General features: G+C 72.0%; 52 protein-coding genes (2 of these 52 cut by a window edge). 17 read left to right on the top strand and 35 right to left on the bottom strand.

What is annotated here, in order from left to right; genetic code table 11:
- On the bottom strand, positions 1 to 607 hold the 5' portion of the coding sequence (locus ABZ857_RS31665; protein ID WP_357050185.1) for a LacI family DNA-binding transcriptional regulator. 491 nt of this gene lie to the left of the window's left edge; only the first 607 of its 1,098 coding nucleotides appear in the window; it begins with the start codon at positions 605 to 607; the stop codon falls past the left edge of the window.
- Between the two features lie 343 nt (positions 608 to 950).
- Between ABZ857_RS31665 and ABZ857_RS31660 the strand changes: the two genes are divergently transcribed.
- The 8 genes from ABZ857_RS31660 (at position 951) to ABZ857_RS31625 (ending at position 11,841) form a co-directional block, all read left to right on the top strand.
- On the top strand, positions 951 to 1,772 hold the full coding sequence (locus ABZ857_RS31660) for a sugar ABC transporter permease (RefSeq protein ID WP_357050182.1): 822 nt from the start codon (positions 951 to 953) through the stop codon (positions 1,770 to 1,772).
- A 3-nt stretch (positions 1,773 to 1,775) separates the two neighbouring features.
- Positions 1,776 to 2,708, top strand: a complete 933-nt coding sequence (locus ABZ857_RS31655; RefSeq protein ID WP_357050180.1) for a carbohydrate ABC transporter permease — start codon at positions 1,776 to 1,778, stop codon at positions 2,706 to 2,708.
- A gap of 63 nt (positions 2,709 to 2,771) precedes the next feature.
- Positions 2,772 to 4,130, top strand: a complete 1,359-nt coding sequence (locus tag ABZ857_RS31650; RefSeq protein ID WP_357050177.1) for a sugar ABC transporter substrate-binding protein — start codon at positions 2,772 to 2,774, stop codon at positions 4,128 to 4,130.
- Positions 4,131 to 4,210: 80 nt separating this feature from the next.
- Entirely contained in the window at positions 4,211 to 6,253 is a 2,043-nt protein-coding gene (locus ABZ857_RS31645; protein ID WP_357050174.1) for a beta-galactosidase, read from the top strand.
- Between the two features lie 33 nt (positions 6,254 to 6,286).
- A complete protein-coding gene (locus ABZ857_RS31640; protein WP_357050171.1) occupies positions 6,287 to 6,463 on the top strand; it encodes a hypothetical protein in 177 nt (58 codons plus the stop codon).
- Positions 6,464 to 6,667: 204 nt separating this feature from the next.
- Complete coding sequence (locus ABZ857_RS31635) at positions 6,668 to 7,738, top strand: ABC transporter ATP-binding protein (protein ID WP_357050168.1); 1,071 nt, start codon at positions 6,668 to 6,670, stop codon at positions 7,736 to 7,738.
- Positions 7,735 to 9,090: an ABC transporter permease gene (locus tag ABZ857_RS31630; protein ID WP_357050165.1), complete on the top strand. Its 1,356-nt coding sequence runs from the start codon at positions 7,735 to 7,737 to the stop codon at positions 9,088 to 9,090. The genes ABZ857_RS31635 and ABZ857_RS31630 overlap by 4 nt, the downstream gene beginning before the upstream one ends.
- A gap of 3 nt (positions 9,091 to 9,093) precedes the next feature.
- Positions 9,094 to 11,841, top strand: a complete 2,748-nt coding sequence (locus ABZ857_RS31625) for an alkaline phosphatase family protein (protein WP_357050162.1) — start codon at positions 9,094 to 9,096, stop codon at positions 11,839 to 11,841.
- A gap of 162 nt (positions 11,842 to 12,003) precedes the next feature.
- Here ABZ857_RS31625 and ABZ857_RS31620 read toward each other — a convergent pair whose 3' ends face one another.
- Both ABZ857_RS31620 and ABZ857_RS31615 read right to left on the bottom strand, forming a co-directional pair.
- Positions 12,004 to 12,726, bottom strand: coding sequence for a 1,4-alpha-glucan branching protein (locus ABZ857_RS31620; protein WP_357050159.1), 723 nt, complete (start codon positions 12,724 to 12,726; stop codon positions 12,004 to 12,006).
- A gap of 60 nt (positions 12,727 to 12,786) precedes the next feature.
- A complete protein-coding gene (locus tag ABZ857_RS31615; RefSeq protein ID WP_357050156.1) occupies positions 12,787 to 13,074 on the bottom strand; it encodes a helix-turn-helix transcriptional regulator in 288 nt (95 codons plus the stop codon).
- Between the two features lie 136 nt (positions 13,075 to 13,210).
- Between ABZ857_RS31615 and ABZ857_RS31610 the strand changes: the two genes are divergently transcribed.
- Complete coding sequence (locus tag ABZ857_RS31610) at positions 13,211 to 13,480, top strand: Atu4866 domain-containing protein (RefSeq protein WP_357050154.1); 270 nt, start codon at positions 13,211 to 13,213, stop codon at positions 13,478 to 13,480.
- 37 nt (positions 13,481 to 13,517) lie between these two features.
- Positions 13,518 to 14,132 (top strand): helix-turn-helix transcriptional regulator, encoded by a 615-nt coding sequence (locus tag ABZ857_RS31605; RefSeq protein ID WP_357050151.1) that lies wholly within the window; start codon positions 13,518 to 13,520, stop codon positions 14,130 to 14,132.
- Between the two features lie 115 nt (positions 14,133 to 14,247).
- Here ABZ857_RS31605 and ABZ857_RS31600 read toward each other — a convergent pair whose 3' ends face one another.
- Positions 14,248 to 15,690, bottom strand: coding sequence for a hypothetical protein (locus ABZ857_RS31600; protein WP_357050148.1), 1,443 nt, complete (start codon positions 15,688 to 15,690; stop codon positions 14,248 to 14,250).
- Positions 15,691 to 15,996: 306 nt separating this feature from the next.
- Between ABZ857_RS31600 and ABZ857_RS31595 the strand changes: the two genes are divergently transcribed.
- A complete protein-coding gene (locus tag ABZ857_RS31595) occupies positions 15,997 to 16,128 on the top strand; it encodes a hypothetical protein (RefSeq protein ID WP_357050145.1) in 132 nt (43 codons plus the stop codon).
- 48 nt (positions 16,129 to 16,176) lie between these two features.
- Here ABZ857_RS31595 and ABZ857_RS31590 read toward each other — a convergent pair whose 3' ends face one another.
- From ABZ857_RS31590 to ABZ857_RS31555, 8 genes are all read right to left on the bottom strand, one after another.
- Positions 16,177 to 17,994 (bottom strand): hypothetical protein, encoded by a 1,818-nt coding sequence (locus ABZ857_RS31590; protein ID WP_357050143.1) that lies wholly within the window; start codon positions 17,992 to 17,994, stop codon positions 16,177 to 16,179.
- 17 nt (positions 17,995 to 18,011) lie between these two features.
- Complete coding sequence (locus ABZ857_RS31585) at positions 18,012 to 19,073, bottom strand: MoxR family ATPase (protein ID WP_357050140.1); 1,062 nt, start codon at positions 19,071 to 19,073, stop codon at positions 18,012 to 18,014.
- Positions 19,074 to 19,149: 76 nt separating this feature from the next.
- Positions 19,150 to 20,133 carry a glutathione S-transferase C-terminal domain-containing protein gene (locus ABZ857_RS31580; RefSeq protein ID WP_357050137.1) on the bottom strand — a complete coding sequence of 328 codons (984 nt, stop codon included), beginning with the start codon at positions 20,131 to 20,133 and terminating at the stop codon, positions 19,150 to 19,152.
- Positions 20,130 to 20,654, bottom strand: coding sequence for an NAD(P)H-dependent oxidoreductase (locus tag ABZ857_RS31575; RefSeq protein ID WP_357050135.1), 525 nt, complete (start codon positions 20,652 to 20,654; stop codon positions 20,130 to 20,132). The genes ABZ857_RS31580 and ABZ857_RS31575 overlap by 4 nt, the downstream gene beginning before the upstream one ends.
- Before the next feature lie 115 nt (positions 20,655 to 20,769).
- Entirely contained in the window at positions 20,770 to 21,303 is a 534-nt protein-coding gene (locus ABZ857_RS31570; RefSeq protein WP_357050132.1) for a flavin reductase family protein, read from the bottom strand.
- 431 nt (positions 21,304 to 21,734) lie between these two features.
- On the bottom strand, positions 21,735 to 22,883 hold the full coding sequence (locus ABZ857_RS31565) for a sulfite oxidase (protein WP_357050129.1): 1,149 nt from the start codon (positions 22,881 to 22,883) through the stop codon (positions 21,735 to 21,737).
- 21 nt (positions 22,884 to 22,904) lie between these two features.
- A complete protein-coding gene (locus tag ABZ857_RS31560) occupies positions 22,905 to 24,221 on the bottom strand; it encodes a lanthionine synthetase LanC family protein (RefSeq protein ID WP_357050126.1) in 1,317 nt (438 codons plus the stop codon).
- A 143-nt stretch (positions 24,222 to 24,364) separates the two neighbouring features.
- Positions 24,365 to 24,952 carry a TetR family transcriptional regulator gene (locus ABZ857_RS31555; RefSeq protein ID WP_357050123.1) on the bottom strand — a complete coding sequence of 196 codons (588 nt, stop codon included), beginning with the start codon at positions 24,950 to 24,952 and terminating at the stop codon, positions 24,365 to 24,367.
- Between the two features lie 113 nt (positions 24,953 to 25,065).
- Between ABZ857_RS31555 and ureA the strand changes: the two genes are divergently transcribed.
- The 3 genes from ureA to ABZ857_RS31540 are packed head-to-tail and all read left to right on the top strand — an operon-like array spanning position 25,066 to position 28,385.
- Positions 25,066 to 25,743 carry an urease subunit gamma gene (gene ureA / locus ABZ857_RS31550; RefSeq protein WP_357050120.1) on the top strand — a complete coding sequence of 226 codons (678 nt, stop codon included), beginning with the start codon at positions 25,066 to 25,068 and terminating at the stop codon, positions 25,741 to 25,743.
- Positions 25,743 to 27,386 carry an urease subunit alpha gene (locus tag ABZ857_RS31545; RefSeq protein WP_357050116.1) on the top strand — a complete coding sequence of 548 codons (1,644 nt, stop codon included), beginning with the start codon at positions 25,743 to 25,745 and terminating at the stop codon, positions 27,384 to 27,386. The genes ureA and ABZ857_RS31545 overlap by 1 nt, the downstream gene beginning before the upstream one ends.
- 18 nt (positions 27,387 to 27,404) lie before the next feature.
- Positions 27,405 to 28,385 carry an agmatine deiminase family protein gene (locus tag ABZ857_RS31540; protein ID WP_357050258.1) on the top strand — a complete coding sequence of 327 codons (981 nt, stop codon included), beginning with the start codon at positions 27,405 to 27,407 and terminating at the stop codon, positions 28,383 to 28,385.
- 142 nt (positions 28,386 to 28,527) lie between these two features.
- Here the strand turns inward: ABZ857_RS31540 and ABZ857_RS31535 are convergent, their stop codons facing one another.
- From ABZ857_RS31535 to ABZ857_RS31500, 8 genes are all read right to left on the bottom strand, one after another.
- A complete protein-coding gene (locus tag ABZ857_RS31535; protein WP_357050113.1) occupies positions 28,528 to 28,695 on the bottom strand; it encodes a hypothetical protein in 168 nt (55 codons plus the stop codon).
- 110 nt (positions 28,696 to 28,805) lie between these two features.
- Entirely contained in the window at positions 28,806 to 31,643 is a 2,838-nt protein-coding gene (locus ABZ857_RS31530; RefSeq protein WP_357050110.1) for a fumarate reductase/succinate dehydrogenase flavoprotein subunit, read from the bottom strand.
- Entirely contained in the window at positions 31,643 to 32,386 is a 744-nt protein-coding gene (locus ABZ857_RS31525) for an ABC transporter ATP-binding protein (RefSeq protein WP_357050107.1), read from the bottom strand. The genes ABZ857_RS31530 and ABZ857_RS31525 overlap by 1 nt, the downstream gene beginning before the upstream one ends.
- Entirely contained in the window at positions 32,383 to 33,270 is an 888-nt protein-coding gene (locus ABZ857_RS31520; RefSeq protein ID WP_357050104.1) for an ABC transporter permease, read from the bottom strand. The genes ABZ857_RS31525 and ABZ857_RS31520 overlap by 4 nt, the downstream gene beginning before the upstream one ends.
- The gene (locus ABZ857_RS31515; protein WP_357050101.1) at positions 33,267 to 34,742 is read right to left on the bottom strand and encodes an ABC transporter substrate-binding protein; all 1,476 of its coding nucleotides are present in this window, start codon (positions 34,740 to 34,742) and stop codon (positions 33,267 to 33,269) included. Before ABZ857_RS31515 ends, ABZ857_RS31520 begins: the two co-directional genes overlap by 4 nt.
- Positions 34,743 to 34,754: 12 nt before the next feature.
- On the bottom strand, positions 34,755 to 34,982 hold the full coding sequence (locus ABZ857_RS31510) for a ferredoxin family protein (RefSeq protein ID WP_030510254.1): 228 nt from the start codon (positions 34,980 to 34,982) through the stop codon (positions 34,755 to 34,757).
- Positions 34,966 to 35,715 carry a GntR family transcriptional regulator gene (locus ABZ857_RS31505; protein WP_357050096.1) on the bottom strand — a complete coding sequence of 250 codons (750 nt, stop codon included), beginning with the start codon at positions 35,713 to 35,715 and terminating at the stop codon, positions 34,966 to 34,968. The genes ABZ857_RS31510 and ABZ857_RS31505 overlap by 17 nt, the downstream gene beginning before the upstream one ends.
- A 205-nt stretch (positions 35,716 to 35,920) precedes the next feature.
- Positions 35,921 to 37,615 carry a phosphodiester glycosidase family protein gene (locus ABZ857_RS31500; protein ID WP_357050094.1) on the bottom strand — a complete coding sequence of 565 codons (1,695 nt, stop codon included), beginning with the start codon at positions 37,613 to 37,615 and terminating at the stop codon, positions 35,921 to 35,923.
- 660 nt (positions 37,616 to 38,275) lie between these two features.
- On the opposite strand from ABZ857_RS31500, the gene ABZ857_RS31495 reads away from it, so the two are divergent.
- The gene (locus tag ABZ857_RS31495) at positions 38,276 to 39,112 is read left to right on the top strand and encodes an NAD(P)H-binding protein (RefSeq protein ID WP_357050091.1); all 837 of its coding nucleotides are present in this window, start codon (positions 38,276 to 38,278) and stop codon (positions 39,110 to 39,112) included.
- Positions 39,113 to 39,221: 109 nt separating this feature from the next.
- Here ABZ857_RS31495 and ABZ857_RS31490 read toward each other — a convergent pair whose 3' ends face one another.
- The 12 genes from ABZ857_RS31490 to ABZ857_RS31435 form a co-directional block, all read right to left on the bottom strand.
- Positions 39,222 to 40,070 carry a hypothetical protein gene (locus ABZ857_RS31490; RefSeq protein ID WP_357050088.1) on the bottom strand — a complete coding sequence of 283 codons (849 nt, stop codon included), beginning with the start codon at positions 40,068 to 40,070 and terminating at the stop codon, positions 39,222 to 39,224.
- A gap of 221 nt (positions 40,071 to 40,291) precedes the next feature.
- Complete coding sequence (locus ABZ857_RS31485; protein WP_357050085.1) at positions 40,292 to 41,644, bottom strand: family 43 glycosylhydrolase; 1,353 nt, start codon at positions 41,642 to 41,644, stop codon at positions 40,292 to 40,294.
- A gap of 396 nt (positions 41,645 to 42,040) precedes the next feature.
- Positions 42,041 to 43,474, bottom strand: coding sequence for a gamma-aminobutyraldehyde dehydrogenase (locus ABZ857_RS31480; protein ID WP_357050082.1), 1,434 nt, complete (start codon positions 43,472 to 43,474; stop codon positions 42,041 to 42,043).
- Positions 43,475 to 43,550: 76 nt separating this feature from the next.
- The gene (locus tag ABZ857_RS31475) at positions 43,551 to 43,901 is read right to left on the bottom strand and encodes a cupin domain-containing protein (protein WP_204049398.1); all 351 of its coding nucleotides are present in this window, start codon (positions 43,899 to 43,901) and stop codon (positions 43,551 to 43,553) included.
- A 101-nt stretch (positions 43,902 to 44,002) separates the two neighbouring features.
- Entirely contained in the window at positions 44,003 to 45,379 is a 1,377-nt protein-coding gene (locus ABZ857_RS31470; RefSeq protein ID WP_357050079.1) for an FAD-binding oxidoreductase, read from the bottom strand.
- Positions 45,376 to 46,515: an ABC transporter ATP-binding protein gene (locus ABZ857_RS31465; RefSeq protein ID WP_357050075.1), complete on the bottom strand. Its 1,140-nt coding sequence runs from the start codon at positions 46,513 to 46,515 to the stop codon at positions 45,376 to 45,378. Before ABZ857_RS31465 ends, ABZ857_RS31470 begins: the two co-directional genes overlap by 4 nt.
- Positions 46,505 to 47,299, bottom strand: coding sequence for an ABC transporter permease (locus ABZ857_RS31460; RefSeq protein WP_357050072.1), 795 nt, complete (start codon positions 47,297 to 47,299; stop codon positions 46,505 to 46,507). The genes ABZ857_RS31465 and ABZ857_RS31460 overlap by 11 nt, the downstream gene beginning before the upstream one ends.
- Positions 47,296 to 48,207, bottom strand: a complete 912-nt coding sequence (locus ABZ857_RS31455) for an ABC transporter permease (protein WP_357050069.1) — start codon at positions 48,205 to 48,207, stop codon at positions 47,296 to 47,298. The genes ABZ857_RS31460 and ABZ857_RS31455 overlap by 4 nt, the downstream gene beginning before the upstream one ends.
- Entirely contained in the window at positions 48,192 to 49,283 is a 1,092-nt protein-coding gene (locus tag ABZ857_RS31450) for an ABC transporter substrate-binding protein (RefSeq protein WP_357050066.1), read from the bottom strand. Before ABZ857_RS31450 ends, ABZ857_RS31455 begins: the two co-directional genes overlap by 16 nt.
- Positions 49,276 to 50,781 carry an FAD-dependent oxidoreductase gene (locus ABZ857_RS31445; RefSeq protein WP_357050063.1) on the bottom strand — a complete coding sequence of 502 codons (1,506 nt, stop codon included), beginning with the start codon at positions 50,779 to 50,781 and terminating at the stop codon, positions 49,276 to 49,278. Before ABZ857_RS31445 ends, ABZ857_RS31450 begins: the two co-directional genes overlap by 8 nt.
- A complete protein-coding gene (locus ABZ857_RS31440; RefSeq protein ID WP_357050060.1) occupies positions 50,778 to 51,974 on the bottom strand; it encodes an FAD-dependent oxidoreductase in 1,197 nt (398 codons plus the stop codon). Before ABZ857_RS31440 ends, ABZ857_RS31445 begins: the two co-directional genes overlap by 4 nt.
- Before the next feature lie 2 nt (positions 51,975 to 51,976).
- On the bottom strand, positions 51,977 to 52,327 hold the full coding sequence (locus ABZ857_RS31435) for a (2Fe-2S)-binding protein (protein WP_357050057.1): 351 nt from the start codon (positions 52,325 to 52,327) through the stop codon (positions 51,977 to 51,979).
- Positions 52,328 to 52,522: 195 nt separating this feature from the next.
- Between ABZ857_RS31435 and ABZ857_RS31430 the strand changes: the two genes are divergently transcribed.
- Positions 52,523 to 53,158 carry a TetR/AcrR family transcriptional regulator gene (locus tag ABZ857_RS31430; protein ID WP_357050054.1) on the top strand — a complete coding sequence of 212 codons (636 nt, stop codon included), beginning with the start codon at positions 52,523 to 52,525 and terminating at the stop codon, positions 53,156 to 53,158.
- 26 nt (positions 53,159 to 53,184) lie between these two features.
- Complete coding sequence (locus ABZ857_RS31425; RefSeq protein ID WP_357050051.1) at positions 53,185 to 54,126, top strand: aminoglycoside phosphotransferase family protein; 942 nt, start codon at positions 53,185 to 53,187, stop codon at positions 54,124 to 54,126.
- Between the two features lie 43 nt (positions 54,127 to 54,169).
- Here ABZ857_RS31425 and ABZ857_RS31420 read toward each other — a convergent pair whose 3' ends face one another.
- The 3 genes from ABZ857_RS31420 to ABZ857_RS31410 all read right to left on the bottom strand — a co-directional run.
- The gene (locus tag ABZ857_RS31420; protein WP_357050048.1) at positions 54,170 to 54,520 is read right to left on the bottom strand and encodes a hypothetical protein; all 351 of its coding nucleotides are present in this window, start codon (positions 54,518 to 54,520) and stop codon (positions 54,170 to 54,172) included.
- A gap of 90 nt (positions 54,521 to 54,610) precedes the next feature.
- Positions 54,611 to 55,864 carry a GNAT family N-acetyltransferase gene (locus ABZ857_RS31415; protein WP_357050044.1) on the bottom strand — a complete coding sequence of 418 codons (1,254 nt, stop codon included), beginning with the start codon at positions 55,862 to 55,864 and terminating at the stop codon, positions 54,611 to 54,613.
- A 17-nt stretch (positions 55,865 to 55,881) separates the two neighbouring features.
- On the bottom strand, positions 55,882 to 56,586 hold the 3' portion of the coding sequence (locus ABZ857_RS31410; protein ID WP_357050041.1) for an ABC transporter permease. Its footprint extends 285 nt past the window's final position; the window shows 705 of its 990 coding nt (coding positions 286-990); its start codon lies beyond the right edge, outside the window; the stop codon is at positions 55,882 to 55,884.

Here is a 56,586-nt window from a genome sequence, read left to right as displayed (position 1 = left end):
GGAGGTGGCGGACGGCGAGCCGGGCGCCTTCGGCCTGGTCGGTGTCGACGACGCTGTAGCGGTCTCCGGCGTCGGAGTCCACGACGACGACGTGGACTCCGGGAGGAAGCGTCACCGTGCCGGCGTCGAGGAGGTGGATCTCGATGATGACGATGACGGCGTCCACGGCCAGCTCGCCCATCCGGGTGAAGGCGCCCAGCACGTTGTCCTGCGTGGGGATGCCGATGGGGATCAGGGTGATCGCGTAGCCCTCGGCCGCGGCGTGGGTGGCGATGGCCTCCACCGTGCGGCTGTTGCCGGTCGACGCCAGCCCGAAGAGGATCACGCCGATCGTGTTGAACTGCCCGTACCGCAGCGCCCTGGCGGCGCTGTTGGGCCGGTAGCCCAGCTCCCGCATCGCCGCGAGCACCTGCTCGCGGGTCGCGCCGACGACGCCGGGGTGGCCGTTGGAGACCCTGGAGACCGTCTGTGACGAGACGCCCGCGAGCCTGGCCACGTCGGCCATGGAGACCCGCTGCTTGCGGCGCCCGCCCGGGATGCCCGAGCCGCCCCGCTGCGCGCCGCCGATCGGTCCCGGGACCTGCCGGGCCGGGCCGTCCGGTTCCATTCCTGTGTCGCTCCCGCCTGCTCGCCCCCGTCGCCGGAGATCGTACGCCGTGATCCGACCGGGTGTGACGGGGGGAGCCCTTGACCTCTCGTATGGCGGGTGCCACCATACCGCAGCAGAAGTTTACGTAAACATAACCTCGGCGACTCGAGAGATCACCCTCCGCGACGACTGAGCCGTGCTCGTTCGCTCGTGATGTTCACGTAAACAAGAGAGAGTCACGGCCGGTGGACACGCCGCGGAGAGGAGCGAGCCGGTGGTCTCGGAAGGGTATTCGAACGTTCGGGGTGTCTGGGCCTCCAGACGCCGGTCATGGATAGGCTGGCAGTTCGTCGGGCCGTTCATGGCGGTGTTCGCGCTGGTCTTCCTGGCCCCGATCGCGTACTCGGTCTACCTGAGCCTGTTCCGCACCCGGCTGATCGGCGGGACGGCCTTCGTCGGCGCGGACAACTACCTGAAGGTCCTCCAGGACCCGCAGTTCTGGTCGGCGTTCGGGCGCGTCGCGCTCTTCCTGGTCGTCCAGGTGCCGATCATGTTGTTCCTCGCGCTGCTGGTCGCGCTCGCGATCGACAGCGGCAGGCTGTACGGCACGGCGTTCTTCCGGATCTCGGTGTTCCTGCCGTACGCGGTGCCCGCGGTCGTCGCCACGCTGATGTGGGGCTTCATGTACGGGACCAGGTTCGGCCTGATCGGCAACATCAACGAGGCGCTCGGGATCTCGCTGCCCGACCCGCTGTCACCCGACCTGGTCCTCGCGTCCATCGGCAACATCGTGACCTGGGAGTTCGTGGGCTACAACATGCTGATCCTCTACTCGGCGCTGAAAGTGGTGAGCCCCTCGCTGTACGAGGCCGCCGCGCTCGACGGCGCCGGCCAGCTCCGGATCATCTGGGCGATCAAACTGCCCGCTCTGCGCGGCGCGCTGCTGATCGCCACGATCTTCTCGATCATCGGCAGCTTCCAGCTGTTCAACGAGCCGAGCATCCTCAAGACGATCGCGCCGAACTCGGTCACCACCTACTTCACGCCGAACTACTACGCCTACTCGCTGTCGTTCGCGGGCCAGCAGTTCAACTACTCGGCGACGGTCGCCATCGTCATGGGGATCATCACGATGATCGTCGCCTACCTCGTCCAGCTGCGCGGCATGCGGAAGGCGGTCTGAGCCATGGCGACCACCGCTCCCGCCACCGGCCGGAAGGCCACCCCGGCCCGCGGCCCTCTGGTGATCAGGAACGCGATCCGGCGGCGGTCCCCGCAGGACCGCCGCAGCGCCACGCTGACCGTGCTGACCGCGCTCATGCTCGTCTACACGCTGCTCCCCCTGGTGTGGCTCGCGATCAACGCCACCAAGACCCAGGAGGGGCTGCTGGGCTCCTTCGGCCTGTGGTTCGACGGCGACTTCGCCCTGTTCGACAACATCGGCACGACCTTCACGTACAACGACGGGATCTTCGTCCGCTGGCTGCTCAACACCCTGCTGTACGTGGTCGTCGGGGCGGGCGGCGCGACCCTGCTGGCGACGCTGGCGGGCTATGGGCTGGCGAAGTTCGACTTCCCCGGCAAGAAGGCGGTGTTCGCCGTCGTCATCGGGGCGGTGGCGGTGCCCGGCACCGCGCTTGCCGTTCCCACGTTCCTGATGTTCGCCAAGATGGGCCTGACCGACACCCCGTGGGCGATCATCATCCCGTCGCTGGTCTCGCCGTTCGGCCTCTACCTGATGTGGACCTTCGCCACCGACGCCGTGCCGAAGGAGATCCTCGAGTCGGCGCGGGTGGACGGCTCGGGCGAGTTCCGCACCTTCTTCCGCATCAGCCTGCCGCTGCTGGCACCCGGCCTGGTCACGGTGCTGCTGTTCAACGTGGTCGCGACCTGGAACAACTACTTCCTGCCGCTGATCATGCTGAAGGACCCCGCCTGGTATCCGCTCACCGTCGGCCTCAAGGAGTGGAACCAGCAGGCCCTCACGGCGGGCGGCGAGGCGGTCTTCAACCTCGTGATCACCGGATCGCTGCTCACCATCGTCCCGCTGATCGCGGCGTTCCTGCTGCTCCAGCGCTACTGGCAGTCGGGGCTGGCCGCCGGAAGCGTCAAGGAATGACCGGGAAGGAATGACCGCCCCCACCGACGTCTGTCTCCCCGGATAACTCAGAAAGGCACATCCATGGCGATAATCCGTCGTCACGCCCTCCTGCTGGGCGCGACCCTGACCGTGTCGCTCCTCGCCACCGCGTGCGGCTCCTCCGGCGACGAGGGCTCCTCGGGCACCGCCGCCGCCCCCGCGGCGTCGGCGGGCGTCTCCGACGCCGACATCCAGAAGGCGCTCGACACCGGCGGCTCCATCACCGTCTGGGCGTGGGAGCCGACGCTCAAGCAGGTCGTCGCGGACTTCCAGGCCAAGTATCCGAAGGTCAAGGTCAACCTCGTCAACGCCGGCACCGGCAACGACCAGTACACCGCCCTGCAGAACGCGATCAAGGCCGGGTCCGGGGTGCCCGACGTCGCCCAGGTCGAGTACTACGCCCTGCCGCAGTTCGCCCTCGCCAAGTCCGTCGCCGACCTCAACGCCTTCGGCGCGGGCAAGCTGGACGGCACGTTCACCCCCGGCCCGTGGAACTCCGTCCACGTCGGCGACGGCGTCTACGGCCTGCCCATGGACTCCGGCCCGATGGCGCTGTTCTACAACAAGGAGGTCTTCGACAAGTACGACCTCAAGGTCCCGGCCACCTGGGACGAGTTCGTGGCCGACGCCGAGAAGCTGCACAAGGCGAACCCGAAGGCGTACATCGCCAACGACACCGGCGACGCGGGCTTCACCACCAGCATGATCTGGCAGGCGGGCGGCAAGCCGTACACCGTCGACGGCACCACGGTCGGGATCGACTTCGCCGAGCCGGGCACCCAGAAGTTCACCGCCACCTGGCAGAAGCTGATCGACGGCAAGCTGCTCGCGCCGGCCACCAGCTGGAGCGACGCCTGGTACAAGGGCCTGGGCGACGGCACCATCGCCACCCTGGTCATCGGCGCCTGGATGCCCGCCAACCTCGAGTCCGGGGTCAAGGCCGGAGAGGGCAAGTGGCGGGTCGCGCCCATGCCGCAGTGGGAGGCCGGCGGCAGGTCCACCGCCGAGAACGGCGGCAGCTCGCTCGCGATCCCCGAGGCCGGCGCCAACAAGAACCTCGCCTACGCCTTCCTGAAGTACGCGAACGTCGACGAAGGGGTGCAGACCCGGATCGACGGCGGCGCCTTCCCCGCCACCACCGCCCAGCTGCAGGACCCGAAGTTCCAGGACAAGGAGTTCCCCTACTTCGGCGGCCAGAAGGTCAACCAGGTGCTCGCCGAGTCCGCCTCGCAGGTCGTCAGCGGCTGGTCCTACCTGCCCTTCCAGGTCTACGCCAACAGCATCTTCAACGACACGGTCGGCAAGGCGTACACCTCCTCCACCACGCTGCAGGACGGGCTGAAGGCCTGGCAGGACGCCTCCCTGAAGTACGGCGAGGAGCAGGGCTTCACCGTCAAGTAGCCCGGATCACGTTCGTCCCCGGGTGTCCGCCCGTCGCCATGTTCACGTAACCATGTCTGAAGTCGAGAGCAGGAGTCGTTGTGCAATCTGACCACGGCCACCGGTGGCTGCGCTGGCCGTCCGAGCCCGGGCGGGCCCGGATGGCGTACGGCGCCGACTACAACCCGGAGCAGTGGCCTCGTGAGATCTGGGACGAGGACATGCGCGCGATGCGGGCGGCCGGGGTGAACATCGTCTCCTTGGCGATCTTCTCGTGGGCGCGGATCCAGCCGAGCGAGGACGTCTGGGACTTCGACTGGCTCGACGAGGCGATGGACCTGCTGCACGCCAACGGCATCGCGGTCGATCTGGCCACGGCGACGGCCTCGCCGCCGCCGTGGCTGACCGCCAAGCACCCGGAGATCCTCCCGGTGGACCAGCACGGCCACACGGTGTGGCCGGGAGCGCGGCAGCACTGGCGGCCGAGCTCGCCCGTCTTCCGCGAGCACGCGCTGCGGCTGACCCGGGCCCTCGCGGAGCGGTACGGCGGCCACCCCGCCCTGGCCGCCTGGCACGTCTCCAACGAACTCGGCTGCCACAACGTCTACGACTTCTCCGACGACGCCGCGGCCGCCTTCCGGGAGTGGCTGCGGGCCAGGTACGGGACCCTGGACGAGCTGAACCGCGCCTGGGCGACCTCGTTCTGGTCCCAGCGCTACAGCGACTGGGCGCAGATCCTGCCGCCGCGCCTGGCGGCCTCCTACCCCAACCCCACCCAGCAACTGGACTTCAAGCGGTTCTCCTCCGACGCGCTGAAGGACTACCTGCGCGCGGAACGGGACGTCCTGCGCGAGCTGACCCCCGGCATCCCCGTGACCACGAACTTCATGGTCATGGGCGAGACCAAGGGCATGAACTACGCCGACTGGGCCGCCGAGGTCGACTTCGTCTCCAACGACCACTATCTGCTGACCGGTCCCCAGGCCCAGGACGAGCTGTCCTTCTCGGCGAACCTCACCGGCTCGCTCGCCGGCGGCCGGCCGTGGTATCTGATGGAGCACTCCACCAGCGCGGTCAACTGGCAGCCGGTCAACCTGGCGAAGAAGCCCGGCGGCCTGGCCCGCGACTCGCTCACCCACGTCGCGTACGGCGCCGACGCGGTCTGCTTCTTCCAGTGGCGGCAGTCGGCGGGCGGAGCCGAGAAGTACCACTCGGCGATGGTCCCCCACGCGGGCACCGACAGCGACGTGTTCCGGTCGGTCGCCGACCTGGGCGCCACGCTGGCCGCCCTCGCGCCGGTCGCGGGCACCCGGCGGCGGCAGGCCCCCGTGGCGATCGTGTTCGACTGGGAGTCCTGGTGGGCCGGCGAGCTCGACTCCCACCCCACCTCGCTGCTGCGCTACCGCCAGGAGGCCCTCGACTGGTATTCGGCCCTCCTCGACGCGGGCGTCCGCGCCGACGTCATCGGCCGGGACGCCGACTTCACCGGCTACCGGCTGCTCGTGGCGCCGATCCTGCACGTCGTGCCCGCCGCTCTGGCCCGGCGGCTGGCGGACCACGTCGCCTCCGGCGGGCACCTCGTCACCACCTATTTCTCCGGCATCGTCGACGAGGACGACCACGTGTGGCTCGGCGGCTACCCAGGAGCCCTGCGCGACCTGCTCGGCATCCGCATCGAGGAGTTCGGCCCCCTGCTGGACGGCGAGGCCGTCGACCTCGACCTCGGCGTGTCCGGCACCCTGTGGACCGACCGGATCGACCTCGCCGACCCGGCGACCGAGGTCCTGGCGACGTACAAGACCGGCGACCACGCGGGCCGCCCCGCCGTCACCACGCGCCGTGCGGGAACGGGATCGGCGTCGTACGTCTCCACCCGCCTCGGCCCGGAAGGTCTCGGGGTCGTCCTCCCCCGCCTGCTGGACGTCGCCGAGGTCTCCTCGGAGCTGCCCTCCGAAGCCCGCGGCCTGGTCGACCTCGCCGTCCGCACCGACGGGACGGACGACTACTGGTTTCTGATCAACCGCACGGACCGGCACGTCGACGTGTCCGCGATCCCCGGCGACCCGCTCCCCGGGCCCTCCCTGGCCCAGGACACCACCCTGGCCCCCCGGGAGGTCCGCGTCCTGCGCCGCCCCCGCGCGTAACGGGCCCCGCGGCCGGTCCTGGGCGACGCCGTCGTGCGAGTGCCGGAGTCCTCCCGCTTCCTCGCGGAGCAGGTCTCCGGCATCGGCGTGTCGTACGGACCGGGGCCGGGCGACCTCGCATCGCGAAATGGCATCGCCGCCGTCGCCGAACGCGAATCCGTGTTCGCCACCTGCCGGCACCCGAAGGCGCCGCACCCGACAGGACGGTGATGGCGCTTGATCGACGAGAACCCGTCATTCACATGAAATTCGCGGTGACCACACCCAAATAAATCACGCATGTCTATTCACGCCACATAAATCCTTTGTTGTCGTAATACACACCTTTTCGCGTCCTTAGCCTGACTAACTTTCTCCGCTGCCGCACCGACCGCCGAACCTGCGACCGGTGCCGGGTGCCGAGGAAGGACACGGATGCGAAAAACCGACATGGACAGGAGCCCGGCGGTCCGGGCTCGCGGGATCACGAAGTCCTTCGGTGAGGTGGTCGCACTCGACGGAGTCGACCTCGACGTGGCGTACGGGCAGGTCCACGGCCTCGTCGGCCCGAACGGCGCGGGCAAGACGACGCTCCTCGGCCTGCTGCTGGGCCTGGCGGTCGCGGACAGCGGCCGCCTCGAGATCCTGGGTGCGCAGGTCGGGCGGACGCTCGCCGTCCCCGACGGCGTCGCGGGCTTCGTGGACGGCCCCGGGCTCTATCCCTCGCTCACCGCACGGCAGAACCTCTCGGCCCTGGCCTCACTGCGCCCGTACGACGCCGGTCCCACCGCCGGCGTGGACGACGTGCTGGAGCAGGTCGGGCTCACCGACGTCGCCGACGACCGGGTCCGGGGCTTCTCACTGGGGATGCGCCAGCGGCTCGGGCTGGCGGCCGCGCTGCTCGCCAAGCCGCGACTGCTCGTCCTCGACGAGCCCGCCAACGGCCTGGACCCCGCAGGCAAGCACCACGTGCACCGCGTCATCACCGGACTCGCCGCGGACGGGACAGCGGTGGTCCTGTCCAGCCACCGGATGGACGACCTCGCCGCGCTGTGCTCCGAGGTCACCATCCTCGCCACCGGACGGGTGGTCTTCTCCGGTCCGGTGAGCAAGCTCGCCGCCGAGAGCGGCGAGCTCGACTACCGGCTGCGCACCTCCGACCCTGCGACCGCCCACCGGCTGGCGTCGCGGACCCCGGGGCTCCGCGTCGTGTCCGGCCACGACCCCGGTGAACGGCCGGACGCCGACGTCGTCGTCCGCGGGACGGAGCCGGCCCTCGACGAGCTGGTCGTGCGGCTCGTGGGAGCCGGCGTGGCGCTCCGGGAGCTGGGCCCCGTGGTGACGCCGCTCGAGGCCGCGTTCCTGGCCCTGACCGGGACCGGCACCGTGCCCGGCCCCCTGACCGGCACCGCGCCCCGCACCCTCACCGGCACCGTGACCGACGCTCTGACCGGCGCTCTGATCGGCACCGTGCCCGCGCAGACCGACCAGGAGGACCCGCGATGACCGCGACCGTCACCCGGCCCCGGGCCAGCGCCCGGCCGGCGCCCGTGCTGAACGGCTACCGGTTCGAGCTGGTCAAGCTGCTCTCCCAGTGGCGGATCCGCCTGCTGCTGCTGGCCTGCTGGATCGCCCCCGCGGCCTTCGTGGCCGCGGTGAGCCTGCAGAGCTCGCTCCCCGCCGACACGGTCTTCGGCCGCTGGATGAACGCGACCGGCTGGGCGGGGGCGCTGGTCGTGCTGGACTTCTCCTGCACCTGGGCGCTCCCGCTGCTGACGGCGCTCGTCGCGGGCGACGTCTTCGCCGTCGAGGACCGGCTGGGCACCTGGCGACACCTCCTCGTGGCGGTGCGCTCCCCGCGACGGATCTTCGTGGGGAAGACCCTTGCCAGCCTCACCGTGATCCTGCTGCTGGTGGCCGGGCTGGCCGCGTCGGGCATCATCGGCGGCCTGGCCGCGGTCGGCAACCGGCCGCTCATCGGCTTGGACGGCCATCTCCTCGCCCCGGCGGACGCCGCCGGCACGGTCCTGCTCGCGTGGGCCTGCGCGGTGGCGCCGACGCTGGCGTTCGCCGCCGTCGGCCTCCTCGGCTCGGTGGCCCTGGGCCGCTCGCCGATGGGCCTGCTGCTGCCCGCACTGCTCGCCTTCGTGCTGCAGCTCGCGCAGCTGCTCCCGCTGCCGGTGGCCGTGCGGCTGGCCCTGCCGAGCCACGCCTTCCTCGCCTGGCGCGGGCTCTTCACCAGCCCGGCGCAGGCGGGGCCCCTCCTCATCGGCCTCGCGGTGAGCCTGGCGTGGGCGGTCACCGCCACCGTGCTGGCCTACCGCCTGTTCCTGCGCCGCGACTTCACCGACCTCGCGTACGACGGGTCGGGCCGCCGGGTCGTCGTGGCGGCGGTCCTGCCCCTGGCCGGGCTGGTCGCCCTCAGCGCCGGCGTGATCGCCGGCGCGACCCCGGCCACGGGCACGGGGATAGAGCGGGGGAAGCTGCAGGACTCCCTCGCCACGGCGTACGCCCACCTCTACCGGCTGCAGACGCGCCAGCTCCATCGGCCCGACGTCACCGAGACCCGGCTGCGGGCCGGCGCGTCCTGCGACAAGGGCGACTCCCGGGTCCCCGACCAGGGACCGGGCAACGACTGGCGGTGTGTCGTGTCCTGGCACCTCCCCGGCGCGAGCGCGGTGGGCTCCGCCATCTACCAGCTCGACGTCACCGCGGACGGGCGGTACGTCGCCGACGGAGACGGGCCCAAGGAGGTGAACGGCTACTTCCAGGTGCGCACCCCGACCGGGGACGCGCCCAACCCCCTGTGGCAGTTCGACGGCAACGTCGACCTGCTCGCAAGCACTTCGAAGGAATGATTCATGCACGTCACGCGCCAGCGCGTCGCGAAGGTCCCTCTCAGGCTGTTCCCTGGACGCACCGGCCGGCGGACCCGCCTCCTCGCGGCCGCCACCGCCGCTCTCGTCGTCGCCGGCGGAGGCGTCGCCTACGCCTCCACCGAGATGTTCGGCACCGACCAGGTCGGCCAGACCACAGGCAAGGGCCTGGTCGTGTCCGGCGACCAGTACATCGACCCGATCGGCGAGCGCCTCGTCATCAACAACGGCAAGATCATGTCGTCCTCGGTCAGCCCGGACGGCACCCACCTCGCGGCCTCGATCACCGACGGCGGGATGGCGCTCGCCATCGTCGACCTGAAGACCTGGACGGTGCGACAGCTCGTCGGCAACAACGCGGCGGCGCACCTGCGCATCAGCGGCAACGACGTGGGCCAGGAAGGCCCCACGTACTCGCCGGACGGTTCCCAGCTGTGGCTGGGCCGGGCCGACGGCTACACCAGGTTCACCGTGAACCCCGACGGCACCCTCGCCAACCCGACGAACGTCACTATCGCCGCACAGGGCTCGAAGCGCGCGCTGGTGGGCGAGGCGGTGTTCTCGCCCGACGGCTCCACCGTGTACTCCGCCGTCAACGGCCAGAACCGCGTGGTCGCCATCGACACGGCCACCGGGGCCATCCGGCAGAGCTGGGCCGTGGGCAACGCCCCGCGTGACATGGTCATGGTCGGGACCAAGCTCTACGTCGGCAACGAGGGCGGCCGCCCGGCGAAGCCCGGCGACACCACGATCAACTCCTACGGCACCCCGGTGGTGGCCGACCCGGTGACCGCTGCCACCACCACCGGCACGGTCAGCGTCATCGACCTGGCGAACCCGGCCGCCGCCCCCACGAGCATCGACGTCGGTCTGCACCCGACCGCCCTGTACGCCAAGAACGGGGCGCTGTTCGTCACCAACACCGCCACCAACGACATCTCCGTCATCGACACGTCCAGCGACAAGGTCGTCCAGACCATCGCCACCCAGCCGTGGCCGCAGGCCTCGGTGGGCTACGAGCCCGACGCGGTGACGCTCACCGACGACGGTCACCTGCTGGTGACGCTCGGCCGCGCCAACGCGGTCGCCGTCTACCGGTTCACGTCGCCGCAGGAGCCGGTCGGCTATGTCGGCCTGCTCCCGACGGACTACTTCCCCGCGGAGATCACCACCATCGGCGACGACGTGCTGGTCTCCAACACCCGTGGGATCGACGCCCGCCGCCCCACCAGCAGCGCCGGGCACGGCACCCACGACACGACGTCGAGCCTGCAGCGGTTCACGCTGCCGGACGACAGGGAGATCGCCAAGTACACGGCCACGGTCTTCGCGCAGAACGGCTGGGGCAAGAACGACGTCAAGCGGGCCGAGGGCAACAAGCAGAAGGCCGTGGCGGTCCCGAAGCGCCTCGGCGACCCCTCGACGATCAAGCACGTCTTCCTGATCGTCAAGGAGAACCGGACCTACGACCAGGTCTTCGGCGACATCCCGCAGGGCAACGGCGACCCCTCGCTGGCACAGTACGGCGAGAACGTGACGCCGAACCAGCACGCGCTGGCGCGTCAGTTCGGGCTGTACGACAACGCGTACGACATCGGCACGAACTCCGCCGAGGGTCACAACTGGCTGATGCAGGCCGACAACCCGGAGTACACCGAATCTTCGGCCGGTGAGTACCTGCGCAGCTACGACACCGAGGACGACGCTCTCGGCCACCAGCGGACCGGCTTCATCTGGACCGGTGCGCAGGCGGCGGGCAAGACCGTGCGGAACTTCGGCGAGTTCCACCAGTTCCTGACCAAGCCGGCCGGCGCGACCTGGCAGAACCTGTACTGCGACACCAAGAACATGCAGGCGACCGGGCAGAACACGGCCTACACCCTGAACTCGTCCTCGCCGATCCCGTCGCTCAACGACGTGTCGGTGCACGGCTTCCCGAAGTTCGACACCAGCGTCCCGGACATCTACCGGTACGAGATCTGGAAGCGTGACTTCGAGGCCAACGGGCCGGCGAACCTGAACATGTTCTGGCTCTCCAGCGACCACACCGGTGGTCCGCCGAACGGGGCCGCTCAGGTCGCCGACAACGACCTTGCCGTCGGCAAGATCGTCGACACCATCTCGCACAGCCCCTACTGGAAGGACTCCGCGATCTTCGTGGTCGAGGACGACTCCCAGGCCGGCCTCGACCACGTCGACGGCCACCGTGCCCCGATCCAGATCATCAGCCCCTGGGCCCGGCACGGCATCGTGGACAGCCACTACTACACGCAGATCACCATGATCCGCACCATCGAGCAGATCCTCGGGATCCAGCCGATGAACCAGAAGGACAGCGCCGCCACCCCGATGGCCGCGGCCTTCACCGACAAGCCCGACTACACGCCGTTCGACGCCGTGCCGAACCGCACCTCGCTGACCTTGGGCCTGTCGACCCCGCCGGCCTGCGGTGCGGACACCCCGGCGCCGCAGAACCCGAACGCCGCGGCCCCGCCGTCGGGGAAGGTGCCGGCGGACAAGAAGGAGGTCGCGGGGAAGTGGGGGGCCTGGAAGTCGCAGCAGCGGCTCACCGGGCCCGACGCCAAGGCCGACAACGCCAACCCCGCGCAGATGAACCACTTCTCGTGGTACGAAGCGCACGACTGGGCCAAGCCCTATCCGGGTGAGACCAAGATCTACACGCCGGACCAGGTGCCGGGCGCCTACATCCCGTCGTCGGAGAACGACGGCTGACATAGGTCGATCACATGGGAGGGCCCCCGGCCGGGCGTCATCGCCCGGCCGGGGGCCTCTTCCGACCCGGCTCGGGCGGGCGACGTCGCGCGGGCCTCGGAGGAGGACGACGACGCGGCGCCGCCGTCCGCGGCGGCCGCGGCCCTGGCGCCACGACGTGCGTCAGGACGCCGGGTCCCCGCCCGCCTCCCCTGCGGAGTCCCCGGCGTCCGTGACGACGGCGAACACACCGCGGACCTCGGCGCCGTCCGGCAGCCGCCAACCGGCCGTCACGTGGCCCAGGGCGTCCGCGACGTCGTTTTCGCCGGGCCGCAGGACGCGGATCACGCGCATGGTCAGCCTCCCGCCCCGGTCGTCGTCCGCGGCGTCATTCGCTGTGGCGGCGTCCACGACGATGTCGGTGGCGTGCGGCGCGTCGGCCACGGCCGCCGGCCGGATCGGGCCCGGAGCGGCGGCTCCCGTGAAGCTCCAGGTGACCGAGAGGTCGGGGGTGTCGCTCACACTCTGGGCCTGCGGCTCGGCGTCGCCCTGGAACAGGGCGTGGAGTCGTGCCACGAGGACCGGGTCGTGGGCGCCGTCGTAGATCCAGCGCCGTCCCAGGACGCCGTGCTCCGCCATCCCGATGAGAGCGTGGTCTGCTCCTTCCAGCGGCGCCCCTCGGTAGGTGAGCGGCACGTGATAGGAGACCGGCCGGTCGCCGGACGCATCGGTGACCACCATGAACTCGATCCCGACCTCGCCCTGCGGGTCGTCGAGCCGGAAGCCGCCGGCTTTCGTCAGCTCCGGCCGCCGCCCTCCGCCTTCGTACCAGGGCCGGGAGGGGAGCCACGAGGTGAGCAGCTCCAGTTTGCTGGGCGTCAGGGTCGTGCGATGGATGACAGCCATACCGTGGAGCCCTCCGTCGGCGTCTCGTCACCGTGTCCCGGCGCCACCGGCCGGGGCCGATCATCGTCTCACACGGCCCGCGACGTCGGTCTGCCGGCGAGCCGGTGCAGATTCGCCGTCGAGGCGCAGTGCGCGGCTCAGCGCGTCGAGCACCTGGGCGGAGGGGTGGCGCTCCCGGCCCTGTTCCAGACACGTGTAGTAGTCGGCGTTGATGCCGGCGAGCACCGCGACTCCCTCGCGGCGCAGTCCGGGGACACGGCGGGTGCCGTAGCTCGCCATGCCGACTTCCTCGGGCCGAAGGCCCGACCTGCGGCCGCGGAGGAATTCGCCCAGGTCGTTGTCGGCCATGTCGTCAGGCCATGCGGCGTCGCAACCGGGTGCCTGGGTGTGTCGCACCCAGGCGGAAGGCGTCCTGGCCGGCGCGCGGGGCGCGGCCCAGACTCGGTGACGCAGGACATCCCCACCACGATCGAGAGGTTTCGCCATGACCATGAATTCGGCGGACGGCCAGGACATCGACGTCGTCGGCATGTGGGTCACCGCGGACGGTCACATCCGCCAGGAGTTGCGTGCGGACGGCCGCTATGACGAGGCGCGGGGCGGACGGGCCGGCGCCTACACCGGCCGCTACCGCGTCACGGGCAGTCACATCGACTACGTCGACGACACCGGCTTCACCGCGACGGGTGACGTACGCGACGGCGTGCTCTACCACGAGCACCTCGTGCTGTACCGCGAGCGACCCGCCTCCTGACGGCGCCGCCCGCCCTGCCGCCCGCGATGCGCGAGGAGTGGCCTGGCGCGGCGGCGAGCAGCCGGACGAGCTGCTGACCCCGGAGACCCGCATCGCCCTGGCGGCGGCGTTGCGGCAGGCCGGCGACCCGGAGGGCGCGGCCCGTGCCTGCGCGGCCGGCCTCGATGCCGCCCGGGCCCTGGAGATGCCGCGCCTGATCGCCGACGCTCTTGAGCAGCAGGCGTTCCTCGACGAGGCGCGCGCCGTCACTCTGCATCTGGAGGCCCTGCGCCTGCGCGCCGACGCCACCACCGGCTCCCGCATCATGGGCGCGTGCGATCGGGCCCGGGAGGAGCTCGGCTACCCCCGGCCGCACCGGCCGAGCGTCCCGGCCGCTCCGGAAGGCCGCCGAATGGATCTGGAGGAGGCCATCGCCTTCACCCGCCGCGCGTACGGCGGACGCCGTCGTCCCGCCACCGGCTGGGCCGGCCTCACCCCCGCGGAGCAGGAGGTCGTACGGCTGGCCGTGGCGGGCCTGTCCAACCCGGAGATCGCCGGTCGGCTGTTCATGAGCCGCAGCACGGTCAAGACCCACCTGGCGCACGTGTACGCGAAGCTCGGCGTGGCCAACCGCGCCGAGCTGGCGGCGCTGCAGCGCGAACGCGACCGCTGAGAAGCCGACCGGCGGTGCTGTCCCGCCTTGTCGGACTGCCTCGAGCGCGACACCTCGGGAACGGTCCGGCGACGTGGGGTGAGCCCGTGAACGCCACGGGCCACTACATGGGGCGTCAGGAGAAGCAGACCTGGTCGCGCAACGAGGGCTTGGTCAGGGCCAGGTTGCGGAAGTTGGTCGTGACCTCGTCCGGCGCGATGTCCAGCGTGTGCAGCAGGGTGCCGTCGGGCCGCGGCAGGAACACCAGGCCCTCACCCTCGCCGGCCGACGAGGAGATGTCGACGTGGTGCACGGTGATCACGTGACCCGACTCGGGGTCGATCTTGTACAGCGGGAGTGAGGCGCCGATGTCGGCGAAGGCGTAGAGCATCCCGTGGTAGACCTTCGCGCCCTGGATGCGGCGGAGGGTCTGGCTCAGCGGCACAGTGCGGATCAACGTGAAGGTGTGCAGGTCGAAGACGTTGAGTACCTTCGTGTCGTCCCATTCGGCCGTGTAGAACACACCCCGCGCGGCGTCCACGCTCACCCACGGAACCCCTTGGGTGTGCAGGTTCTGCGGCAGTTCGTGGTACTCACCGGTGAACCGCAGGGTCTTCGCGTCGTAGACGGCGATGAACGGGTGCAGGTACTCGATCTCACCCTTCGGCTTGTCGCCGTCCTCGATCGGCGCGTAGATCTTGCCGTCGTGGTAGTCGATGTCGCCGATGTGGTTGCCGCCGTACGCCGCGATCTGGGGTGGGATCGCCAGCGTGTTTCGGGTGAGGACCGTCTGCCGGGCATCGGTCATGGTGCGTGTCAGGCCGTACTGCCAGGAGAAGACGTAGCTGCGCCCGTCAGTGGCCACGCCCTGCGACCGGAGCAGGCCCTCCTGCCGGTTCAGCATGTCGACCGGCGGGGTCTGACCCGCCTCGTTCATGTCGTAAATCTGCCGCATCTCGTCGGCGGGACCGGTGAACTCCTGGACGGACTTCTCGGTCCACTGCTCGCCGTCCACCTGGTCGCGGAAGCGGGCCAGCACCGCGGCTGCGTCGGGCAGGGTGGCCGTCGCGTCGCCGGTGACGGTACGCACCAGTGAGGTGAGCGCGGCATCGTCGAGATCGGACACTCGCACCGGGCCCACGCCCGCCGCCCTGGCGCGGGTCTGCGCGGAGATCGAGATGCCGTTGTCCGGATCGCGGTCCCCGTCGACGGCTTCCAGGAACACCAGCTCGCGGGTAAGGGCTTCGTCGATCGTGCACTGCGCTCCGCCGCTCAGCTGGAACGGGGTCACCAGTTGAGCGCCTTTGGCGTGGCCGAGCTCGACCTGGCCGACGCCGAACCGCACGGGCCAGTTGCCACGGTAGCGGAACGAGCCGTCGGCGCCGGTGACGCCGTGAACGCCGCCGGGGCCGGTGTAGTCCACACCGGTGATGGCGCCGGGCGCGGCCCCCGGGCCGCCGGCCAGGACGCCGGTCCGCCAGCCGGCCGTAGCGTCAGCCGACGCGGGCGCGGTGGCGGCGGCCCAAAGCAGAGGCACGGCGAGGCCGGCCGCGAGTAGGGAGCGAACTGTGGTTGCCATCGGTTGCCTTTCGTTGTCGCTGGTCGCGAGGCGACGCTAGGAGACCACGCCGACCACCCGGTGAACCGGCGGTGATCCCCCGACGAAGCGACGGCGCGGTCCTGGAGGACACCGAGGGCGGCGACACCGTCGCCTGGAGCGTGCACAACGGCGGCGCCGGCGCGGCGGTGCGGGACGTCCGGGCGTTCCGGGCGCCGCCCGAGGGCTGGCGGTCCACCGACGACAGCCTCACCGCGCTGCGGGAGGGCGTGCCCTACGTTCGCGACCGTCAACGGCGTCGTCGGCGGCCGGTCACTGCGCGGCAGGGTGCCGTTCACGCAGGCGGACCTGGCGGGCCTCGGCGGCGGGCAGGTGCCGGCCTGGGCGGGAGGCGACGAGACCGTGAAGACGGACCGGGACGCCTTCCTGCGCGCCGACCCGGACCGCTGCCGTCCGTGACCCGCGCCCGCACCCGGCGGGACCGGGCGCGGGCGCGGGACGCTCCGGTCAGCTCATGCGGAAGACCGGGCCGCGCGGGGCGAACGGCAGGAAGGCGCCTTCGGGGATCAGGAACGCGTGCTCGCGGCGGATCCGCACCACGTCGCACTCCCCGTCGGTGATGACCAGGATCGGGCCGTCCCGCGGGAAGTCCTCGGCCCGTTCGAGCAGGTCCACGCCCGGCTGGAGGATCGTCCCGCCGCGTCCCCGCACGCGGACCCTGCGCGCGACGTCCTCCACCGGCAGGTATCCCGCGTCGTAGGCGACGGCGTCGCAGAACACGACCCGGGCGCGCGGCACGTCGCGCGCGGTCGCGTACGACGCGATGGCGCCGAGCGCCTTGCCCAGGAGGCGGGCGTTCATGGATCCCGACGTGTCGAGCACGACCCCGAACGTGGCCCGGCGCACCGTCTCCTCCGGCCGCAGCCACCCGGGACGGGGGATGTCCGGCGTCGACGACTGGCGGCGGGAGGCCCGGGCGTAGGACCTGCGTCGTTCGACGGCGGGGACGTGCTCCTCGAACCAGCGCGCGAGCGCGGCGTCCCAGGGCAGGGGCGGGTGGTCGAGGGCCCGGATCTCCTGCTCGAGACCGGCCGGCAGGGTGCCCCTGCCCCCGCTGTGGTGGTAGGCGAGGCCGGTGACGAGGGCGTTGCGGTAGTACTCGTCCAGGTCCACGTGACGTCCCGGCGCGCCGGGACGCGGCAGCGGCTGCCCGAGCACATCGCCCAGGCCGCGCCCGCGCAGCGTCGCGAGCTTGCGCAGGCGACGCAGGTCCCGCGCGATCCGGTCGTAGACCGCCTCGCAGGACAGCCCGCGCAGCTCCGGATCGTGGAGGAGCCCTTCGGGCATCTCCCCCACGCCCATCTCGACCAGCCAGCCGTTGACCACGTAGTCGCAGGCGACGTTCCACAGGTACGGCTCCCGCCAGCCCGTACGCTCACCGTGCCGCAGCGCGGCGTGGAGCATCTCGTGGGCCAGCACGAACCGCCACTCCTCGGCGGTCATCGAGACCAGCGGGTTGACGTAGATCTCGGCCGCCTCGGCGTTGACCGCGGCCACCGAGATGTCCCAGCCCCGGGCGAGGTCCGCGTCCGCCACGATCGTCATGCCCGCCGCCAGCGCCCCCAGCAGCGGGTACGACGACACGAACCAGCCGAGCGCGTGGTCCCACGGCTTCTTCACCGCGCTCCGGACGGAGTCGCGCGCGCCCCCGGCCACCTCGATCGCCGTCGCCGCCGCGGCGGCGACCCCGAGCGCGAACGCCTCCTCGTAGTCGTGGGCCTTGGCCGTCTCGACCGTGCCGGCGAAGAAGTCCGGGAAGGCCGGCACGTCGAACTCGGCGGGCACCCCGGACGTGCGCCACAGACCGGCCAGCGTCCGTTCGTCCTCCGGAGGGAGGACCGGCGGCCGCGGCTCCGGCGCCCTGCCGATCTTGAGGGTGGCGAGGAACCTGTCCACGCTCAGGCAGCAGGCGGCCAGGTATGGGTGACGGGGAGCGCGCCGCGGCTGCTCCCACCGAGGGGTGTGCTCCTTGTCCAGGTCCTCGGGCAGGGCGTTGCGCGGGTCCAGGTGCCCGAACCCCGCGTGCAGCAGGCAGTGCGCGAACACCCACGCCCACTCGCCCGCCTCGGCGCGCCTTCTGGGGTGGTGGTACACGCCGCCGTCCGGCGTGATGTAGGCCCACCGGTCGTGGGGCAGCACGTGCTCGTCCTCCGCGTACAGGTAGCCCCCGAGGTGGCGGAACAGCGGGTGGGAGCGCACCTCCTCCCACCCCTTGAGCACGGCGTCGCGCCAGGGGTCGGCCTTCTTCTGCTTCCTGCGCGGCATGTCGGCTCCCCGCCGCCTCAGGTCCGGGCCGCGGCCAGGCGCGGCAGGTCGCGGCCGACCTCGACCAGGAACCACGACGGCAGCACCGGCGCGCCGTCGTCGCCCGCCGCGATGACGAGCTGCGCGCATTCGAGCGAGATCCCCGCCAGCTCGACGAGCAGGTTCTTGGCCCGGAAGGCGAGCTGCCGGCCGGCGGGCGAGGCGTGCTCCTTCGACTGCGGCAGCTCCTTGACCAGCCGGGCCCGGAAGGTCTCGGACAGGAAGTACAGCAGGTCGCGGTCCTCGGGCCGGCGCGGCCACCCCACGTCCCCCTTGATCACCGCGTCGAGGTCGTACGCGTGCCGCACCGTCTTCACGTACGCGCGGAAGGCCGAGGCGTGCGCGGCGGTCAGCGTGCCGTAGGCCAGTATGCCCAGCGTCTCGTCGTCCAGCCGCTCACCGTAGGAGTGCATGGCGTCGGACAGCATGTGCCAGCCACGCGGCGTGGAGAACGGCTCTTCCGTCTTGGGCGGCGCGCTCCACAGGTGGTCGGGGCGCTGGACGAGGTAGTCGACGATCCAGGCATGGATGCCGCTTGTGGCCGCCCAGCTCAGCCAGTCGTCGGCCGACGCCCGGAGATGCACGTGGATCATGCGGTTGACCAGCGCGGACGGCATGGGCCTCGCGAGCGCGTTGTCGGTCGCCCGGTTTCCCGCGCCGATCACCACCGACCCCGCCGGCAGCTCGTACGTGCCGATGCGCCGGTCGAGGATCAGCGAGTAGAACGCCTTCTGGACCTCCGGGGAGGAGGCGTTGAGCTCGTCCAGGAACAGACAGTACGGCTCCTGCCTCGCGATCGTCTCGGGCGGGGCGAAGCGGCTGCGGTCTCCGACGATCTGCGGCACGCCGATGAGGTCCTCCGGAGCCAGCTGCGTGCCGAGGAGCGTCACGCAGTCGAGGCCGAGGGAGTCGGCGAACGAGCGGACGAGCGAGCTCTTGCCGATGCCCGGCGCACCCCACAGGAACACCGGGCGAACGACGGCGACGTGCAGCAGCACCTCCGGAAGCTGCGCGGGAGTCACGGTCAGGGTCGCCTGCATGCGTCCCAGACTCGCAAAACCCGCCTATCCGCCGCACCTCATTAAGATCCGCCGGCGGCCGCGTCACGGCGCATGGTCACCCGCGCTGTCCGGTCAGCGCCGCGCGCCCGTGCGGCTCGTCCCAGTCGGCCTCCCGGGGCTCGACCGCGATCCGCACCGGCCCGTCGCCCAGGTTGGCGGGCCGGGCGGTGAGCCGGAGGGCGGCGAAGTCGGTCGTCTCCCGGAACGCCGGAAGCCGGTAGAGGTCCCGCGCGTACGGCCAGAGGTTGGGATAGTCCGTCAGCGGCCGTTCGCCGATCCCGGCGAGCGGGTTGTGCAGCAGGTCATACCTGGCCAGGACCACCCAGAGCTGCACGTCGGACTCGGTGAGGCGGTCCCCGAACAGGTACCGCCGGTCGGCCAGGCGGGCGTCGAGGCGATCCAGCGCGGCGAGCACTTCGCCGCGCCGCCGCTCGTACTCCTCCTGCGTGGCGGCCCTGGCCACCAGGTGCACGCCCTGGGCGAGGTCGCGGGCGATCTCCTCGTCCAGGGCCTCGATCTCGTCGCGCAGGTCCTCCGGATAGAGGTCCACGCCCGAGTCGGCCCACTCGGCGAACCGGGTGCCGAGGTCGACCGGGATGTCGGGGTAGTTGTTGCTCACGATCCGGTTCGTCCGCCGGTCCCACAGCACCGGCACCGAGATGTGGCCGGGATATCCGGGCTCGGTGGCGTCGTACGCCTCGGCGAGGAGCGCGAAGCCGTTCACCGGGTCGGCACCGCGCCGCTCCCGGAACGCCCACCCGCGCGCGTCGCGCTCGTCGTCGACGTACGACAGCGAGACGACGTCCTTCAGCCCGGCCAGGTCGCGGACGATGGCCACCCGCTGCGCCCACGGGCACACGTAGGCGACGTACAGGTGGTAGCGGCCGGGCTCGGCGGGGTGGCCGCCGGAACCGTCGGCGGTGATCCGGCCCTGGAAGGGGTAGAGGGGTCCCGGCCGGTCGGTCCTGCCCGGCCCGTACGGGCCGAAGGCGGCGACGTCGGCGGGGCTCGCGTACGCGGGAACGTGGGTGGTCGTCACGCGGTCGCCCGCCTCTCCAGCGCCGCGGCCACCTGTGCGGCGACGCGATCCGTCCAGTCGGTGAGGACCCGGTCGAGGTCGGGGATCTCGGCCTCGAGCAGCGCCAGGCCGGGGGTGGGCACGAGCGCGCCCAGCTCGACCAGCACGGGACGCAGGTGCAGCTCGACGGCCAGCGCGTGCCGGGGGGAGCCCATGACCAGCAGCGGCAGCGCCACCGTCCCGGTCAGCGCGCCGCCGGGGAGGCGGTCGAGGAATGCCTTGAGCAGGCCGGTGTAGGTGGCCTTGTAGGTGGGGCTGGCCACCACGAGCACCTGCGCGCCGGCGACCAGTTCCAGCGCCACCTCCACGGTCGGCGAAGGACCGGGGGTGAACAGGTGCGGCCCGATCGCGGACAGGTCCACGACCTCGGGCGGCGCCTCGTGCCCGATCCGGCGCCCCACCGCCTCGGCCGCCGCCAGGGCCGCGAGGTGGGTCCGGGAACCGCCGCGCGGATTGCCGACCAGCACCACGAGAGAGCTCACGAGGCCACCGCCTCGTGCCGCTCAGAGTGTCCTGTGTCCGCGTCGAAGAGCTTACGAGTGGTCAACAGACGGTCCTCCAGATTGGAACGGGCGCTCGCGCGGAGCGGGAGCGGGATCACGGGTGGGCGATGAACCGGCCGAAACGGCCCTGGTGGTACAGCAGCGGACGCCCCGGCCCGCGCACCTCGGCCTGCGTCACCAGCCCCACGACGAGCACGTGGTCGCCCACGCCGACCCGCTCGTAGGGCAGGCAGATCAGATGCGCGGAGACGTCCTCGAGCAGCGGCGCCCCGAGCGGTCCCGGACGCCACCGGGTGGGCTCGGCGAACCGGTCGACGCCCTTGCGGGCGAACCGGGCGGCGAGATCGGCCTGGTCGCTGGCCAGGACGTTGACGGCGAAGTGGTCCGCCGCGCGCAGCGACGGCCAGGTGGTGGACGACTGGTCCACGTAGAAGGAGACGAGGGGCGGGTCAAGGCTGACCGAGGAGAACGAGGTCGCGGTCAACCCCACCGGCACTCCCCCGCTCCGCGCCGTGATCACGACGACGCCCGCCGCGTGCACCGCGAGGGCGCGCTTGTAGTCGTCGGCGTCCAGCGCGCGCTTGTAGTCGTCGGCGTCGAGGTCGGGGCCGAGCAGAGTCTCCGTCATGGCAAACCTCCGGAAGGTCGCGGCTGCTCACAAGGTCGATCTCACAGCCGCTGGCATCACGGCGCGGGATCAGGGATTCGGATGGAGGCGGGACCGGGTGTGACACGGTCACGCACGGCTCGCGAGGAGGGCGGCCAAGCTCTCGGCCGGCTCCTCATCGGCACGAAGACGACGGAAGATTCACAATTCACGACACTGCGCGCTGGCGACGTGGCCGTAGTCCACGCTCGAACGCCGGGTCAGACGAACGCCCTGGCTCATACCACCGAACGTACGATCACAGGGCGCAAAAGTCAATATTTCCTACTCGCTTTACCGGAAAAGCTCCGGAACGGCGAGGGTCGAGATCCGGCGGTCTGCGACTCAGGTCATCAGCGGACCGCCGAAGCCCCTGTCTTCACTCCCAGGCGGAGGCGCCTCTTCGGCACCGGTCAGGTCACGACGACGGGGTGGCGCACCACCGCGTCGAAGCCGTAGCCGAGGACGTTGTACGCCGCGCGATCCGGCTGCACGGCGCCCGTCTCGTCGGCGGCCCGGGCGAGCAGGCGCAGGTTCCCCGCCTCGCGCGGGGTCCAGGGGAAGGTCCAGCGAACCCAGCCACGCGGGTGCCGATCGTCGCGCAGGCGGGCCGCCCGCCACGACACGCCCTCGTCGTCGCTGACCTCGACCCGGACCACGCGCCCGCCGCCCGACCACGACCGGCCGCGCAGCAGATGCTCGCGTCCCGCCTCGAGACGGGCCGGCCAGGGCAGTTCGAAGGCGCTCTTCACTCCGACCCGGGTCAGCGGCGGGCCGCCCCCGGGCGGGTGACCGGGGCCGTGCATCCGGTACAGCCGCGTGCTCCACGGCGACTCCAGCGGCCGCTCCGACACCTCGATGTCCCCCAGCCACTTGATCGAGGCGACGCCCACCCACCCGGGCACCACCAGCCGCGCCGGATGGCCGTGGTCGGGCGGCAGCGGGCGCCCGTTCATCTCGTAGGCCACCAGCACGTCGTCCAGCGCCTTGGCCACCGGAAGCGGGCGCCGCACCCTCCCCAGGTTCTCCCCCGCTTCGACGTAGTCGGCGTCGAGCCCGCGCGGCATCAGCGCGACGGCCCTGTCGCTCATCCCCGCCCTCTCCAGGAGCGTCGCGAGCCGCACGCCCCGCCAGCGCGCCACCCCCACCGCACCCAGCCGCCAGGCAGTGCCCGACACCTCCTGGTTCTGCTGCTCGCCGTACAGGCGGCGCCCGTTGCCCGCGCACTCGATGAACGCGGTCACGGTCTCGGCCGGCATGCCGAGAAGGTCTTGGTAGGTGAACGCGACCGGTCCGCCGCTCAGAGCGTCACCCCATAGCGTGAGCCGCCAGGTGGCCGCGTCGATCAGCGGTGTCGCCGTGTGGCTGCGGACGAAGAACAGCTCGTCAGGCGTCAGGTAGTCCTCGCCGCGCAGCGCCTCCCAGCGGGTCTCCGCGTTCGTGCCGTGCACGGCGAACAGGCGGGGCGGCAGCGGCTTGCGGACGCCGGGCGGGGTTTCCGCTTCCGGCGCCGTACGCCGTGCGCCGCGCCTTACTCCAGGGCCGTCCATCATGGAAGTCATGCGCCTCCTCACCTGCCGCTGTCAGCCGGCCGGCCTCCGCAGGGCGACGGCCGGCATGGGGATGGGCGGGAAGGGGTTGTCGGGCAGCAGGATCACGCGGCGCGGCCGGTCCGCCTGTCCCGCCGCGTCCAGGTGCAGCAGGGCCGCCCCTATCCCCGCCGCCCCGGTCAGGTAGCCGGTGTCGGCCGTCACCTCTCCGGGGCGCTGCCGCCGGTACGCCTGGTACCAGCGGTATCCCCTGCCGTCGTAGCCGGTCGCCCGGCCGATCAGGTGGTCGGCGAGCCTGCGGGCGAACTCCAGGTGCTCCTGCTCCCCGGTCGCCGCCCACAGTCCCACGTACAGCTCGATCAGGCCGGCGGTGCCGCAGCACTGGCAGGCGACGTTCCACAGTCCCGCGGTCTGCCGGAAAGGCGCGCCGGACTCCCTGACGCCTCCGGCCAGCCGCTTCACCCACTCCAGGTCGTCTCTGTCACCGGTCACCCGATAGAGCTCGTAGAACATCCGCGCGATCCCGGCGGAGCCCGAGCAGTAGCCCAGGTGGTCGGTGACCATGGCGCTCTCCCCGGCCAGGACGCCGGCGGCGCGGACGAGGCCCGCGCCGCGGCGTGCCGCGTCGAGGAACGCCTCCTCGCCCGTCGCGCCGTACAGGCGGGCGAGGAGGAAGGCCGTCCCCGCCGTGCCGGACAGAAAGCCGGGCTGGGCCGCCTCCGCGGACAGGGCCGGGCACGCCGCGGGTCGCTCCCTGGGCGCGGACAGCCGCGCGATCCGCCGTCCCGCCTCGACGGCCATCTCCTCGTAGGCCGGCACGCCGAGCGCCGCCGCGGCGCGCAGCAGCCCCAGCACCACGCCGCCGTCACCGCGCAGTGTGGGATCTCCCGACCAGCCGATGCCGCCGCCGTCGAACGCGCGGGCGCTCCTGACGATCCTGTCGGCGACCGCGACAGCGGCGTTCTCGAAACGCTCCTCGCCGAGCGCCCAGCCGGCCTCGGTCAGCGCGAGGACGACTCCCGCGAGGCCGTGGTGGAGCGACACGTCGGCCTGCCGCTGCCATGTCTTCGCGAGATAGCGGGCGCCCGCGCGGGCGTCCTCCAGGTAGGCGTCGTGGCCGGTCCCGGCGGCGAGTTCCAGGAAGAACAGCACGATCCCGGCCGCTCCGGAGTGGAGGGACGCGGGCCCGCCGGGCGTCGCCGGCCGGCCGTGCGGGTCGGGGTTGGCCCGCCATCGCCTGCCGCTCTCGTCGTCGACGGCGGCCGTACGGATCCACCGTCCCGCCATGATGGCGGCCGTCAGCGGGGTCTCTGCGCGCTCACCGGGTGAGCGGATCGGGTCGGGGCCCATGGAGCGAGTATCCCACAAACCTGGTAGGTAATAGCAACAACTGCCGGAGTAGAGGAAACTCAGCAGTTCGTGTGCGCCTCTTCGTCGTCAGGCGGTCGTCGTCGAGGTCCGGCCGAAAAGGCCCGCGCTGATCCGGCGCGTCGTCACGTGAGCTCGCGGCGCATGGACGCGAGCACGGTCTCCTTCGCCCAGAGCGCGTCGTGGCCCGGTATGCCGAGCAGGACGTCGCTGCTGAGGCCGTCCATGAGGCGGCAGTGCCTGACCGCGAAGTCCTCGGCCGCCTCCGCGCCGAGGTCCGACAGCCTGCGCACGATGGCGGCCAGCTCGGCCGCCCACGAGCGGAAGAAGCCGTCGAGCCGGAGCAGGGTCTCCTCGTCGTCTGGCGGCCGGGCGATGACCTGCGCCCACAGCCGCCAGCGCACGTCCTGCGGTCCTCGCGGCAGGTAGAGCTCGACCAGGCGGTCCAGTGCCGCGTGGGCGTCCAGGCGGGCCAGCTCGGCTCCGCGGCGCTCGTCGAGGTCGGCCTCGCTCATGAGCAGGGTGGAGACGAGGATGCGGTCGCGGCTGCCGAAGTAGTAGAGCACGTGGCTCGTGCTCATCCCGGCCCGGTCGGCGATGTCCTTGATCCGCAACTGGGTGAAGCCGACCTCCTCGATCGCCAGCAGGGCGGCCTTGAGCACGTGTGCCCGCATGTCGGGGCGCTCAAGGGTGATCTTCGACTCCCGCACCATGCGCATCACCGTAGCGCCTTCCGTCCTGATTCGCGGTCGAATATAGACCTGTGCTCAAACTTTGAGTACGGTTCAAACCTTGTCGCCGCTCCCTGACGCGATCCGGAGGAAGAGTGAGACTGACGCCCACTGAGCGGGATCGGTTGCTGCTGTTCACGGCGGCCGAGCTGGCCCGTTCCCGGCGGGCCAGGGGCCTGCGGCTCAACGTGCCCGAGGCGACGGCGCTGATCGCGGACACCGTCTGCGAGGCGGCCCGCGGAGGCGCCCGGCTCGCCGAGGCGATCGAGGCGGGCCGCGGAGTGCTGGGCCCGGACGACGTATTGCCCGGCGTGCCGGATGTCGTGACCGAGATTCAGGTCGAGGCGGTGTTCGACGACGGCTCCCGGCTGGCGGTGGTCACCGACCCGTTCGGCGGCGGCTCGCTGGGCCCCGACGCCCCGGGCGCGCTCCTCGCGGCCGACCATCCGGAGGAGGCGTCCGAGAGCGTCCGGATCGAGGTCGTGAACACCGCGTCCGTGCCGATCAGCGTGACCTCGCACTTCCACTTCTTCGAGGTCAACCCGCGGCTGCGCTTCGACCGCGCGCTCGCCTACGGCCGCCGCCTGGCCGTGCCCGCGGGCTCGACGGTCCGGTTCGAGCCCGGCGTCGCCCGTACGGTGCCGCTCGTCGCGATCGGCGGCGCGCGGGTGGCCGTCGGCTTCGCGGGGCTGGTGGACGGGCCGCTGGACGCGCCCGGCGCGTTCGAGGCGGCGATGGAGCGGGCCCGCGTGTGCGGATATCTGGGGGCGTGATGAGTACGTACGGCTACCGCGAGGGCGACCGGGTGCGGCTCGGCGACTCGGGCCTGGTGGTGGAGGTCGAGCACGACTCGCAGAAGCGGGGTGAGGAGTTCCTGGCCGGGTTCGGCAAGACCGCCAGGGACGGGCTGCACCTGAAGGCCGCCTCCGTGCGGGAGACCTGCGATCTGGTGATCAGCAACGTGCTGATCCTCGACCCGGTCCTCGGGGTGCGCAGCGCCTCGATCGGCGTGCGCGAGGGGCGGATCCACGCGATCGGCCGCGCCGGCAACCCCGACACGCTCGACGGTGTCGACGTGGTGGTGGGCACCGGGACGACGATCGTGTCCGGCGAGGGCCTCATCGCGACCGCCGGGGCGATCGACACCCACGTGCACCTGCTGTCGCCGAGGATCATGGAGGCCTCGCTGGCCTCCGGCGTGACGACGATCATCGGGCAGGAGTTCGGCCCGGTGTGGGGGGTCGGGGTGAACTCGCCGTGGGCGCTGCGGCACGCGTTCAACGCCTTCGACGCCTGGCCGGTCAACATCGGCTTCCTGGCCCGCGGCTCCTCCTCCCACCCCGCGCCCCTGGTCGAGGCGCTGGTCGAGGGCGGCGCCTCGGGCTTCAAGGTGCACGAGGACATGGGAGCCCACACCCGCGCCCTGGACACCGCCCTGACCGTCGCCGAGGAATACGACGTGCAGGTGGCCCTGCACACCGACGGGCTCAACGAGTGCCTGTCGGTGGAGGACACCCTGGCCGTGCTGTCGGGCAGGACGATCCACGCGTTCCACATCGAAGGCTGCGGCGGAGGGCACGTGCCGAACGTGCTCAAGCTGGCCGGGGTGCCCAACGTGATCGGCTCGTCCACCAACCCGACGCTGCCGTTCGGCCGGGACGCCATCGCCGAGCACCACGGGATGATCGTCTCGGTGCACGGGCTCAAGCCCGAACTTCCCGGCGACGCCGCGCTGGCCCACGACCGGATCAGGGCGGGGACCATGGGCGCCGAGGACGTCCTGCACGACCTGGGCGTCATCGGCATCACCTCGTCCGACGCGCAGGGCATGGGCCGGGCCGGCGAGACCGTCAGGCGCACCTTCGCCATGGCCGGGAAGATGAAGGCCGAGCGAGGCGCCCCCGGACGGCACGACAACGAGCGCGTCCTGCGCTACCTCGCCAAGCTCACCGTCAACCCCGCCATCGCGCACGGCCTGTCCCACGAGGTCGGCACACTGGAGGTGGGCAAGCTCGCCGACATCGTCCTGTGGCAACCGGCCTATTTCGGCGCCAAGCCGCAACTCGTGCTGAAGGCGGGCTTCCCCGCGTACGGCGTGACCGGCGACCCGAACGCCTCCACCGACACCTGCGAGCCGCTCGTGCTCGGTCCGCAGTTCGGCGCGCACGGCGCGACCGCCGCCGACCTGTCGGTCGCCTTCGTGGCACAGGCCGCCGCGTCCGGCGACCGCCTGCCCACCCGCAGGCGCCGGGTCGGCGTGCGCGGCACCCGCGGCATCGGTCCCGCCTCCATGGTCCGCAACGCCCGCCTCGGCCACGTGGACGTCGACCGGCACGGCCGCGTCTCGCTCGACGGCGAGCCGGTGGAGTCCGGACCGTCCGACTCCGTCTCGCTGAACCGCCTCTACTTCCTCTGAGGAGCGATCCCCTTGTTCATGCCGCCGGAGTGGCACCCGCACAGTCGCACCTGGATGTCGTGGCCCATCGGCTATGCCCTGCAGCGGGCGGAGGCGTCGTATCGGGCATGGTCGTCGGTCGCCAACACCATCGTGCGGTATGAGCCCGTCACGATGCTGGTCGACCCCTCGGAGCGGGAGTCGGCGGCCACCTGGCTCGACCCGCGCGTCGAGGTGGTCGAGCAGCCGCTCGACGACTGCTGGATGCGCGACAACGGCCCCACCTTCGTGTTCGACGGCGAGCGGCTCACCGGGGTCGACTGGACCTTCAACGGCTGGGGGTGGGCCCCGCACGAGAAGGACGACCTGGTCGCCTCGTCCGTCCTCGGCCGGGTGGGCGTTCCCGGCCGTCGCACCACGATGGTCGGCGAGGGCGGCGGCATCCACGTGGACGGCGAGGGCACGGTCATCCTCACCGAGACCGTGCAGCTCGACCCCCGGCGCAACCCCGGCTGGACGAAGGCCGAGGTCGAGGCCGAGCTCCGCGACCTGCTGGGGGTGGAGAAGGCGATCTGGCTTCCCCGCGGACTGAGCGCCGACTACGGAGGCTACGGGACCAACGGGCATGTCGACCTGCTGGCCTCGTTCGTACGGCCCGGCCTGGTGCTGTGCCACGTGCAGCCCGACCCGGCGCATCCCGACCACGAGGTCACCCGGGAGAATCTCGCGATACTGCGCGCCGCCACAGACGCCAGAGGGCGCCCTCTGGAGGTGATCGAGCTGCCCGCCCCGACCGTCCAGGAGGCGGACGGCGAGCCGGTCGACTACTCCTACATCAACCACTACCTCGCCAACGGCCTGGCGCTGCTCTGCTCCTTCGACGACCCGCGGGACGCCGAGACGGCCGAGCTGTTCGCGAAGCTCTTCCCCGGCCGGGCGATCGAGGCGGTCGACGCCCGCGACATCTTCGCGCTCGGAGGCGGCATCCACTGCATCACCCAGCAACAGCCCGCCCTCTGACCGCCCTCGTCCTGCGGCGCGCCGAAACCCGCGTGCGGAGATCGCGTGCCGCCGTGTCCGTCATCATGACCGCCGGGATGGCGGCACCTTTCCGCCGGACCGGGGCTCCTCCTCACGAGGGGCGCGGGAAAGTCCGGCGCATCTACCGGAACCACCGCCAGAACCCGGCGCCCTCGTCCTCCTCCGGTGCCGCGTCGTCGTCCGGCAGGTCGTACCAGTGGGTGTCGCCGGGGAAGCGGTCCGGGGGCGTGCCGGGCTCGCCCCCGGAGAACGAGCCAGCACCGGACGGGAATCGGCCGGGCGCGCTCATGCCACCCCCTCGCCTGGCGGCTCGGGGTCGCACGAGCGCAACGCACCGTGTCCACTTACTGATTCGCTGTCCACCGATTCGCTGTCCACCGATTCGCTCGCTCCGCTCGCTCATGCCCGGGCTCCCGCCGGGACCGTGCTCAGGCCTTCGGCCGCCTCTTCCCGCGCCGCGTCCAGCGCCCTGCGCGCGTACGCCCGGACGTCGGCGTCGGAGTCGCGGAGAGCGCCGCGCAGGGCCGCGGCGACCTCCGGCCGCGCCGCCCACCCGGACAGCGTGAGGACCGCGGCCTTGCGCACGTCGAGGTGCGGGTCGGCCAGCGCCGCCACCAGCGGTTCCACCGCCAGGGCCGGGCCTGCGGCGGCAAGCCCCCGGGCCGCGCCCACCCGCACCTGCCAGGCCGGATCCGCCAGGGCCCGTACGGCCGTCTCCGCGAGACCCGGCTCCCGGTGGACCGCCTGACCGAGCCCGGCGAACGCCTCCAGCGCCGCCGCCCGGACGAGCGGGTCGGGGTCGGCGGCGAGCCGCGCGACGGCGGGGGCGCCTCCCGGCAGGCCGATGACGCCGAGCCCTCTGGCGGCCCAGACGCGTACCTCGCGGTCCTCGTCGCCGGCGGCGAGCGCCACCCGCTCCGCGTCGTCGAGCGCGACCAGCCCTCTGACCGCCTCGATCCGCACCCGGGTGTCGGCGTCGGCGAGCGCCGTCTCGAACAACGCGGCGTCCCCGAGGCGCAGCGCCCGCAGCACGTCCAGGACGGCCGCGCGGACGAGCGGGTCACCAGCGCCCCCGGCCGCCAGCTCGCCTTGACCCGCTCCCCCGTGGCCCACTGCGCTGTGGCCGGCTCCTTCGTGGCCCACTGCGCTGTGGCCAGCTCCCGCGTAGCCCGCGACGGCGCGGAGCGACGCGCCGAACTCGGCGGTCGCGGGCAGCACCTCGACGAGCTCCCGCAGGCCGGTGGCGGCGGCGCGCCGCACGGTGCCGTGCGGGTCGGCGAGTGCCCCGGCCAGCGCGGTCTCCACGCCGCGGGGCGCGGTCTCGGTCAGCGTCGCGACGGCCGCCCTGCGGACCTTGGGGTCGGCCTCCGCCAGGTAGGGGGTGATCTGGTCCAGCGCGGGCTCGCCGTCGGCGAGCCGCAGGAGTTCGAGGATGCGGGGCGAGCGCCCGATCGCCTCCACCGCGAGCCGCCCGCCCGCCCTGCGCCGCGCGGGGCCCGTCGTGCCGTACGCGCCGAGCACGACGGGCTCGGCCGGGCGGGGGGCGAAGCCCTCGACGGGCACGAGGTAGGGCTCGACCGGGCGCTTGACGAACTCCATCGCCCCGGCGGTGTTCTTGCGCAGGTTGAGGTGGTAGAGCCACTCGTCGTCGTCCCGGCGGGGCAGGTCGGCGCGGTCGTGGTAGAGGCCCCACCTGCTCTCGGTGCGGATCAGCGAGGACCTGGCGGCCATCTCGGCGCAGTCCCTGATGAACGTCACCTCGGCGCAGCGCATCAGCTCGTGCGGGGTCCGCGCGCCCATGGCCGCGATCTCGTCGCGCATCCGCTCGAACGTCTCCAGCGCGATGTTCAGCTTCCTGGCGGTCTTCGGCGGGGCGACGTAGTCGTTGACGAACCGCCGCAGCTTGTATTCGACCTGTTGCTGCGGCGGGCCGTCGGGGTGGCGCAGCGGGCGGTAGATCAGCTCGTGCGCGTCGGCGATCTGGTCCTCCGGCAGGCCGTGCGGCGCGCGGTGGTGCTCGGCGGCATGGGCGCCGGCGAGGTCGCCGAAGACGAACGCCCCGATCATGTAGTTGTGCGGCACGCAGGCCAGGTCGCCCGCGGCGTACAGGCCGGGGACCGTGGTGGCGCCGTTCTCGTCCACCCAGACGCCCGACGCCGAGTGGCCGCCGCACAGGCCGATCTCGGAGATGTGCATCTCGACGTCGTGGGTGCGGTAGTCGTGCCCGCGTCCCGCGTGGAAGGTGCCCCGGGTGGGGCGCTCGGTGGTGTGCAGGATGTTCTCGAGCGCGGTGAGCGTCTCGTCCGGCAGGTGGCTGACCTTGAGGTAGATCGGGCCACGGGCCGACGCGATCTCCCCGGCCACCTCGGCCATCATCTGGCCCGACCAGTAGTCGCAGTCGACGAACCGCTCCCCCTCGGCGTTGACCTGGTAGCCGCCGAACGGGTTGGCGACGTACGCGCAGGCCGGGCCGTTGTAGTCCTTGATCAGCGGGTTGATCTGGAAGCACTCGATGCCACTGAGCTCCGCGCCCGCGTGGTAGGCCATCGCGTACCCGTCCCCGGCGTTGGTCGGGTTCTCGTACGTGCCGTACAGGTAGCCGCTGGCGGGCAGGCCGAGCCGCCCGCACGCGCCGGTGGCGAGGATCACGGCCCCGGCGGCGACCGTGACGAACCGCCCCGAGCGGGTGTCGAACCCGGCGACGCCGACGGCCCGGCCCTCGCTGGTCAGCACGCGGACCGGCATCACCCGGTTCTCGATGCGGACCTTCTCGCGGATGTCGCGGCGGCGCAGCACGCGGTAGAGCACCTTCTTGACGTCCTTGCCCTCCGGCATGGGCAGCACGTAGCTGCCCGACCGGTGGACCCGGCGCACGGCGTACTCGCCGTGCTCGTTCTTCTCGAACTTCACCCCGTAGCGCTCCAGCCGCCGGACCATGTCGTAGCCGCGCGTGGCCGTCTGGTAGACCGTGCGCTGGTTGACCACTCCGTCGTTGGCCCTGGTGATCTCGGCGACGTAGTCCTCGGGCGTGGCCTTGCCTGGGATGACCGCGTTGTTCACGCCGTCCATGCCCATCGCCAGCGCGCCGCTGTGCCGTACGTGCGCCTTCTCCAGCAGGATCACGTCGGCGCCGCGCTCGGCGGCGGTGATCGCGGCCATGGTCCCGGCGGTGCCGCCGCCGACCACCAGGACCTGGCATTCCAGATGCGAACGGTCCGCCGGGGCGGGGATGTCCATCACAGCTCCTTGATGATGCGGGCGCGCAGCCCGGCGCGGTCGATGTCGGGGGTGCGCGGGTCCGGCACGCGCAGGACGCGTCCGATGCCGCCGTGGCCGAGCACGACGACCCGGTCGGCGAGCAGCAGCGCCTCGTCCACGTCGTGGGTGACGAAGACGACCGTGGCGAGGGTGTCGCGGAGCACGTCCAGCAGCAGGCGCTGCATCCCGGCCCGGGTCTGCGCGTCCAGCGCGCCGAAGGGCTCGTCCATGAGCACGGCGCGCGGCGCGCCCGCCAGCGACCTGGCGAGCTGCACACGCTGCCGCATGCCGCCGGACAGCTCCCGGGGCAGCCGGTCCTCACAGCCGGAGAGGCCGACGCGGGCGATCCAGCTCTCGGCGGCCGTCCTGCGCTCCCGCCTCGGCACGCCGCGGATGCGCAGCGGCAGCTCGACGTTGCGCCGTACGGTGCGCCACGGCAGCAGCGCGTCGTCCTGGAAGACCATCGCGCGGTCGGGCGACGGCCCGGTCACCGGGACGCCCCCGGCCAGGACCCGGCCGGAGCGCGGCGCCAGCAGTCCCGCGATCGCCCGCAGGACCGTGGACTTGCCCGATCCGGACGGGCCGACGATCACCAGGACCTCGCCGGGGGCGATGTCGAGGCGCAGGTCCTCCAGCACGGCGTGCCGCCCGTAACCCAGGGACACGCCCTCCAGGCGGGTGGCGAGCCCTGTCTCCAGGGCAGGCGCGACCGGGGCGCTCATCGGGCGCTCCCTTCGACACCCTCGTCAACACCGGGCAGCCATCGGGTGAGGCGCCGGCCGAGCAGTTCGATCGAGGCCGAGGCGACCCAGCCGAGCACGCCGATCGACGCCATGCCGACGAGCACCGCCGGGTAGTCGACCACCGTGTAGGCGTGCCAGGTGCGGTAGCCGACGCCGAACTCCCCGGAGATCATCTCGGCGGAGATCACGCAGATCCACGCGACGCCCATGCCGACGGACAGCCCGCCGAAGACGCCCGGCAGCGTGCCCGGGAGGACGACGTTCCACAGCACGTGCGCGCGCCCGCCGCCCATCGTGCGGACCGCGTCCTCCCACAGCGTCGGCAGCGCCCGTACGGCGTGGCGCGTGCTCACCATGATCGGGAAGAACGCCGCGGCGAACGTGATGAACACGATGCCCTGCTCGTCGGTGGGGAACACCAGGATCGCGATCGGGACGAGGGCGATCGCCGGGATCGGCCGGACGACCTCGACGGGCGGCAGCAGCACGTCGCCGGCCCACCGGGACCGCGCGACCAGGACGCCCAGGGCGATGCCGGCCACGGCCGCCAGCGCGAACCCGGTGAGGATGCGGATCATGCTCTGGGCCAGGTCGAGGTAGTAGATCCGGGTGCCGAGCTGCCGGCCGAACTCCGTCGCGACCTCGGCGGGCGACGGCAGCCGGTCGAACCGCAGCCCGACGCGGGCGTCCGCGGCCGTCAGCCACTGCCACAGCGCGACGACGACCGCCAGGGACCCCAGCCTGACCGCCCACCTGCGTAGGCCGGCCGCCGTTCGCGTCCGGCCCGGTTCCGCCGCGACCCGCTCGGAGGCCGCAGCGCCCGCGGCGAGCGCGTCCGCCGCGTCCAGCGCCGGGGTGCTCATCGCGACGCACCTCCCGCCGCCGCCTTCAGCTCCCCCGCCGCCGCCTTCAGCTCCCCCGCCGCCGCCTTGAGCTCCCCCGCCGCGGCCTTCAGCGCCTCGTCGTAGCCGACGATCCGCGCCCGGGGGTGCTCCTTCACGTACGCCTGCGCGCCGTCAGGGGTGGTGAAGGGCGCGAACCGCTCGTTCTCTCCCGCCGCGGGGTCGCGCACCCACACGCACCGGTCCGCGAACCAGTGCGTCCCGGTGGCCGCGTCGGGCACGTAGGCCGCCCGCACGGTCCGGCCGCCCGAGGTGGCGGCGGCGATCTGGCGCAGCAGGCAGGTGGGGGTGGCGGCGGGGCGGAGCCGGTCCTCCCCGGCGAGCCAGAGCTCGCCCGCCTTCGCCGGGTCGCTCACGGTCGTCCCGCAGGCCTCGTCGGTCCCGGTGATCCTCGCCGCGTTGACGGTGCTCGCGGCGCCGGCGTCGTAGGAGGCGCCGTACGCCTTCCTGATGTAGGAGTCGTTCGCGAACCTCGTCACGTCGACGTCGGTGAAGTCGGTGCCGATGATCTTCAGGTACTTCTCGTCGTGCTGCAGTGCCTCCAGCAGTTGCGGCTTCACGGTCACGTCGAACGACGCGATGCCGTCGCGGCCGTTGTAGAGGTAGACCACCTCGGGCGGCAGGCCGGTGGCCTTCGCGACCGCCTCGGCGGCCTCCACGGGATGCTCGTGGAGGTAGGTCGTCGCGTCGATCTGCGCCTGGAGGAACGCCTGGAGCACGTCGGGGTGCTCCTTCGCGTACGCCTGCCGTACGACGACGCCGTGGAACGTCGGCACGCCGAGCGCCGACCCGTCGTAGACGAGCCGGGCCTGGTTCCTGAAGACGAGCAGTCCCGGCCAGGCCACGAACTGGGCGTATCCCTGCACGTTGCCCGACTGCAGCGCCGACGCGCCCACCGGCGGCTGCTGGTTCACGACCTCCACGTCCGTCGCCGGGTCGAGCCCGGCCCGCTCCAGGGCCTGGACGAGCGTGCCGTGCCCGGCCGACCCCGAGCTGGCGGAGACCTTCTTCCCCTTCAGGCCGGCCAGCGTCCGCACGTCCGAGGACGGGGGCACGACGACCGAGTTCAGCCCGCCGCGCAGGTTGTAGCCGGTCACCGAGACGAGCTCGGTCCGCGCGGAGGGCACGCCCTGGGTGCGGGAGGCGTTGATGAGGAGCGGGTAGTCGCCCATCGACCCGATGTCGATCTTCCCGGCCACCATCTTGGCGGTGATCGGGGCGCCGGTGTCGTAGTCCTGCCACTCGACCCGATACCTGTCGCCGAGGCGCTTTTCGAGGTAGCCGAGGCCGCGCAGCAGCGTCCCGGCCGTCACCGTGTTGATGGTCTTCGACTGGTATCCGACGACGACCGTCTGCCTGCCGTCGTCGGCGCCGGCGGACACGGAGCACCCGGCCGCGGCCAGCAGCGCCACGGCGGCGAAGAGCTTACGCATGGGGGTGTCCTTCTATCGGAGCAGGTAGGGGATGTTCACCGTGACCGCGTCCGCGGGGCACCGGTCGGCGCAGGGGCCGCAGTACCAGCACTCGTCCACGTGCATGTACGCCTTGCCGCTGACCTCGTGGATGGCCAGCGAGTCGAGCGGGCACACGTCCACGCACAGCGTGCAGCCCTCGATGCACAGCGACTCGTCGATCGTCACGGGCACGTCGGCACGGCTATTGACCAGGGTCATCGGTGTTCCTCCAGAGATGGCCACGCATGGTGAGGCGGTCGCCGCGGAACCTGACGAACTCCAGGTCGACCGGGCGGCCGTCGGACAGGTGGGTGAGGCGCTCGACCATCAGCAGCGCCGCGCCGCGCGGCGCGTCGAGGACGGCGGCGGTGTGGGCGTCGGCGTTCACGGCCTCGATCGTCAGCTCCGCCACGCCGAGCGGCTGCCCGGCGACCCGTTCCAGCAGCACGAACACGTCGTTGTGCACGAGATCGGCGTCGAAGAGCGGCTCCCCCACCTCGCGTACGAGGTAGGTCAGGTCGAGGGAGAGCGGCAGGCCGTTGAGCCTGCGCAGCCGCTCCACGTAGACGACGGACTCGCCCGGCGGCAGGCCGAGCCGCCCCCGGACGGCGGCCGGAGGCGGGATCAGCCCCATCGCGCGGACCTCGTTCGTCACCTCGCCGTGCTCGCTGAGGGTCTCGGCGAGGCCGAGCAGCCGGTGCAGGCCGTGCGGGTACTTCTCCGCCGCGACCGTCGTGCCGACTCCCGGGCACCGCTCGATGAGGCCCTCGTCACGCAGCAGGTCCAGGGCGTCCCTGATCGTGTTGCGGGAGGTCCCGAACTCCCGCGCGAGGGCGGACTCCAGCGGCAGGTGACCACCGCAGAAACCGCCGTGCACGACCTCCCGCCGCAGCAGGTCGGCGACCTGTCGGGCCCTGTCCGCCCGGCGCCGTCTCGCGTCCGCCAACTCCATGAGGCGTAAGCCTATTCTTCAGGTAGGAATATGTGGATAACGGCGGAGTTACGCCACTCCGGCAGGTCGCCGCACGCCTTTGACCTGCCGTTTCACGCATACAAGAGGGACAACCGCCACCCGCCGCGGCGGCCGGCCCAGAAATACGGCCCAGAAATACGGATGGCCCCTCTCCCCCATGGGGAGAGGGGCCGGCGTCGCGGCGTCAGCGAGTGCGCGGCAGCACCTGGATGGTGTCGCCGACCGCGCGTTCGCCCGCGGCGTCCGAGGGGCGGTTGACGAGCACGCCGTCGACGGCCATGGCGGAGGAGCCGCCGCCGTCCAGGTTCAGGGCCTGCACCGCTCCGAGTGAGCGCATGAAGGCCGCGCCCTCGGCGAGCGTGAAGCCCTCGCTGCCGCCGCTGAGACGGCCGTCCACGGTGACCAGCAGCAGCCGTCCCCGCTGGTCGATTCCGGCCATCGTGCGAGGCTGGCGGTTGTTGGCCCAGGCGTAGCCGAAGGACAGGTCCGCCGGGTCGACGACGCCTTCGGCGGCGGCGTCGATGTGGACGCGTCCGTCCTCCACGAGGGTCGGGGCGGCGCTGACGATGCTGTCGCCGCGGCCGAGCTTGACCTGCCGGCCGTCGGTGTCGCGGATGACCTCCGTCACGGCGATCTTCCCGCCCACCACGGCGTTGGCGGTGAGCCAGTCGGCCGCCGGGCCGATGCCCTGGAGCACGGTGTGGGCGGGTGGCACGGTGCCGCCCCGGCCCCCGACGGACACCACGCGGTCCTTGGCGTCCAGCACCACCTGGACGCCGGGGCCGGTGGGAAGCGCGTGGACGTATTCGGCCGTGAACTTGACCAGATCGTCGGTCTTCGTGCAGGTGACGTCCTGACGCGGCTCCTCGGTGGGGGTCGCGCCGGGCTGGCCACAGTTGCGCACGAGGCCCGGCGTGCGGTTGACGCCGCGGACGGCGGCGGTGGAACGGCCGGCGCGTGCGGTGACGGTGGTGGTCAGGTCGGCGATCCGGCTGCGCCGCCCGCCGTCCGCGAGGATCAGCGCCGCGCGCGCACCGGCCGCCATCGAGGCGAGCTCGCCGTCGTGGGCGCTGATGCCGGCCGGAGTGCCCTGCACGCCGTCGGCGTCGGAGGTGATGAAGAAGCCGCCGTTGACGCCGACCAGCGAACCGTGCCTGGCGGCCACCGAGGACGTCGTCTCCCGATCGGTGACGTCGGCGTCATGGGTCGCTTCGACCGAGCCGCGGAAGGTGCGCGGGTCGATGACCGCGACGTGGACGTTCTCCACGTCGGCCGGCTGGTCGGCGTCGTAGCCGCTCCACTCCACGACGGCGCGGAACCCCGCCGCGGTGACCCGCGAGGCCACGCTCTTCGCCGCATCCTGGCTCGGGTAGGAGCCGACCCTGACCCGTACGCCCATGAGGCCGGAGGGGACGTCGGCGTAGCCGGGCCAGGGGATCCGGCTCATCGTCGGCTCGAACCCGGCCGCGCGCAACCTGCCCGCGGTCTCCTCGGCCCATGACTCCGTCCCCACCGCGGCCCAGGCCGCGGCACCGGTGAACCGCGCGGTGACGGGGGCCTGCACGGTGACGGTCCAGCTCGGGGCGGCGGCGGGGTTCCTGAGGGTGCCGGTGCGCACCTCCACGCCGGGCGCGACCACTCGGGTGGTCCACTCCGCCGTGGCCCACTGCGGCGTGGTCCACTCCGCCGTGGCCCACTGCGGCGTGGTCCACTCCGCCGTGGTCGCGGCCGCCGGCGCGCCCGCCGCCGTTGCTGTGGGCTCCGTGTCCGCCGCGGCCGTTCCGCCGATCGACAGCGGCACCGCGACGGCCAGCGCGGTGGCCAGGCGGAGCCCGAGCCTCGCGCGAGTGATCCGACCGCTGCCCTGGGGGTTGTCCATACCGATCCTTACGACTCACTGGACGGCCGGAAGCATTCGGAGAATCGTCCGGTTCCGACCGAAATGACCAAGCCGGAAGTCCAGCGCTTCGAGAAGAACATCAGGGCGGCAGAAATGATGGGGACGTGGTCGGCGAGATGAACGCTCGGTGACTCCTCCGCTCCCCGAAGGGAGCGGCTGGTGAGGCCGCGCGGGCCAGGTGAGGTTCGTGGTACTTTCCCGATCGTAAGGTGCGGCGCTCGTTCACGAGCGTGTCGGGACATCCGGCCGGCACGACAGCCTCGGTGCAGGCTGTCTGGATCTCTCAGCGGAGAGTGTGCCTCGCCATGTCCACAACCTTGTCCCCACGCGCCTGGCCGATCTTCGTGGTCGCCGCCGATGCGCTCGACCTGCTCAGCACCACGGTGACCACGCATCGCCTCCCACGGACGCGCTGTGGTCTCGATCGGGGTGCCGCTCTTCGCCGTCGCGGCTGAGCACCAGCCGGTGTCGCTGATCACCGCTGTTCGCTGCCGGTCTGGGCATGGGCTGCCGCTTCGGCGCCGTGTTCGCGGTCGCCCTCGGCGATGTGCGCTCCACCCAGGCGGGCGGCGCAGGCCCGCTGAGCCTTCCACGTCCCCGGAAGGCATCCGTATCCGTACCGATCACCGGAGTATTTCCATGATTCTCATCACCGGAGGCCGCGGCGCGGTCGCCACCCACCTGCTGGCCCTGCTGCTTCGGGCCGATCGCCCCGTACGCGTCGCCTCCGGCAACCCTGGGCAGCTGCGGGTCCCCGACGGCGTCACAGCCGTCACCTGCGACCTCAGCGACCCTGCCACCTTCCCGGCCGCTCTGTCCGGCGTCACCGAGGTCTTCCTGTACGCAGAGGCTTCGCACATCGGCGAGTTCGTCGACGCTGCCGTCACGGCCGGGGTCGAGCACGTCGTCCTGCTGTCCTCCGCGAGCGTGCTGGACCCCGACGCGGCCGGCAACCCGCTGGCCGCGTCCCATCTCGACGTCGAGACCGCGCTGCTCGCCGCACCGCTCACCACCACGATCCTGCGGCCCGGTTCCTTCGCCGGCAACGCGGGCGCCTGGGCCTGGCCCATCAAGGCCGGGCGTCCGGTGAGCCTGCCCTACCCGGGCTCCCACACCGACCCCCTCCACGAACGGGACCTCGCCGAAGTGGCCTTCACCGTGCTCACCGACCCACGCCACCAGGGCGGGCGCCTCCACCTGACCGGCCCGGAAAGCCTCACGTTCAGCGAACAGATCGAGCTACTCGCCGAGATCACCGGCCGGCCGATCACCGTCAGCCACGTCACCCCCGAGGAATGGAAACAGGAGATGGCCGGCTACATCCCCGGCCCCTACGCGGACGCCCTGCTCGGCTACTGGCAGGCCAACGACGGCCGCCCCGTGCCCCTGACCGGCACCGTCGAACAGGTCACCGGCCGCGCTCCCCGCACCTTCGCCACCTGGGTCCGCGACCACGCCGCGGACTTCGCCGAGTAGCAGCCCCCGAGTAGCGGCACCCACAGGACATCCCCGGTGCCGTCAGGCCGGGTGCGACCCGTATGCGGCTCGCACCCGGCCGCCCCTTCCGGCGGCGAGCGGCCGGGGACTACCGGGTCGGGGCGGGGTCGGGGGCGTACCGCGTCAGGTCGTCCTGCTCGATGACCTCGTCGGCGGGCGGGGCGGTGATGACGAGACGGCATCCCCAGCCGGTGTAGCGGGTGTCGGTCCGCGCGAACACCGACGCCTTCCCCGCTCCCAGCGTGTCGGTGGTGACCAGGCGCGTCACCAGACCGTCGTGGCCGGTCCAGAGCCGCCAGGAGACCTTCCCCTTGCTCTTCTTGGCGGACAGTCCCGAGTACGGGTCGACGTAGCGGCCCTTCGAGACCCTGCCCATCTCCTTGTGACTCATGGTGCCCCGGTAGAGGAGACCTCCGGAGACGGGCGTGGTCGTGGACCGCTTCAGCACGGCCTTCAGGATCGACGGGTCGTACACGTCGACGGGCTGCAGGCTGGCGGCCGGGGCGAGGTAACGCGTCATGCCCGCCGCGTGGTTCCTCCGGATCCACTTCTTGCCGTCGGGAACCGGCCCCGGATACTGGGCGACGTCGTAGTACACGTCCTCGCCCACGCGGATCACCCGGTAGGAGGCCGGTCTCTCGGACGGCGCCCGGCCCGCACCGGTCCCCGGATCGGGAACGTCCCGCCAGGTCAGGTCGACCGCCACCGGACCCGAAGGGCCGAACTGCACCTCGCCGCTGATCCGGAACGCGCTCCCGGACTTCGCGCCGAAGAAAACGCGGGCGGTCTCCGACGTACGGACTCCGTGCTCCTCGCGGAACTGCCGCTTGAGCGCGTCCACCGGGTCGGGCGGACCTCCCTGCGCGGCGGCGGGGCCCGCGGCGACGGATGCGGACGCGATCAGTACGGCGACTGCCAGGGCAGCCCATCGTCTCATGGGGGGTTTGTCCTTGTTGTCGAGCTACTGCGTCATTTCACGGTAACGTGATATTCACGGGAATTAGTCATCTTTCCAGACGAAAACGACCATATCCATGTTCGAGCGGACCCGGCCCCGCCGCCGAACTGATCGCGGCCCACGAGCGGAGAGCGCCGGCTGACCGGGCAGCAGCGGTCGGTGCCCGCTCAGGCCGCCGGCGCTCGTCCGCATCATCTCTGTCAGTCCTCGCTGTGCCCCGGGTTCCGGCGCGCGACGTACAGGCGGTTGCCCTCGGGGCCGGTCCACTCCAGCCGTACGACACCGGGCACGGCGGCGTCGCCGACGCGCGACGGGTCGGCCCAGTAGCCGAAGTTGGGGTTGCGGAAGAACGTGGCCCACAGCTGGCCGCTGCGATCCACGAAGATGTTGTTGTGGCCCGCGCCGACGCCCAGGGTCCACCGCTTGGAGTAGGGCCCCTCGAACCTGTCCGCGACGGCGATGATCGCGTCGTACTGGTACTGCACGCGGCCGGCGGCGGCCGTGTCGTAGGCGTAGCGCGTGCTGCCGTCGGCGTTGACCGACGAGCGGTCCCACGCGGCGTGGATGAGGTAGTACTTGCCGCCGTACTTGAACACGTACGCGCCTTCGAGATACGGCTCGGGCGCGTAGGGCGTCTGCTGGAACTTCGGCAGGTTCGTCGTCGGGATGATGTCCTCCATGTCATCCCGGAACTTCGCGTACAGGTTGTTGTGCAGCACGAGCCAGGCGTCGTCGCCCTCGCTGTAGAGGCCGCCGTCGATGTGGTGGTAGGCGCCGGGCTTGATGAAGGCGGGCCCGCCGATGAAGGAGTCACCGAAGGGCTTGTCGTAGTTGCCCTGGACGAGCCGGTACGGGCCCTCCACCCCGCCCTCGCTCACGAGCATGAACGAGCCGACCTTCTGGGAGTGGTCGCCCATGCACGCGACGATGTACCACTTGCCGCGGAAGTAGTGCACCTCCGGCGCCCACGCGTTGCCGCGCTTGCCGAACTGGTCGTCGTACCAGTACTCCTGCCACGGAGCGACGACCGTGCGCCCGGGCCGGTTCTCGCCGACGAACTCGGGCGACCACACCTTGCCCTTCTCGGCGTCCGGCCGGATGCCGGTCGTGTCGGCCAGCCTCCACGGCCCGTGCAGGGACGGCGCCGTCCAGACGAAGATGCCGTCGTTCCACGGGCCGGCCGCCGCGAGCCCGGGCACGCGGGTGGTGCCGGTGGCGACGTAGATCGGACGGCCGTTGACGACGAAGCAGTTGACGTAGGTGTCGCGCATCCAGACCCGGCCGAGCTCCTCGTCGCGGGGGCGAAGCTCCAGCGGGAGGATGAAGGAGTTGTCGTCACGCGGCCACAGGTCCGGCCGCGTGTCCGCCAGGCCGTAGGGCGCGAGCTCGGGCCAGTTCGACGGGTACCTCCCCTTCGGCGCGCCCGCGTTCGGCAACTCCTTCGGGTCCGCGTGCGCGGCGGCCGCGGGCAGCGCCGCCGCTCCCAGCAAGCCCGCGACACCGGCCAATACGGACCGGCGGCCGACGTACAACCCGTTATCGGAATCAGTCATCAGTCACGTCCTCCTACCTGAGCAGGACCGAGGGTGCCCTGCCGGGAGGACACGGTAGTGAGACTTATTTCGACAGTGAACAGACGACAGAAAAGATCCCGGCGCGCCCACGCCCACGTCGTCCGAGACGTCACGGGGGATTCTCCCGGCCCGTCGCGGGAGCACCACCCGTCGCCGGGAACGTAAAGCTGGGAGCGCACCGCAGGTGCGGCTTCAAATTCCCGGAAGTCTCTCTCCGTTGTTTCCGGAACCATCGGCCCACGAATTCGGGTGCGGTTTCAGCGGACACGGAAAGCGTTCGACGCCGAATCGCGCTCTCTATCAATCGCTGATTTCACGAAACGCCGCCGAAAGGGAGGCTCCGGCGCGGGGCGGTGCCCGCCCCACGCCGCAGGCTCACAGGCCGATGTTGCTCATGACGTGCTTGATCCGGGTGTAGTCCTCGAATCCGTACATCGACAGGTCCTTGCCGTATCCGGAGTGCTTGAACCCGCCGTGCGGCATCTCGGCGACCAGGGGGATGTGCGTGTTCACCCACACGCATCCGAAGTCGAGAGCACGCGCCATGCGCATCGCCCGGCCGTGGTCCTTCGTCCAGACCGAGGACGCCAGGCCGTACTCCGTGGAGTTGGCGATCCGCAGGGCGTCGGCCTCGTCGGTGAACGGCTGCACGGTGATCACGGGGCCGAAGATCTCCTTGCGGACGATCTCGTCCTCCTCCCGCAGGCCCGAGACCACCGTCGGGGCGAAGTAGAAGCCACGGTCGCCGATCCGGCCGCCGCCCGTCTCGATCTTGGCGTGCGCCGGGAGCCGCTCGACGAACCCGGAGACGTGCGCGAGCTGGGCCGCGTTGTTCAGCGGCCCGAAGTCGGGATCGGCGACGCCGGGGCCGGTGCGGTGGGCGCGGGCCTGCTCCGCCAGGGCGGCCGTGAGCGCGTCGTGCGCGCCTTCCGCGACCAGGACCCTGGTGGCGGCCGTGCAGTCCTGCCCCGCGTTGTAGTACGCGGCACCGGCGATCTTCCGGGCGGCGGCCTCGATGTCGGCGTCGTCGAAGACGACGACAGGCGCCTTGCCGCCGAGTTCCAGATGGACGCGCTTGAGGTCGGCCGCGGCGCTGCCGGCGACCTGCATGCCGGCCCGGACCGAACCGGTGATGGAGACGAACTGCGGGATCTCGTGCTCCACCAGGGCGCGGCCGGTGTCGCGGTCACCGCACACGACGTTGAAGACGCCCGGCGGCAGGAACTCGGCCGCGATCTCGGCCAGCAGCAGGGTCGAGGCGGGAGTGGTGTCCGACGGCTTGAGCACGACCGTGTTTCCGGCCGCGATCGCCGGAGCGAACTTCCACACCGCCATCATCATCGGGTAGTTCCACGGCGTGACCTGGGCGCACACCCCGATCGGCTCCCGCCGGACCATCGACGTGTGGCCCGGCATGTACTCTCCCGCGGACAGCCCGGACAGGTGCCGGGCGGCGCCGGCGAAGAAGCGGATCTGGTCCGCCATGGGCGGCACCTCGCCCGACGCGGTCGCCTCACGCGGCTTGCCGGTGTTGCGGCACTCCACGTCCACGAGCCGGTCGGCGTTCTCCTCGACCGCGTCGGCCAGCCGCAGCAGCGCGCGGGCGCGCTCCCCCGGGGTCGTGTCGCGCCAGGTCTCGAACGCGGAGGCCGCCGCGCGCATCGCGACGCCGACGTCCTCCTTCGAGGACACGGGCGCGAGGGCGTAGAGCTCGCCGTCGCACGGATCGATCAGCTCGGAGGTGACACCGTCGGCCGGGTCGGTGTGACGACCATTGACGAAGTTCCTCAATACCGGCAAGTCAGACACTGGTGCAAATCTCCTACAGTTGCGCTTTATCTAGCCGAACACGGCCAGAGAGACCAGGGGAACCCGGACGGAAGAGTCACAGACGGGTGGTCACGTACGTCTTCCGCACGGTCTCGTGGACGTGCCACTCACCTCGCCAGCCCGCCGGCATGACCAGGGTGCTGCCGGGGCCTGCCTCCTGCTCCGTGCCGTCGGCGGAGACCACGGTCACCCGCCCGGACAGGATCTGGCAGATCTCGTGGTAACCGTCCCGTACGGCGGTGAACCTGCCGGGCGTGCACTCCCACACGCCGGCGCTGGTCCTGCCGTCCTCGGAGGTCCACACCGCGAGGGTCGCCTCGCGCTGGTCGCCCTCGACCGAGGTCGGCTTGGGTGCGGCCGGGCCGAGGACGGCCGTGCTCGCGTCGGGTACGACGATGCTGGTCAACTGCTCTCCTGTTCGTCCGCCGGATCACCCGGCGGCTCGTCGTGTGCTGCGCGCGACGCCGTCCGCCGCGCTCAGTTACGCCGCGCTCGATGCCCGCGGACTCAGTGCCGGCGGGCGACGGCGTCGGCGATCCTGGCGATGGGCGACGTCGTCGTCCGGCCGCCCACGATCTCGGCCCGGTCGGCCGCGCGGTAGGCGGCGTACATCCCGCGCACGCCGATCCAGCGCAGCGGTTCGGGCTCCCACCTGCGCACCTTCCTGCCGACCCAGGGCAGCCGGGTCAGTTCGGTGTCGGCGCCGAGCACGAGGTCGCGCAGAGTCCTCCCGGCGAGGTTGGTCGTGGCCACGCCGTGGCCGACGTAGCCGCCGGCCCAGCCGAGCCCGGTCCGCCGGTCGAGCGCGGCGGTCGAGCACCAGTCCCTCGGCACGCCGAGCACGCCGCACCAGGCATGCTCGACCGCGGCGTCCCGTACGGCGGGGAACAGCCGCACCAGGGCGTCACGGAGGGCGCGCACCGTCGCGGCGTGCGTGCGCCCGTCGTCGTCCGTACGGGAACCGAACAGGTAGGGCACCCCGCGCCCGCCGATGGCGATGCGGTCGTCGGCCGTCCGCTGGGCGTAGATGTAGGCGTGGGACATGTCGCCGAGCAGTTCGCGGCCCTCCCAGCCGATCCGCTCCCACACCCGGCCAGGCAGCCGCTCGGTGACGATGAGCGAGGAGTTCATCGGCAGCCAGGTCCGGCGCTCGCCGGCCAGCCCGGCGGTGAACCCCTCCGTGGCGCGCAGCACGAAGTCCGCCCGCACGGCGCCGTACGGCGTGCGCGCCTCGTGCGGCACGATCTCCGTCACGGGGGTGGACTCGTAGATCCGCACCCCGAGCCCCTCGACGACCCTCGCGAGGCCCTGCACGAGCTTGGCCGGCTGGACCCTGGCGCAGTGGGGGTTGAACGAGGCGCCGAGGGCGCCGTCCACCCGGATCCTGGCCGTGGTCTGCTCGGCGTCGAGTTGCTCCACGTCGGTGTCGCCCCAGGCGCGGGCCGCGCGCACCTGGGCGGTCAGGCGCGGCAGGTGGGACGGGGCGTGCGCCACCCTGAGGATGCCGCCCTTGACGATGTCGGCGTCGATGCCCTCGGCGCGCGCCACCGCGATGACCTCGTCGACGGTCTCGTTCATCGCCCGCTGGAGGGCGTGCACGCCTTCGCCGCCGTGGGTGCGGGCGAACCTGCGGGGCGACCCCGCGAGCGCGCCGGTCAGCCAGCCGCCGTTGCGGCCGGAGGCGCCGTAGCCCGCGAACTTGCGCTCGATGACGACGACGTCGAGGCTCGGATCGGCCTTCTTGAGGTAGTAGGCGGTCCACAGGCCGGTGTAGCCGGCCCCGACGACGCAGACGTCCGCCTCGATCGACCGGTCCAGGGGCGGGCGTCGCGCGGGCAACCCCGTCTCGCGGTACCAGAACGACACTCCGCCGTTGACGGTCACGTGAAGATCCTTTCGGTGGTGGGGTCGTCGGGCAGCAGGACGCAGTCGTCGGGGTGCCAGCACAGGCGGGCGCGGTCGCCCACTCTCAGGTCGCTCGCCGTGCCCGCCTGCTCGCGTACGAGGCCGCGCCCGCCACCGGGCAGCAGCACCTCCAGCTTGCGAGCCGACCCGAGATAGATCTCCTCGACCACCGTGACCGGAACCGCGTTGCCACCGGTCCCGGCGGCGTCGGGCCGGTCGGGCTCGAGACGGAGCCGTTCCGGCCGCACGACCAGCGCGGCCGGTCCGCTGCGCACCCCACCGGAGGCCTGTACGGCGAGGCCGTCCAGGTCGAGCCGGGCCCGGCTCCCGTCCGGCGTCGCGGTGCCGCGCAGGATCGTGGACTCGCCGAGGAACCGGGCCACGAACAGCGTGGCCGGCCGCTCGTACAGGTCCCGGGCGGTGCCGACCTGCTCGATGCGGGCGTTGTTGAACACCGCGACGCGGTCCGAGAGGATCAGCGCCTCCTCCTGGTCGTGGGTCACGAACACGAAGGTGGACCCGACCTCCCGGTGGATGCGCTTGATCTCCAGTTGCAGGAACTCGCGGAGCTTGCGGTCGAGCGCGCCGAGCGGCTCGTCCATGAGCAGGACGCGGGGGCTGAACACGATGGCCCGGGCGAGCGCGACCCGCTGCTGCTGGCCGCCGGACAGCTCGCGGGGGTAGCGGGAGGCGTGGCCGGGTAGTTGCACGGTCTCCAGGGCGGCGGCGACGAGGCGGTCCCGCTCGGCCCTGGGCACCTTGCGCTGCCGCAGCGGGAAGGCGACGTTCTGGGCGACCGTCATGTGCGGGAAGAGCGCGTAGTGCTGGAACACCACGCCGATGTCCCGTTTGTGCGCAGGCACGTCGCCCACGGGCCGGTCGTCGATCCGGAGGGTCCCGGAGGTGATGTCGGTGAAGCCGGCGATCATGTTGAGGGTCGTCGTCTTCCCGGAGCCGGACGGCCCCAGGAACGTCATGAACTCCCCCGGCTCCACGGTGAGCGTGACGTCGTCGACGGCGGCGGCGCCGCCGTAGCGCTTGGTCATGCCGCTCAGGTCGATGCGGGCGCCCTTGCCTGCGGGCAGGGCCGCCCCCTCGGGCCGGTCAACGGGCACGGTTCCTCCTTGCGGCCAGCGTGAGCCCTCCGCCGACCAGGACCGTGGTGAGGACCAGGATCATGGTCGCGGCGGCGGCGAGCGTGGGATCGGTCTCGCGGGTGACGCTCGAGTACATCTGGACGGGCAGGGTGACGAGGGTGGGGCTCTGGATGAACAGGGAGACCACGACCTCGTCGAACGAGGTCACGAACGCGAACAGGGCGCCCGAGACCACACCCGGCGTGATCAGCGGTAGGGTGACCTGCCGGAATGTCGCCCACCGCCCGGCGCCCAGGCTCGCGGCCGCGGTCTCCAGCCGCACGTCGAACGTGCGCAGGGAGGCCGTCACGGAGACGACGACGAAGGGCAGGGCCAGGACGGTGTGCGCGGCGACGAACCCGGCGAGCGTCCCGGCGAGGCCGAGCTTCAGGAAGACGGCGTAGATCCCGATGGCCAGGATGATGCCGGGGACGATCATCGGGGCGAGCAGCAGCACGCTCGCGGCCGCCGCTCCCCTTCCGTTCGTCCAGCGGCTGAGCCCGAACGCCGCCGCCGTGCCGAGAGTGGTCGCGACGACGGCGACGAGCACGCCGACCAGCACCGAGTTGGCCAGCGCGGCGGTCCACGCCGGATCGCCGAAGAAGTTGGCGTACCACCTGGTCGACCAGCCGGTCGGCGGGAACGTCAGCGACACCTTGTCGGTGAAGCCGAGCGGGATCACCACCAGCGTGGGCGCCACCAGCCAGGCGGCGACCAGCGCGCCGGTGATCCACAGGGCGGCGCGGGCGAGCCGGGCGCTCATCGGGCGCTCGCCCTGCTCCGGCGGCCGGCCCGCATGGCCAGGCCGAGCAGTCCGATCAGCAGCAGCGTGGCGGCGAACAGCACGACCGCCATGGCGCCGCCCCTGCCCCACATCAGCATTCCGCTGACCTGGGTGTACATGAACTGCGAGATCAGCGCCTCGCCGGGCGAGCCGAGCAGGGCCGGCGTGACGTAGAAGCCCAGCGAGGTGATGAAGACCATCGTCGCCCCGGCGGCGACTCCCGGCAGGGACAGCGGCACGAAGACGCGCAGCAGCGCGACCAGCGGGCGGGCGCCGAGGCTCTCGGCGGCGGTCAGCAGCCGCCGGTCGATGCCGCTCATCACCGAGTACAGCGGCAGCACCATGAACGGCATCAGGATCTGGACCATCCCGATGAGGACTCCGGCCTGCGTGCGGACCAGGCTCACCGGTCCCAGGCCGAACAGCCCGAGGAACCCGTTGACGACACCGGTGTCCTGGAGCAGCACGAGCCAGGCGAAGGTGCGGACCATGAGGCTGGTCCAGAACGGAAGCATGACGATCAGCAGCAGCGCCGCCCTGGCCCGCGGGGAGGCCACCGTCATCAGATACGCGTAGGGATAGGCGAGGCACAGGCAGATCACGGTCGCCCACAGGGCCGTCGAGAACGTCCTGGTCAGCACCGCGACGTTGGCCGGGGAGCCGAAGAACCAGGCGAAGTTGCCGGTCCCCGGCGTCGGCGTGGTGAACGCGCTGACGAACGTCTGCGCGACCGGGTACGCGAAGACCGCGAGCAGGACCAGCAAGGCGGGGACGATCAGCAGGAACGGCCAGTTCCGCGTCCCGCGGCGGGAGCCGGCGCCCTTCTCCCCGGGCGCGGCGGCCGCCGCCGGGCCGCTCGGGGACAGCGGGCTCAGGAGAGCAGCCACTGCTGGAACCTGTCGTTGACGGAGTCGCGGTTCTTGCCCCACCACTCGTCGTCCACCTTGACCTGGGTGTCGAGGTGGGTGGTCGGCAGGTTCTCCTTCGCCGAGGGGTCGACCTGGTCCTGCGCCGCCTTGCTGACCGGTCCGTACGGCTGGTACTTCGTGAACTCGGCGGTGGGACCGGCCGACGTCATGTGGGCGATGAGCTTCATCGCCTCGGCCTTGTTCCTGCTGCCCTTCACCACGACCCAGTACGCCTCCTGCGACAGCCAGGAGTCCCAGGCGATCGTGATGGGGGCGTTGGCCGCCGACAGCACGGCGCGGGCGATCCACACCATGCCCATGACCGCCTCCCCGCTCTCGAGGTACTGCTGGGCCTGGGCGCCGGTCTCCCACCAGATGAGCTGGTCCTTGATCGTGGACAGCTTCTTCAGCGCCCGGTCCACGTCGATCGGGTAGAGGTCGGCCGGGGCGACGCCGTCGGCGAGCAGCGCGATCTCGAAGATGCCGCCGCCCACCGACTTCCAGGCGGTGCGCTTGCCCGGGTACTTCTTCAGGTCGAAGAAGTCCGCCCAGGGGGTGGGCGCGGCGCCGCCGGTCTTGTCGGAGCGATAGGCGAGGACCGTGCCCTCGATGTCGGCCGCGACACGGTACGTCTGCGCGTAGCCGTCGACGATGGACGACTTGTCGACGACCGAGTAGTCGATCGGCTCCAGCCACTGGGCGTCCGCCTCGCTGCCGAAGTCGTTCCCGACGACCACGATGTCCCAGGACGGGTTGCCCGACTCGGCCTGCGCCTTGATCTTGGCGTTGTCCGTGGGGCCGTCCTCCTTCACGGTGATCCCGTTCTTGGCGGCGTACGGCGCCCACATCGTCTTGGCCTGCGCCTTCTGGTAGTCGCCGCCGAAGCTCACGACGGTCAGGGTCGTGCCGCCACCGCCGCCGCTCGACGACGAGGCGGAGAAGCCGCCGCCGCAGGCGCTGAGCACGCCGGAGGCCGCGAGGAGGCCGAGCCCTTGCCCACTGCGGATGAGCAGAGTCCGGCGGGAGAGCATCCCGTGCGCGCCGGTGTCAGTCACTGGTTCCTCCTGAAGGAGACGGCCGCCCGGCCGCGCCGGGCGAGAGAGGGGTGAGGGGAAGGTCGCTTTCCGGCTTCCATCGGGACAGGCGGCGGCCCGCCTCGGCGCCGTGGGCCAGGGCGGCGGCGGGGTCGGTCGTCCCCGCCGCGCCGCCCGCGACCGCCACGCCGCCCGGCAGGGAGTAGGGCCCGCCCGCCTCGTCGCGGGTGACGTCGAGCGTGACGTCGCCGTGGTAGAGCCGCTGCAGGAGCAGTTCCTCGGCCGGTCGCCGTCCCGCGGCCACCACCACCGTGTCGCAGGCCGGCCGCACGACCAGGCCACCATCGCGCGGGGCGACCACCAGCCGGCGCACGCCACGATGCCCCACGGCCTCCCGTACGGCGTGGCCCGGCAGGTACGGCACCCGCGCGGCGGAGAGCGCCTCCGGGAACGCCCCGGCCGGGATCTCCCGTTCCGGCCGGGGGTCGACGACGGCCGCGAGCACGACGCCGACGGCGTGAAGCTGCTCGGCGAGGCCGTAGCCGTACGGCTCGGCGGCCACCACGACGGCGCGTTCGCCGGGGCGGACGTGGTCGACGTTGATCAGGCGCTGGACCGGACCGGCCAGCATCACGCCGGGGATGTCGTTGCCGGGGAACGGCATCGGGACGTCGTAGTCGCCGGTCGCGACCAGCAACCGGTCGGGGCGCAGCACCAGCAGGCCGTCCGGAGTGTCCACCGGCAGCACGCCGCCCTCGTACCAGCCGAGCGCGGTCGACGCGGTGAGCACCGTGATCGAGGCGTGCTTCCGCGCCTGGGCCGCGAGGCCGGCCACCAGCCGGAATCCGGGGACCTCCACGCCGTCGAGGCCGCGCACGTGACGCGTCTCCGCCCGGAGCGCGCCGCCCGGCTCGTCACCCTGGTCCACCAGGACCACCTCCAGCCCGCTCTCGGCCGCGGCCAGGGCGGCGGCCAGCCCGGCCACGCCTGCGCCGACGACGGCGAGCGGGGTCCGCCGCTCCCCCAGGCCGGGCCGGAGTGCCCGCGCGGCGACCCCGGCCGCCACCGTGCGCCCGCCGCCCGCGATCACGCCCATGAGGCGCTCCGCCAGATGGGCCGACCGGGGTGAGCGCCGGAACAGCCGGAACTGGAAGCCCGCGGGGACGAGCGCGGAGAACCGGTCGATCGCCCCGAGCAGATCCCAGCCGGCGCCGGGCCAGGCACGCTCCCGGCGCACCGACTCGCCTCCGCGCAGCGGGGTGGCGCATCCCGGCACGCCGTACTGGCCGTCGACGGTGAGCTGGCAGCCGGGGCACGAGGGGGTGCCGCAGGTCAGCCCGATGCCGCGGGGGCGGTGGTACTTGAAGCTGCGGGAGAGCACCCGCACCCCGGCGGCGTGCAGCGCCGTGGCGATCGGCTCGCCCTCGTACCCGTGCAGGGTGCGGCCCTCGAACGTGAACGCGACCCGCCTGGACCTCGCGGGCCGGGCGGACGGATGGGTGGTGATGCGCAGGTTCACGCGGCGTTCCCCTCCTCCGCGGCGACCACGAGGGCGCCCTCCTGGATGAGCCGTCCCTCGTGCAGGCGGGTGACCGAGAAGGGGCGGATCAGCTCGGGCATGACGCCCTCGTGGATCCCCCGGGCGAGCAGCGCGCCGGTCGCGGGGGCGCCCATGAAGCCGTAGACCCAGCCGCAGGTCAGGTGGAAGCCGCTGACCTCGGGCACCGGACCGATCACCGGGGACAGGTCGTCCGCCTGGTCGACGAGCCCCGCCCAGTGGCGCAGCAGCCGCACCCCGGCCAGCCGGGGCAGCAGCCGGACGAACTTCGCGGCCATGTCGGCGAGCAGCGTGTAGGTGCCGTTGAGGCTGTCGCTGACGTCGGGGTGGGGCAGCTCCGTCCCGCCCACGAACTCGCCTCTGGCCGTCTGGTGGCAGTAACCGAGCAGTTCCAGGCTGGCGAGCGCGGGACGCAGGAACGGCGCCACCGACTCGGTGACGATCATCTCCAGGCGGCAGGTGCGGGTCGGCAGCCGCACCCCGGCCATCTCGGCGACCGCCCTGGCCCCGCCGCCGGCCGCGTTCACCACGACCGGCGTGGAGACGTCCCCGCGGTCGGTGCGCACGCCGCGTACGGCTCCGCCGGCGACGTCGACGCCGGTCACCGTGACCCCGGTGTGGATCTCGACGCCGAGACGCGCGGCGGCCCGGGCGTAGCCCCACACGACGGCGTCGTGGTGGGCGAACCCGGCCTGGTCCTGGTAGACGCCGCCGAGCGCGAGATCGGGGTTGACCTCGGGCACGATCCGGCGCGCCTCCTCCGCCGTGACGAACTGCGAGCGCACGCCCAGCGCGGCCTGCCGTACGGCGTCGGCCCGGCACCGCTCGACCTGCTCGGGCGTGGAGGCCAGCACCAGGTAGCCGCTGCCGGAGAACAGCACGTTGAAGTCCAGCTCGGCGGAGAGCGTGCGCCAGCGGCGCAGCGACTCCTCGAACAGGCCGGTCCACTCGCGGGAGCCGAACGCGGAGCGGATCATCTCGCCGTTGCGTCCGCTGCCGCCGCCTCCGGGGTAGCTCCGGTCCAGCACCGCCACGTCGCGGACGCCGAGCTTGGCCAGCTCGTACGCCAGCGCGAGGCCCTGCACGCCCGCGCCGACGATCACGACGTCGTACGCGCGGCGGAGCGGGGAGCGGCAGGCTCCGGGGACCGCCATGGTCAGGCACCCCCCGTCGTGCCACTCTCGGCGCCCGTCTCGCGGCCCGCCTCAGGGCCCGTCTCGGCGGACGGCCCGGCGGACGGCCCGGCGGCGCCGGCGAGCACGCCGAGGAGGACGGGACGCAGCGGGGGCCGGGCCGTGGGGCGCCGGGAGACCCGTCCCTCGTCGCCGCCCGCCAGCTCCCGCAGCAGTTCCATGACCGGACCCGCGCAGTGCTTGCCCTGGCAGGGGCCCATGAAGACGGCCGTCGCCCGCTTCAGCGTCTCGGGGTGGGTGTAGCCCGCGGCGTACATCGCCCGGATGTCCTCGACGGTCACGTCATGGCACGGACAGATGATCGTCTTGCCCACCGCCCCCTCCAGTCCATGGCTCGGCGGGGCGCTCCGACCTGCGTCAAGCGACCCGGCTCCGTTAGTACCGCATTATTAGAGGAGTGGGCTCATGCCCTTGTCAATAGGGCTTTTCGGGTTCCTTTTGCGCGTCAGGCATCGCTATAGTGCGGTCCGGAGGCGACAGGCACAGGACCGGCCGAGAAAGGGCAACGGGTGGACGCCGCACTGGAGGTACGGACCGACGGTCAGCGAGGGCGCATCCTCGCCTCGGTCATCGAGCTGGTCGCCGAGATGGGCTACGAGCGGGTCCGGCTGCGGGACGTCGGCAAGCACGCCGGGGTGTCGATCGGCACCCTGCAGCACTACTACGAGACCCGCGACGGGCTGATGCTGGCCGCCTTCGCGCACCACACCGGGAAGATCATCCAGGGACTCGAGGAGATCGCGGCCCGCCATCGCGACCCCTGGGACCGCATCCGCAGCCTGGTGGAGTACATCACCCACCCGCGCGGCTTCCGGAACCGCTGCCTCGCGTTCATGGAGTACGCCGCCGCGTCCGCGCGCGACAAGGAGCTCAGGCGCCTCTTCGGGCTCCAGTACGACGGCTGGCGGGCCCCCATACACGCCGCCATCGAGGAGGGCCTGGCCACCGGGGCCTTCCAAATCCACTCCACGGTGGAGGAGACCGTCGACCTGATCCTCACCCAGATCGACGGCTTCGAGATCGCCGTGGCCACACAGGTGTCCGGCATGACCAGAGCCCGGATGCACGACTCGCTGCTCCGCGGCATCTCGGTGCAGCTCGGCCTGCCTCCCTGGACGCCCGGCCAGACGGCCGCGGGCACCTGACGTCGGCTCTCAGGAGGAGCGAAAACGTGTTGCGGGACAGGACCGGGACGCGGAACGCTCCCGGCGTGAAGATGCACGCCGACCAGCTGACGGTGTCACAGGAGACCGTGCGCGCCCTGGTGGACGGGCAGTTCCCGCAGTGGCGGGGCCTGCCCGTCACCGGCGTCGCCGCCCATGGGACGGTCAACGCCATCTTCCGGATCGGCGATCACTTCACGGCCCGGTTCCCGCTGCAGCCCGGGCCGGTCGACGCGACGCGGCGCCGGCTGGAGTCGGAAGCGGAGGCGGCCCGTGAACTGGCGGGCAGCACCCGCTTTCCCACGCCCGAGCCGGTCGCGCTCGGCGAGCCCGGTGCGGGATATCCGCTTCCGTGGTCGGTGCAGACGTGGCTGCCCGGCAACGTGGCGACCGACGAGGACCCGGGCGAATCGGTCGCGTTCGCCCACGACCTCGCCGATCTCATCACCGACCTGCGCGCGGTCGGCACGCGCGGCCGTAGGTTCTCCGGCAAGGGCCGGGGAGGCGATCTCCGGTCCCACGACGCGTGGGTGGAGACCTGCTTCGAGCGCAGTGAAGGACTGCTGGACGTTCCCCGGCTGCGCCGGATGTGGAAGAGCCTCCGGAGCCTGCCGCGCGAAGCGGCCGACGCGATGACCCACGGTGATCTCATTCCCGGCAACGTGCTCGTGTCCGGCGGCCGGCTCGCCGGGATTCTCGACGGCGGCGGCTTCGGGCCGGCCGATCCCGCTCTCGATCTCGTGAGCGCCTGGCATCTGCTCGAGGCGGGGCCACGCCAGGTGCTCCGCCTCCACCTGGAGTGCGACGACCTCGAGTGGAAGCGGGGCAAGGCGTGGGCCTTCGCGCAGGCGATGGGGCTCGTCTGGTACTACCTCGAGACCAATCCGGCCATGAGCCGGATGGGCCGGCGCACCCTGGAACGCATCCTGGCGGACGACGGGCTCGGCTGAGCCCTGCGCCCGCGACCGGACGCCCTGCCGCCGGAAGCTGGGCTCAGCCGCGGGTGACGTCGACGCCGCCGAACACGCCGTAGTTGCGGACGCGGACGACACGGCCGGAGGAGTTCGGCGTTCCCGGCTCCACCTTGCGGCCGCCGAACAGGCTGAAGCCCTCGACCTCCACCGTGATGTCGGCGGGCACCCGCAGCCGCACGCCGCCCGCGATCGAGATCTTCGTGACCGAGGTGACCGGCGCGATGTCGGCCTCGCTCAGGTCGAGGTCGGCTCCGCCGACGGGAGTGAGGACGACCGTGTCCGCGGGCACCCGCCCCCGCCCCCGGCGCTTCAGGCCCCCGAGAAGGGAGATGTGCCAGTCCGTACGCTGCGATCCTGTCGTGTTCGTCATGACCTTCACGGTACGGATCGGCCGGTGCGGCGATAAGTGCCGCGCGTCGTGTCCTGACCCGTGACACCCGTCATATTCGCAGCTCAGCCGTCAGAAGAGCGTGCCGGAGAAGGGTGACGCGTCCGTGTGGAACAGCTCCTCGGCCGTCTCCAGGGCGCCGTCGCGGTGGACGGTCACCCGTCCGGCCCTGGCGTGCTGCCACCAGCGGGAACCGCCCAGGTAGAGGGCGGCCAGGGTCGCGACGTCCACGGAGAGATCGGCCCCAGAAGAATCGGCCCCAGAAATATCGGCACGGGAGAGATCGGCCCGTCCCTCGGTCCTGGCGGCCCCGCGTGCGCTGATCAGGTAGGTCCCGGTGTTGCCGGGCAGCAGGTCGTCGGTGACGGCCAGGACGACCGAGCCGGGGCCCCGATAGTCGCGCGCGGCCAGTGCGGCGGGCACGTCGACGAGGCGCAGCCACGTCTCGTCGCGGACGGAGACCGTGCGGACGGCGCGGTCGTCGGTCAGCAGCAGCGGCAGCGGGTCGTCCGGGGCGGTGAACGGCAGGATGATCCGGTCGACGAGGTCGAGGCCGAGCAGCCACCGGACCAGCCCGGCGTACGCGTCCGGCGTGGCGGCGACGAGGTCGTCGACGACGATCGCCCGGTCGCGGCTGGTGAACCACTCCGCCGTGCCGACGGGGTGGTAACGGACGAACCCGTCCTCCGATCCGTCCCGTCCGTGCACGGCGACGTAGGCGGGGCCGGGATCCGCGGCCTGCCGCTGCTCCTGCTGGCGCCACCAGGAGACGGGCCGGCCGATCGCCCCGGTCCAGGCGGCGGCGTTCTCGTAGATCTGGGCGAGCGTCTTCCAGGAGGACGCGGCGTCGGCCAGCCTGACCGGGCCCCCGGGCGGCACGGTCGCGCGGAGCACGGCCTGCCTGCGGGACACCTCCCGGCGGGCGGCCGAGCCCGCGATGCCGTACCCGAAACGCTCGTAGATGACCGCCTCGGAGGCCCGCAGCGTGGCCGCGATCTCGCCCCTCGCGGCGGCGTCCGCGAGCTGGCGGCGCATCAGCGCCGTCACGACGCCCCTGCGGGTGTGCGTGGGCAGCACGCCCACGTGCGTGACCGCGGCGTGCGGAACCCGCGCCCCGCCCGGCACGACCAGCGTGCTCGCGTAGGAGTCCGCGGTGCCGACGAGATCGGTCCCGTCGAAGGCGCCGAGGGTGCGGCCGGGTTCGAAGAACTGCGTGACGTCGGTTCCCGCCGGCACGGGCGGCAGGCCGAGGAGGGCGGTGCGGAACGTGGCCGACGCCGCGAGCAGGTCGTCCTCCCCGGTCAGCACGCGCACGTCGAAACTCATGTCTTCTCCTTGCTTGGTCAGTCGGCGGCGGGGTCGCGCAGGCGGGTGACGACGTCGACGGCGAACGTCGCGAGCACGAAGATCGCCGCGGCGAGGATCGTGGTGCCGATGACGACGGGGAAGTCCCCGCCGACCGCCGCCTCGACGGCGAGCCGTCCGACGCCGTCGAGGCCGAAGATCTGCTCGGTCACGATGGCCCCGCCCATCAGCGCGGCCAGCTCCAGCCCGCCGAGGGTGATGATCGGGTTCAGCGCCGCGCTGAGCGCGTGGCTGAAATGGACCCTCCGCTCGGTGACGCCCTTGGCCCGCGCCGTGCGGATGTAGTCGGAGCCGAGCGCGTCGAGCATGTTCGCCCGCACGACCCGCTGGAAGATCCCGATCTCGGCGACGGCGATCGTCAGCCAGGGCAGCGCGAGGTGCCTGGCCCACTCGAAGGGATCCTCGGTGATGCCGACGTAGCCGCTGCCGGGGAACCACCTGATGCCGTACGTCGAGAGCGTGAAGTAGAGGAAGTAGGACAGCAGGATCCCGGTCAGGAACGTCGGGACGGACAGGCCCGCGTAGGACAACGCGGACAGGATCCGGTCCACCCAGGAGTCCGGCCTCCTGGCCGCCGCCACGCCGAAGAGGATCGACAGCGTCATCCAGATGACGAGCGCGCCCAGCGCCAGCGAGAGCGTCACCGGGATCTTCGAAAGGATCAGCTCGGTGACCGGGCGCTG

Source organism: Microbispora sp. NPDC046933 (genome assembly GCF_040644635.1).
Lineage (GTDB): Bacteria > Actinomycetota > Actinomycetes > Streptosporangiales > Streptosporangiaceae > Microbispora.
The sequence above is the reverse complement of the archived record's forward strand: the minus strand, read 5'-3'. Positions and strand labels throughout refer to the sequence as shown.

Excerpts from the sequence above, each read along its gene's own strand:
- ABZ857_RS31495 (WP_357050091.1), top strand. The coding sequence starts at position 38,276 with ATGATTCTCATCACCGGAGGCCGCGGCGCGGTCGCCACCCACCTGCTG.
- ABZ857_RS31510 (WP_030510254.1), bottom strand. The coding sequence starts at position 34,982 with ATGACCCTGGTCAATAGCCGTGCCGACGTGCCCGTGACGATCGACGAG.
- ABZ857_RS31590 (WP_357050143.1), bottom strand. The coding sequence starts at position 17,994 with ATGCCGCGCAGGAAGCAGAAGAAGGCCGACCCCTGGCGCGACGCCGTG.
- ABZ857_RS31530 (WP_357050110.1), bottom strand. The coding sequence starts at position 31,643 with ATGGACATCCCCGCCCCGGCGGACCGTTCGCATCTGGAATGCCAGGTC.
- ABZ857_RS31555 (WP_357050123.1), bottom strand. The coding sequence starts at position 24,952 with ATGGTGCGGGAGTCGAAGATCACCCTTGAGCGCCCCGACATGCGGGCA.
- ABZ857_RS31560 (WP_357050126.1), bottom strand. The coding sequence starts at position 24,221 with ATGGGCCCCGACCCGATCCGCTCACCCGGTGAGCGCGCAGAGACCCCG.
- ABZ857_RS31540 (WP_357050258.1), top strand. The coding sequence starts at position 27,405 with ATGCCGCCGGAGTGGCACCCGCACAGTCGCACCTGGATGTCGTGGCCC.
- ABZ857_RS31515 (WP_357050101.1), bottom strand. The coding sequence starts at position 34,742 with ATGCGTAAGCTCTTCGCCGCCGTGGCGCTGCTGGCCGCGGCCGGGTGC.
- ABZ857_RS31500 (WP_357050094.1), bottom strand. The coding sequence starts at position 37,615 with ATGGACAACCCCCAGGGCAGCGGTCGGATCACTCGCGCGAGGCTCGGG.
- ABZ857_RS31635 (WP_357050168.1), top strand. The coding sequence starts at position 6,668 with ATGCGAAAAACCGACATGGACAGGAGCCCGGCGGTCCGGGCTCGCGGG.
- ABZ857_RS31660 (WP_357050182.1), top strand. The coding sequence starts at position 951 with ATGGCGGTGTTCGCGCTGGTCTTCCTGGCCCCGATCGCGTACTCGGTC.
- ABZ857_RS31545 (WP_357050116.1), top strand. The coding sequence starts at position 25,743 with ATGAGTACGTACGGCTACCGCGAGGGCGACCGGGTGCGGCTCGGCGAC.
- ABZ857_RS31440 (WP_357050060.1), bottom strand. The coding sequence starts at position 51,974 with ATGGCGGTCCCCGGAGCCTGCCGCTCCCCGCTCCGCCGCGCGTACGAC.
- ABZ857_RS31585 (WP_357050140.1), bottom strand. The coding sequence starts at position 19,073 with ATGCAGGCGACCCTGACCGTGACTCCCGCGCAGCTTCCGGAGGTGCTG.
- ABZ857_RS31565 (WP_357050129.1), bottom strand. The coding sequence starts at position 22,883 with ATGACTTCCATGATGGACGGCCCTGGAGTAAGGCGCGGCGCACGGCGT.
- ABZ857_RS31610 (WP_357050154.1), top strand. The coding sequence starts at position 13,211 with ATGACCATGAATTCGGCGGACGGCCAGGACATCGACGTCGTCGGCATG.
- ABZ857_RS31655 (WP_357050180.1), top strand. The coding sequence starts at position 1,776 with ATGGCGACCACCGCTCCCGCCACCGGCCGGAAGGCCACCCCGGCCCGC.
- ABZ857_RS31485 (WP_357050085.1), bottom strand. The coding sequence starts at position 41,644 with ATGACTGATTCCGATAACGGGTTGTACGTCGGCCGCCGGTCCGTATTG.
- ABZ857_RS31620 (WP_357050159.1), bottom strand. The coding sequence starts at position 12,726 with ATGGCTGTCATCCATCGCACGACCCTGACGCCCAGCAAACTGGAGCTG.
- ABZ857_RS31570 (WP_357050132.1), bottom strand. The coding sequence starts at position 21,303 with ATGACGGAGACTCTGCTCGGCCCCGACCTCGACGCCGACGACTACAAG.
- ABZ857_RS31630 (WP_357050165.1), top strand. The coding sequence starts at position 7,735 with ATGACCGCGACCGTCACCCGGCCCCGGGCCAGCGCCCGGCCGGCGCCC.
- ABZ857_RS31415 (WP_357050044.1), bottom strand. The coding sequence starts at position 55,864 with ATGAGTTTCGACGTGCGCGTGCTGACCGGGGAGGACGACCTGCTCGCG.
- ABZ857_RS31600 (WP_357050148.1), bottom strand. The coding sequence starts at position 15,690 with ATGGCAACCACAGTTCGCTCCCTACTCGCGGCCGGCCTCGCCGTGCCT.
- ABZ857_RS31625 (WP_357050162.1), top strand. The coding sequence starts at position 9,094 with ATGCACGTCACGCGCCAGCGCGTCGCGAAGGTCCCTCTCAGGCTGTTC.
- ABZ857_RS31505 (WP_357050096.1), bottom strand. The coding sequence starts at position 35,715 with ATGGAGTTGGCGGACGCGAGACGGCGCCGGGCGGACAGGGCCCGACAG.
- ABZ857_RS31650 (WP_357050177.1), top strand. The coding sequence starts at position 2,772 with ATGGCGATAATCCGTCGTCACGCCCTCCTGCTGGGCGCGACCCTGACC.
- ABZ857_RS31615 (WP_357050156.1), bottom strand. The coding sequence starts at position 13,074 with ATGGCCGACAACGACCTGGGCGAATTCCTCCGCGGCCGCAGGTCGGGC.
- ABZ857_RS31525 (WP_357050107.1), bottom strand. The coding sequence starts at position 32,386 with ATGAGCGCCCCGGTCGCGCCTGCCCTGGAGACAGGGCTCGCCACCCGC.
- ABZ857_RS31460 (WP_357050072.1), bottom strand. The coding sequence starts at position 47,299 with ATGAGCGCCCGGCTCGCCCGCGCCGCCCTGTGGATCACCGGCGCGCTG.
- ABZ857_RS31535 (WP_357050113.1), bottom strand. The coding sequence starts at position 28,695 with ATGAGCGCGCCCGGCCGATTCCCGTCCGGTGCTGGCTCGTTCTCCGGG.
- ABZ857_RS31520 (WP_357050104.1), bottom strand. The coding sequence starts at position 33,270 with ATGAGCACCCCGGCGCTGGACGCGGCGGACGCGCTCGCCGCGGGCGCT.
- ABZ857_RS31490 (WP_357050088.1), bottom strand. The coding sequence starts at position 40,070 with ATGAGACGATGGGCTGCCCTGGCAGTCGCCGTACTGATCGCGTCCGCA.
- ABZ857_RS31420 (WP_357050048.1), bottom strand. The coding sequence starts at position 54,520 with ATGACGAACACGACAGGATCGCAGCGTACGGACTGGCACATCTCCCTT.